Source organism: Neobacillus sp. DFD-2R, assembly GCF_057747865.1.
Window position 1 is genome coordinate 921,961 of the sequence record NZ_CM173228.1, and the last position, 55,326, is coordinate 977,286.

A 55,326-nucleotide genomic window follows, 5' to 3' on the forward strand; every position below is an offset into this window, starting at 1 on the left:
TCGCACGTACGGGAACCCCGTAACCGGCGAAAATATCTGTTCCTTCATGAATTCTTCTGCCGCCCCAGCCTCTTGCATCTCCCCAAGTGCTTCTGTAGCTGTGATTGCTGCGAATGGGCATTGGGAAGGCATGTGTATCCAAATTAAGACGACCAAAATGGCGGTACATTTTTGCTTTACCAACAATAATTCCGACAGTTTTATCTCGGTGATAATAATTCCATAAACCAATTTTTATATTATCATGATCGACTCCATATGAAAGAAGATAATGAGCAAAAGAATAAAGGACATCCTCATCGTTCTTTAAACTGGCTTTTCCATCTCCATCCCCATCGACTCCCATTCCATTAAAAAACTGAATGGTTGCAGGGTTTTTATCAGTTGGCTTAGGGTTCGTAAGACCTGCCCATTCCTCAGGGCGAAAATAGATTCCGATTGTACCTTCCACTTTTGGAAGGTCTCTGCGGACCTGGCGGATGCTTCTTTCATATTGATCAATTGCAGCCAAGTAATACCAGGGAATATGGGTAACCGTTTCCACTTTTTTATATAACTTCATTCTTTCCCAATAGGGATCAGGTTCCTTCGCATAAACATCCCTGACAGCCATAGTTGAGGTAAAGAATAAAAGGAAAGCTCCGATAATCCGAAATGCCCGCACAGGAATCCTCCTTCCAATATGATGTACGTATTTAGTTTATGACTTTCTCCTTTTTTCATTATGGTCAATAAATGGTAATCAACATAATCAAGGTTTGTTCACTTGTCGTACCTATTTTTGTATGTTAAAGTGACAACAGAAGAATCTCATTCATCATACTTAACAGGTACTCCAAGGGGTGTAAAAATGAGCAAGAAAGAAGAATATTTACGTAAACCGGATTGGTTGAAAATAAAATTGAATACGAATGATTCCTATATCGGGCTAAAGAAGATGATGCGGGAAAAAAACCTGCATACCGTTTGTGAAGAAGCGCGATGCCCGAATATTCATGAATGTTGGGCAGAAAGAAGAACTGCTACCTTTATGATTCTTGGGGATGTTTGTACCCGTGCATGCCGTTTTTGTGCGGTTAAAACAGGGTTACCAACGGAATTGGATTGGCAAGAGCCGGAACGGGTTGCTGATTCTGTTCAGCTAATGAATTTAAAGCATGTTGTCGTCACAGCCGTTGCCCGTGACGATTTAAAAGATGGCGGGGCAGCTGTTTTTGCTGAAACAGTAAGAGCGATCCGCAGAAAAAATCCATTTACAAGTATTGAAGTTCTTCCTTCAGATATGGGTGGTAAGGAAGAAAATTTAAAGGTCTTAATGGATGCTAAACCGGATATTTTAAATCATAATATTGAGACTGTCAGACGATTGACTCCAAGAGTACGAGCTCGGGCACAATATGACCGGTCACTTGAATTTTTACGCCGTGCCAAAGAAATGCAGCCGAGTATCCCAACAAAATCAAGCCTTATGATTGGTCTTGGGGAAACAAAAGAAGAAATTATAAATGTTATGGATGACCTAAGGGAAAACCATGTGGATATTATGACAATTGGACAGTATTTGCAGCCAACGAAAAAACACTTGAAGGTTGAAAAATATTATAGTCCGGAAGAATTTGAAGAATTACGATTGATTGCACTGAGCAAAGGGTTTAGCCATTGTCAAGCAGGGCCGCTCGTTCGTTCGTCCTATCATGCTGATGAACAAGTAAATGCTGCAGCCAAGCACAAACAATTACAAGGCGAGAAAGAAGCAAAAGAAGCTTAATAATGAAAAGAGTTCAGTCCTTCTTGAGACTGAACTCTTTTTCATAAAGTTTTTTTTATTGATGCGTGCGGCTAATACGGTCATCAGGAGTGACGCCATTTTCGTCTTCGCTTGCATTCATTCTTGTTCCTTGAGGCGATTTTTTCATTTGCGCAATTATGCTGTTAACATTTTTCCGTGCAGATCTGCTGGTTGAATCAAGGTGAGAAAGCGCTTCAACATCACGAATTAACGTAGGATTATCCGTTACGTATACATGGTAATACCGAGGGACCACGGACATAGCTGTTCTTTTTACTTGGTCTGCCGCCAGATTTCGGTTTTTAGCATCTGTTCGATAGGCAATTAGGACCTCCTGGTCAGTAACCAGGGTTGCTACGTCATGTACATTAGGGATATTTGTACTGTATCTGCTTATGATATTTGCTAACTGTTCACGATTAACCGCAGTATAATGGTTATTCGCTGTTTTATCGTTTAGAATTGGGCTTTTTTGGTGGCGGACATAGCCATAATTATTGCTTACATTTCGAATGCTTCGGCTTGCACTCTCATTATAAAGCTCTGTCCGTTTATTGTTTACATTTATGGATTTGCCGCTTTCTTGGTAAACATCGTTTCGATTAGCCGTTGAACAGCCGGTTAAAGCAGTTAACGTACATAATCCAATGATTAGGATATATTTTTTCAATTTAAACACCTCCTTTTTTTAGAATAGCCAAAAGGAGGATTTTTTTTCTTAGTAATTGATGGGGAATCGGTTATAATGGGTAGTAGGATTGTTTTGGTAAAATGAGGTGATATCATGATAATTATCAACAACACCGTTTATGAAATTATGCAGGAGCATAGGAATGGTTTTAATGAGGAAGCCCTAAAGGCAAGGTATAGCGATATTTTATCAAGGTATGATTACATTGTCGGTGACTGGGGTTACGGCCAACTTCGTTTAAAGGGCTTTTTTGACGATCAAAATCAAAAAGCAACTTTTGATACAAAAATCAGCACGCTAAGTGAATATCTGTATGAATACTGTAATTTCGGCTGTGCTTATTTTGTCTTGAAAAAAGTGAAGAAATGAAAGAAGGACCTGTACAATGGTCCTTTTTTTATAAGATAAGAAAGTATAAATTTTACTTTGAGAATTCTCCAGCTCCACAAGAGTAAGTTTCGGAAGCGATACCTCGCACAAAGGAAAAGCGTTAGCTTTTCCGAGGAGCGCCCAGCGACTAGTGTACTTCGCTCACCGCCTTACGATAAGTCAACACGAACAAGCAAAAAACGCGATTCGTGTTGACTTTATCTCATACGGTGCGCTCCAGTCCATTCGTCGCTAAACGGGCGCTTGCGCTTTTCTTATTCTCCCGAATATGGAGGCTGTACACCGGTATCCGGGTCGTCGTGGGGAGGATGTGCACCATCCATCTGTCTTGGTAAATCTTCATGCAAGGTTTTGAACTCATAGTTAAAGGCACTATAATAGCGCTGCCCTTCTTTCCAGGCAGTGCTTTTATTTTGAACAGGTTCATTGCTGCCATTAGGAGAACCATAAGGTCCTTCAGGTAATTCCTCAGCAGTAAGAAAGTTCCTCTGCTTTTCTACATTTGAAAGTTCTGTATATTTTTTCGAATCTTTTTCCGCCATGTTTTCACTCCTTTTAATCACTAGTATGACAAAAGAGATTTAAAAACATGAGGAGAGTTTTGATTAAAAGAAAAGAAAGTATAAATTTTGACTTTGAGAATTGTCCAGCTCCACAAGAGTAAGCTTCGGAAGCGATACCTCGCACGAAGGAAAAGCGTTAGCTTTTCCGAGGAGCGCCCAGCGACTAGTGTACTTCGCTCTTCTCCCTACGATAAGTCAACATCGAATCGCCAAAAACGCGATTCGTGTTTCCTTTATCTCAGTCGAAGCGCTCCAGTCCTGTCGTGCGCTAAACGGGCGCTTCCGCTTTTCTTATATTAATTCATTTAAGAAGGAGCGCAGTTCTTCGGCATCTTCTTCATTTAACTGAAATACGTATTCTAAATATCCTTCTTCCTGTAAATCATCCTGGCCTATAATCGCAAATCGGTTTCCTTGCATATCAAGAACAAGATGCTTACCGTAGTGACGATTGGATTGGACAATAGCTAAATCAAAACGCTGATTCTCGCCCACAAAGCTAACAAATCTTGTTTTTGTATTTTCTGTATCATCGTATAAGAAAAAACGCTCGCTCATTCAACGGTCTCCTTTTAATAACTCCTTTTTTTCAACATCTCTTATATAGTATCAAATTAAAGGAGACGATGGGAGTATTGATTTTTCTTACATTTTGTCGAACTTGACACCTTGAAAATACGAAAGATGACAAAATATGCTACAATCATTAGTGAGATCATACTTGATATAAAAAAAAATTGACCGTTATGTAAGTGAAATAGTGATAACAATACTGTTATAGATATTATACGAGGAAGTGGACAATATGTATTTTGTTGACCAGGAAAAAATTGAAACCACATTAGTCTTCTTAGAGGAGGAAATAAAGCTCTTCTCAAACCAAAAGGTTTGGTCCACGCCAATTGAAAAGGCGGCTCTTGAGCGCTTGACTCAAATGATGATTGAAGCTGTTTTGGATGTTGGCAACGCCATGATTGATGGCTTTATAATGCGTGACCCAGGTAGTTATGATGATATTATTGAAATTTTAACCGACGAAAAGGTAATTTTAACTGAGACAGGGAACAGTTTAAAAATCCTTGTCCAATATCGCAAAGTCCTAGTTCAAATGTACACTGATATTGATCACAGTAAACTACAGGAACAATTTACAACCCATCTTCAGAAATTGTCATTATTTGCGGCAAATGTCCGTGATTATTTAGCAAATGAATTAGGTCCGGTATCAGCCTTTAAAAACTGAATCTCCGGCAGGGAAACATTAATTAGGGAAGGAGTGTTGGAGTTTGAAAAATTATAAGGGCTATTTAATTGATTTAGATGGAACCATGTATAAAGGAACAGAGCGGATTGAAGCGGCGTCGGATTTTGTAAAAAAACTGAGAGACAAAGGGATTCCCTATTTATTTGTAACCAATAATTCATCGCGGACACCGGCTCAAGTTGCTGAAAAGCTGCGTGACTTCGATATTCCGGCTGAAGAAATGCTTGTGTTTACAACAAGCCAGGCAACAGCTAATTATATTTATGATATGAATCAAGCTGCGACCGTTTATGCTATTGGTGAAGAAGGAATTCAAACGGCACTTGAAGAAAAAGGATTTCGATTTGCGGAGGAAAAAGCAGATTTTGTAGTGGTTGGAATAGACAGGTCGATCAGCTACGAAAAGCTTTCCATTGCTTGTTTAGCTGTTCGTAACGGTGCAACGTTTATTTCGACAAACGGGGACATCGCCATACCGACAGAGAGAGGTTTGCTGCCGGGGAATGGTTCACTCACGTCCGTTATTACTGTTTCCACTCAAACAAAGCCAATTTTTATTGGGAAGCCTGAATCAATAATAATGGAACAAGCATTAAAAGTTTTAGGGACAACTAAAGAGGAAACATTAATGGTAGGCGATTATTATGATACCGATATCTTAGCGGGAATGAATGCCGGTATGGATACGTTACTAGTTCACACCGGTGTTACTACAAAGGAATTGCTTTCCGGCTATGACCGCAAACCAACCTATGCTATAGATTCATTAGATCAATGGGAAGTATAAGAAAAGGATGGAAAATGCTCCATCCTTTTTCCTTTAATTACTTCCATTTTCCTCCGCGGCTCTGGCTGCACGGTGGGCAAGCCTGCTTGAAGCGGCAGCTGCAATGGCACCGACAATATCATCTAAAAATGTATGACATTCACCGGTTGATTTATCATTTAAGCGGGTTAATATCCCGGGTTTTTGTTTATCGATGTATCCATAATTCGTAAAACCGATGGAGCCGTACACATTGACAATTGATAAAGCAAGAATTTCATCAACACCATAAAGGCTTTCATCAGAGCCAATAATTGCTTGTAAAGGCTCCTGCAGCATCCCTTTTTCAGCTAGTATATCAAGCTGAATACCAGTTAAAATGGCGTTCTGAACCTCCCGTTTGGATAGCACTCGCTCTACATTGGCAATACAGTCTTCCATTTTTAAGTTTTCGTGATATTTATGTTGTAAATAGTAAACTAAATCGGCAATATCCTGAATTTCGACGCCTCTTTCTTTAATCCATCTACGAGCTGTTTCTTCAGTTAGATCTACTTTTTTGTCGTCTGCCATCCCATTAATCACCTTTTCTTTGAATTTTCACTTAATGTACTCTTTTTCCTTAACATATGCTTTTTTAGGTAAAAAAGAACATGGAACAATTTCCTTAATTGATATTTCTTTTTCATATTTATAATACGGTGGCAACAAGTTTTCTTGGGCCAAAACATATATATGGCTTAAGAAGAGGTATCGAAGGGTGGCGGGAAAATTGCTGCAAAAATTACTTGAAAATCAATATGGAATAAAGGTTGAAGAATATGTAAAGCTTGATTCTTATGATGCACTTCGGGGGAATGGCTGGCTTTACTTGGTATCTAAACCCGGGAGCAGGGAAGAAACAGATATTAGCGAATTAGAGAAAATAGCCGAACACTTGCGAAATTATGGGGACGTCCATGTTCCCATCTTTCTTCCATCTAAAGAAGGAAACTTAATTACAACTTGGGAGCAGGATAAATATTGTGTGTTAGCTAATCGTCAGCCGCAAGAGCAGCAAAAACTAAGATTGGGCAGAAAGCTGGCAAAATTCCATGAACGTGGAAGAAGAATACCATTTCAAATTGAGCGAACCAGCAGGATAGGGCAATGGAAGGGATTATGGGAAAAACGCCTGGAGCAAATGGAAAAAGTATGGAATGGACTTCTTTTTCAAACTCCTGAAGATGAATTTGAAAGAATGTTTGTTGAATCGTTTCCTTATTACATTGGTTTGACTGAGAACGCCATTCAATATTTAGTGGATACGGAAATCGATGATGATCCCCAGGAGACGGATGGTGGTACAGTATGCCATGAACGGTTTTCAAAAAAATCATGGGGAGGTAATTATTTAATTAAGAATCCTTTTGATTGGGTTTTTGACCATCGCAGCCGTGATCTGGCTGAATGGACACGTGAACGTTATTTCCGGAATATCCAAACCTATGACCAGGAATTAAAACAATTTTTCCGGGAATACCAAAGCATTGCTCCATTATCTTCCTTTTCATGGCGATTATTATATTCACGATTAATATTCCCGCTTCATTATTTTGATTGTGTTGAGAATTATTATATTACCCGTTCTGAACAGGAAAAAAAGATTATGGAGGAGCATTTAGGGAAAATTTTAAGGCAATCAACAGAGTATGAACGCTTTTTAGGAGTATTTTTCCAACTGGCAGGAGCACCTATTAAACGGCTGAACCTGCCACAGCTTGAGTGGCTTGGGAAATAGGAATAAATAAAATAGCGATTGCATTGGCAATCGCTTTTCTTACATTAAAATACTTGTTCTACTTCAAGAACTCCCGGAACTTCTTCTAAAAGAGCTCTTTCTATGCCTGCTTTTAGTGTGATGGTTGAGCTTGGGCAGCTGCCGCATGCACCGAGCAAACGGAGTTTAACAATACCATCCTCCACATCAACTAATTCACAATCTCCGCCATCGCGAAGAAGAAATGGACGTAATTTATCTAATACTTCCTGAACTTGTTCTTTCATTTCTTGTTCTACCATATTAATCGACTCCCTTCCTATCCTTATTATAATGTCAAAAGAGCCAAAAATCCATTCTAATGAGAAAGGAAATCAAGTAACCCGCGAAAAATACTTTCGTTTTTATCATCTTAATGTTGTAAAATAAAAGAAAAAGTGGGGAAGAGATACTATGGTAAATCATGAAGTAGAAATTGTCCTATATGGGGCTCAAAATTTGTGCCCAAGCTGTGTTAACTTACCCTCTTCTATCGAAACATTTGAATGGCTGGAGGCTGCCATTGTCAGAAAGTTTCCGGACCAGCCGTTTAAGATGACCTATGTGGATATATACCAGCCACCTAAGGATCTCGTTAAGCAATCGTTTGCTAAAAGAGTAATTGATGAGGAAATGTTTTATCCTGTTGTTGTTATTGAAGAAAAAGTGGTCGGAGAAGGAAATCCCCGTCTAAAAACGATTTATGCCGAGCTTGAAAAACACGGATATAAGGCTATATAAAAAGAGGCTGACAGATGTCAGCCTCTTTTTCAATCACCCATTATGATACTTATACATCCATAAAATGCCTGATTTTAATAAACGGGCAACACGGCCTGTAATGGCACGGTCTGCCATCATCCCGAACCCTTGCTTTTTCCCGAGGGAACCAAGGACACCCTTTAATTTAATCGCAGGGAACGTTGCAGGCGGTTCTTCTCCATTCCAACGCTTTTTCAATACTTCTACAATCTGTTCGGCCTGTCCTTCCGCCAGCTGTGCACTTGGAGCATGTGGAAGGCTGGCACAGTCACCGACAATAAAAACATGCTCATCATTTGGCAAATGGTGGCGCGGAGTAATAATCAGCCGTCCCGACCGATCTTTTTCTTCAGCTAAATCACGGACAATTTTATTTGCCTGAATACCTGCAGTCCAAACAATTACATCGCAATCAATTGGCTGATCGTGATTATATAATTTTTTTTCCTCGACTTTGGTGATATTTGAGTTATTAATAATTTCGACATTATGTTTTTGAAACCAATTTTCAACATATTTGCTTAAACGTTCCGGGAAAGCTGAGAGAATATGTTTTCCTCTATCAAATAATTTGATTTGAAGATCTTCCCGGCTTTCACTCAATTCACTGGCAAGCTCTACTCCGCTAAGACCTGCACCAACAATCCCAACCACTGAACCGGGTCCGAGATTATTTAATATCGAATAAGTAAGCCGGGACTTTTCAATATTTTGAATGCTGTAGGTATATTGTTCGGCTCCAGGTACATTATGGTAATTGTCCTCGCAGCCCAGTCCAATGACTAAATCATCATAGTCCAGTGATTCATCATCTTTTAAGAGGACTTTTTTCTCTTTCGTATCGATACCAATTATTTCACCGTATTTAATTTTCAGCTGAGGATGTTCAGGAAATGCTACACGAACTTCTTTATCTGAAATGGTACCGGCTGCCAGAGCATAATATTCTGTTTTTAAACAATGGTATGGTACGCGGTCAACTAGAGTGATTGTTACATCTTCAGGAACATGATTAGGTAGGAGTTCACTTAAAATCTTCATCCCACCATAACCACCGCCAAGAATTACAAGGTTTTTCATTTTAATTTCCCCTTTTGTAAACCAGTTTATCTTATTCTTTAATGTTTCTTTTTTGATATCTTTTTATTGCCTCAGAAGGGCAGTAATCACAGAAATCGTCTGGAGATAATGGATAATATTTTTTTGAAAAAAAAAGTATAAATTTCACGGTTTTTCATCCATAAAAGAGTATATCTAAATTGTGTCGAAATAACAACACTTATCACGCTATTCTTGACACTCTCAACCGGGACATGCCATTTGACGAAGCTAATTAAATGGAGTAGGATAATTAGTTAGTGGAGAGGTGAAAGCATGATTAAACCGATCATTGAATTTTGTATCAGCAATCTAGCAAATGGTGCACAAAGAGCACTTGAAAAATTAGAGAGAGATCCAAACCTGGATATTATCGAATATGGTTGTCTAGGCTATTGTGGAAAATGTGCTTCCACGCTTTATGCACTTGTAAACGGCGAAGTCGTAACAGGAAATACGCCTGATGAACTAGTCGATAACATTTATCAATTTTTAGAGGAAAATCCGATGTTTTAAGCTAAAGGGAGCCACAGCCGCTCCCTTTTATATATTTTTTCATATGTTATTCCATATAAACTAATAAGTTGAGTACTTAATCTTTAGAATATATACTATATAAAAAGCCTCAAAGGAGGGAACATGATGAGCCAAGATGTAATTATTTTGACGGAAGCTGCGGCACTTCAAATTAAAGATATGATGAAACACAATGAAGAAGAGGGAGCATACTTAAGAGTTGGGGTAAAGGGCGGCGGATGCAGCGGCTTATCTTATGGTATGGGTTTTGACCACGAGGTAAAGGAAGATGATCTTCAGTTTGAACAGCATGGGATTCAAATTCTCGTTAAAAAAGAAGATGGGCCCATTTTACAAGGTACGAAAATTGATTATAAGCAATCGATGATGGGTGGCGGATTTACCATTGACAACCCGAATGCAATTGCATCCTGCGGCTGCGGTTCGTCATTCCGGACAGCTACGGCAGCCGGAACCCCGGAAGAATGTTAATTAAATAATATATAAAAGGCGTCCAATCGGACGCCTTTTATTAAAAGAAAAAAAGTATAATTTTTTGAACTAAGATAACGGTCTAGCTCCAGAGCCCAGCGACTAGTGTACTTCGCTCTTCTCCCTACGATAAGTCAACATCGTATCGCTCCGCTCTCCGTGTTTCCTTTATCTCAGTAGTCCATATGTCGCTTAACGGGCGCTTCCGCTTTTATTATTATTTATTAAACATTGAAGAACTGTGTAATGGTTGAATTTTTGCCTTTGGATCAATGAAGGCTTTTGCGTTATTAACTGCAGTTGGTGCTTCACCGAATCCGCATGCGATTAGTTTTACTTTTCCGTCGTAGGTGCAAATATCTCCAGCGGCATAAATTCCCGGTATATTCGTTTCCATTTTGGAATTAACAACAATAGAGTTCTTTTCGATTTGGAGTCCCCATTCCTTGATTGGCCCAAGGGAAGAAACAAATCCATAGTTACAAATGACAGCATCGACATCAAGAGTTTCTTTTCCTTCGCCATTTGCTCTCTCAAGTACTACTTGTTTAATACCGGTATCATCACCCATTAATTCAGCCGGTACGAAAGGCGTTTTCACATCGACTTTAGAATTGTACAAATTCTCAACACTGTGTTCATGAGCACGGAATTTATCTCTACGGTGAACAATCGTTACCTTTTCTGCAATTGGTTCCAGCATTAGCGCCCAATCGACTGCTGAGTCACCGCCGCCAAATACGACCACTTTTTGACCGGCAAATTTGTTTAGGTCCTCAATAAAGTAATGGAGGTTCTTACGTTCATATTGCACTGCACTTTCCAATTCCAACCGGCGCGGTTGGAATGCACCATTTCCTGCCGTAATAATGATCGTTTTAGAATAATGTACTTCCTTATTTGTTGTTAACTTAAAAATGCCATCTTCCTGCTTTTCTAATTTTTCAACAGATTGCTCTAATGCGACAGCAGGTTCAAATTTTTTCATTTGTTCTTTTAAATTATTAATAAGCTCTTGTGCGCGGATTTTTGGAAAACCGGCAACATCATAAATATATTTTTCGGGATATAGTGCCGATAATTGACCGCCCAACTGTGGTAAGCTTTCAATGATTTTCACTGATGCTTGTCTCATTCCACCGTAAAAAGCAGTAAATAAACCGGTAGGACCGCCACCGATAATTGTAATATCAAAAACCTTTTGATTTTCTTTCACTCCGGAACCCCCCTAACTAAGTAGAAACAAACTCCATTCCTTATAATAGCATAAATTTTAAAAATTCTCACTTCTTTCGCGGTGAATTTCAGAGTGATGGGAATTATTAAAAAGCATATAATAAAGTAAATATTAAAAATTTCCAATATTCTTAAGTTTAATAAATTAAAATAAATAGCTTGAAAATGAGTTGAAAAAATAATAAGATGAAATGTGGATATATTGTTAATATTTTGTGACAAAAAAAGAACAATTTAATAGGCGGATAGGAAATTTGAAACTTACCTATTTGCTTTCAGACAATTGCGCCACTGTCTTTGCCTCATAGGGCTAATTAACTGGCGAATTTTCTTTATCCTCATACGTGAATTATATCACATACATTTTCCTTCTTAGTAAAATAAAATTCATGGATACAGAGGAAGATAAGAAAAAGAGATACTTAAATAAAAAATAAAAAGGTGGAAGTGATCACTTTGAAAAAGCCTAAAATTGTCATTGTCGGTGCTGGATACGGTGGACTTATGACGACAGTTCGCTTACAAAAGCTAATTGGAGTAAATGAAGCCGATATTGTTTTAATCAATAAAAACGATTACCACTATGAAACAACATGGTTACACGAAGCGTCTGCAGGTACATTACATCATGATCGAGTCCGTTATGAGATTCGTGATGTTATTGATCGAAGCAAGGTTGATTTTGTACAGGACACTGTTATCGAAATTAACAAAGACGATAAAAAAGTAATTTTAGAAAAAAGTGAAGTCAATTATGACTATCTCGTGCTTGCTCTTGGTGGTGAGCCGGAAACTTTCGGTATTAAGGGCTTAAAAGAATATGCCTTTGGTATTACCAATGTAAATTCATCACGTCAATTACGTGAACATATTGAATATCAATTTGCTACCTACAATATGGAAGAAGAAAAAAATGACAATCGACTAGCTATCGTGGTAGGTGGTGCAGGATTCACAGGGATTGAATTCCTTGGCGAATTAACAAACAGAATTCCTGAACTATGCCATGAATATGATGTAGACTTTCATAAAGTAAAAATTATCTGTGTTGAAGCGGCTCCAACCGTGTTACCAGGTTTCGACCCGGAATTAGTAAATTATGCTGTTTCTCAATTGGAGCGTAAGGGTGTAGAATTTTTAATCGGAACTGCCATTAAAGAATGCACTCCTGATGGGATTTTTGTAGCAAAAGGCGAGGAAGAACCACGTGAAATCAAGGCTGCAACTGTTGTTTGGGCAGCGGGTGTACGCGGAAACTCCGTTATTGAAAAATCCGGTTTTGAAGCGATGAGAGGCCGGGTAAAAGTACAGCCTGACTTACGTGTTCCCGGATTTGATGATGTCTTCATTATCGGTGACAGCTCCCTTATGATTAACGAAGAAATTAATCGTCCATACCCTCCAACAGCACAAATTGCGATGCAGCAAGGAGAGGTTTGTGCACGAAATATTGCGGCTTTAGTTCGTAACAAGCAAGACCTTGAAACCTTTAAGTTTGATAATAAAGGAACGGTTTGCTCACTCGGTGAAGATGACGCGATTGGTGTCGTTTTTGGTAAAAAGTTAACAGGTGCAAAAGCATCCTTCATGAAGAAAGTGGTCGATAATCGTTCCCTTTATATGATTGGCGGAGCATCTCTTGTATTGAAAAAAGGAAAATTTAATGTTTTTTAAAAATTAATTTATCAACCAAAAGGACAGAGTCATCTGTCCTTTTTCTGTTAAAATAAGGGAAAAAGAGAATCGGAAGGAGGGATTTTTATGAGTAATCGCAATAAACGCGGGAAGGTATGGCTGGCTGTATCCAGCTTGGTAAAATCCGCAGATGGCAAATGGCTTGTCGTAAAAAAGCGTTATGGAGGGCTTAAAGGCCAATGGTCACTGCCTGCAGGCTTTGTCGAGAAGGGAGAAACAGCTGATGAAGCAGTAATAAGGGAAGTAAAAGAAGAAACGGGAATTGAGTGTGCGGTTAAAGGATTGATTGGGCTAAGAACAGGGGTTATTGAAGGGGAAATAAGTGATAATTTAATCCTGTTTTTACTAGAGCCAAAAGATATTGGACAACTAAAAACTCAGGAAAATGAGCTGTTTGAAGCTAAGTTTATTGCTCCTGAGGAATTGCTTCATGAAAAAAATGCTTCCATCCTGCTTCACTATCTGATTGAGCAGAATCACGTCTCACTACTCCCTGGAATTGATGGGTTAAACCCGGGAGATCAGTTCGGTTATACCGCTTATAAAATATTTTTTTAATTTTTAGAAAATTTAAGGATCCCTTAGAAAATGAAAGAAAACTTCCGATGTATCCGTTTTCTTATCTGTTTTTGCTTGTTTTTCCCACTTTCCTTTTTTTGATTATTCATGGTATATTATCAGAAAATTAAGTAAATATAAGGAGGCTGGTTGGGATGGCTACTGAAACATTGGATTCCACTAAGTGTGACTATTGTTCAGGAACGGGCTATTTTCAGTTATTGCTTGGCGGTTCGGAAACTTGTTCCTGTTGCGAGGGTACGGGAAAGAAAAAAGAGTAAGGTTCTATAAAATGACAGCATGCTTCTTCGAATCTATTCGGGAGGCTATTTTTTTTGAACATTAAAAGCGGTTAAGTCTAACCGAATAACGGGCGTTTACGCCTTTGTTCTTGACTCCCTTTTGGACATTCAGTACACTTAGAATTGATGTGTAAAGGGGGAATTTCAAGGTGCAAATGAGCATCGTTGTCTTGGTTATTTCAATATTATTATTCTTTGTTTTGTTTTTTGGTATTGGATTTATTCTTAATATGCTTTTAAGAATGTCATGGATCATGGCATTCATTTACCCCTTAATTGCCATTCTTATTGTAGATAAAGTGCGTTTTATTCAATATTTTACAAATAGTAAATATGCATTTGGGCAGCTCGGACATCGGATTAGTTCATTAGCTACAGCAGATATCCTCATTTTACTTAGCGGGCTGGCAGGTGCAATTACAGCAGGAATTGTGATTAAGCTGTTACGGAAAAACGGTTATCAAATGTTTTAAGAGGCTGATTACAGTCTCTTTTTTTATTTTACGAAATATTATCATAATATTTAGATAATATTTCTTTTTTTTTTTCCTCCTTTTTTGAATATTTCATTGCCTCTTAGGAAATGAATATTTTTGGAGGAGTGAAGATTTTAATGAATAAGATAAGAAATGGGACAAGGCGTTTAGCCATGACATGTCTATTCTTACTAGCATTATTAGTGACATTTCAATCAATTTCAGGCGTAAATGCAGAATCCCTTTTTTCTAGTGCAAACTTTAAATCGGAAGAAAAGCAATTGAGTGATGAAGTTAGTTCTCATTTGACTCATAAATTGAAAACGGTAGGAATTGCCTTTAAAATGATTAAGCAATTCGTACGATTTGACCCTATTACGTCAAATGTAGCGGTGGCGGAGTCACCACCGAATTTAGAGAATGCCATTGATTGGTCCCGCTACCCGAAAGCAACCGTAACTGCTACAGGATATACGGCCGGTTATGAGTCCACCGGTAAACGTGAAGGAAATCCTGAATACGGTATTACGTTTTCGGGTGTAAAAGTAAAGCGGGATTTATTCTCAACCGTCGCAGCAGATTTAGACGTTTTTCCAATTGGAACCATCCTATTTATCCCCGGTTACGGCTATGGGGTCGTTGCAGATAAAGGTGGAGCCATTAAAGGAAATGAGTTAGATCTTTATTACAAAACTGTTGACGATGTTTATAAATTATGGGGTAAAAAGAAACTGGATATCTATATTGTCCAAAAAGGAAATGGGAAACTTACTGAAGCACAATTACAAAAATTAAACGAAGATAAAACCATGCAGGTCTTTAGACAACAGTATATTAGTTCTGAATGAAAATAGAAAACAGGCCTTGTGCCTGTTTTTTTGAGGATAAATTGCCGAACTTGTTTTTATGTCCGGAATGATTAGGAAGTCGAAATAAATAAACTTTTTCGCTATAATAAGAACATATTCAAATGGGGGGGAACTGGACATGTTCCGAATGGCAACAAAAATAGAATTTTCAAATCAACATGAAGGTTTAGTTATCGGCGTTTTTGACAAGCCGAAAAAATTCACGGGGCGATTGGCCAAGGTTGATGACCTTTTCGAAGGGCAGCTAACAGAGCTTGTAAAAACGGGAGATATCTCAGCGAAATTAAAAAGTATTAGTAAAGTACATAGTTTCGGTAAGATTGGCTCAAAAAGAATTTGGTTTGTCGGTCTGGGGAAGGAAAAGGATATAACCTTCGAAAAGCTGTCTGAGGCTCTTGGGCGGGTTTTTAAAGAGCTGAAGGCTGCTAAGCTGGAAGAAGCTGCGGTGCTATTAGATTCATTTACATCTGAACAAGTGAATGGATTAGCTGCTGCTCATGCTGTGAGTGAAGCATTTGCTTTAGCAACTTACCATTTTGAAGGCTATAGACAAAAATCAAATGAACCGGAAAAAAGAATAAAAGATATTACTGTCTATAGTGAAGGCTATGAACCGGAGGATATCCGGGCATCCTTAACGGTTGGTTATGCTTTTGGCAAGGGGACGAATACGGCACGCACCCTCGTTAACACACCCGGGAATTTACTTACGGCAACGGATATGGCGAATTATGCCCAAGGGCTTGCTGCCAAATATGATTTTGAAGTAGAAATATTAGAAAAAGATGAAATTGAAAAGCTTGGTATGGGTGCATTTTTAGCTGTCAATCAAGGCTCGGCGGAACCTCCGAAGATGATTGTTTTAAAATATCAAGGAAAGGATCATTGGGAAGAAGTTATCGGACTTGTGGGAAAAGGGGTTACCTTTGACACAGGCGGTTACTCCATTAAAACAAAAGCCGGAATTGTCGGTATGAAAACGGATATGGGGGGAGCTGCAGCTGTTCTTGGTGCGATGGAAATCATCGGTGAAATTAAGCCGGAACAAAATGTTGTAGCTGTCATTCCTTCAACGGATAACATGATTAGCGGTGCCGCTTTTAAGCCGGATGATGTAATTACCTCGATGAGCGGAAAGACCATCGAAGTACTAAATACAGACGCTGAAGGCCGCTTAGTGTTAGCAGATGCTATTACTTATGCTAAACACCATGGAGCTGAGTATTTAGTTGATGTGGCAACCTTGACAGGCGGAGTTATCACCGCATTGGGACTCCATACAACAGGGGCAATGACAAATCACGAGCTGCTGTTTGAGCAGGTTTTGGAGGCGTCAAAGGAGGCCTGTGAGCCAATCTGGCAATTACCCTTGTTTGAAAAAGACATACAACGAGTAAGAAACAGTAAAGTAGCTGATTTAAATAATTCACCCGGCTCGGAAGGCCATGCAATTGTTGCAGGTGCATTTATTGGAGAATTTGCTGAAGGTACACCATGGGTCCACTTAGATATTGCAGGTACGGCAACGACTTCAAAGGAATATGACCTTGGTCCATCCGGTGCAACAGGCGTCATGGCCCGTACACTTGCCTTATTCGTTGAACGTTTTGAGCCAATTAAAAAGTAAGACTCATACCACTAGGGATGACCTTGAACGGCAAAAAGAGAGAACAAGGTATCAGAGCAGGTGGATAATACCGTATAAGGATTTAGTTTTCTGAAAAGGGCCCACTCCAATTCCTATATCTTCGCATATGAAATAGTGTAGGCAAGTATAGAGGAAAAGGAGGTAAGGCTGCATGTACCCTTATCGAAATCAGTACCCGGTACATGATCAAAGATTTTTTGGATTCTTTGGATTACCATTGGCAGGTGCCTTTCTAGGCGGTTTAATAGGTGGTGGGATTGGAGGAGCTTTAGCAAGCCGTCCATTCTTTGGAGGCTACCCGGGTTTTGGCTATCCCGGTGTTGGTTATCCCCCAATGGGCTACCCTGGTATGGGCTTTCCGGGCTATGGAGCCCCATATTATTATTAAAAAGACAAAAAACAGCTCTTGTGGCTGTTTTTTTCATTAGAAAAAGGAGAATGAAAGAATATTGGAGAAATACTTTATTTAAATTTTTCTAGAATATTACATATCATAGGAGGAATAAGAATGATAAAAAACACTTTAATCGAAGCCTTGGGTATTGAAATTACTCATTTAGAAAAAGGAAAAGTCATCGGAACAATGCCGGTGGACACACGGACACGCCAGCCCTTTGGTTTACTGCATGGAGGAGCATCTGTTGCATTAGCGGAAACAGTTGCAAGTGTAGGTGCTTATGAATTGGTGGATAAAGAAACAGAAGGTGTTGCCGGGCTGGAAATCAATGCGAATCATGTTCGCCCGATTGCAGAAGGAACAGTAACGGCGGTTGCAACTGTATTATATCAAGGAAAAACAACAATGGTTTGGGATATTAAAATTTCCGACGATCAAGACAAGCTTATTTGTGTTTCACGTTGTACAATGGCCGTTATAAAATTGAAAAAATAACAAAAGCAGTCTCATGGGGGTGGGGATATTTACTTGAAGTGAATTTCCTGCAAGAGCTGTCGTCCGAATAAGCCTTGCATTCGGACAATCCAAAGCGATTTTCTGCCGGAGCTGTCCGAATACCACCCGCATTCGGACAATCAAAGGCAATTTTCTGCCAGATCTGTCCGAATAAGCATTGCATTCAGACAATCCGAAGCAATTTTCTGCCAGATCTGTCCGAATACCACGCGCATTCGGACAATCCAAAGCGATTAACTGCCAGATCTGTCCGAATACCACGCGCATTCGGACAATCAAAGGCAAATTTCTGCCAGATCTGTCCGAATAAGCCATGCATTCGGACAATCCAAGGCAAATTTCTGCCAGAGCTGTCCGAATAAGCCTTGCATTCAGACAATCCGAAGCAATTTTCTGCCAGAGCTGTCCGAATAAGCCATGCATTCGGACAATCCAAGGCGAATTTCTGCCAGATCTGTCCGAATAAGCCTTGCATTCAGACAATCCAAAGCAAATTTCTGCCGGAGCTGTCCGAATACCACCCGCATTCGGACAATCAAAGGCAATTTTCTGCCAGAGCTGTCCGAATAAGCCTTGCATTCAGACAATCCGAAGCAATTTTCTGCCAGAGCTGTCCGAATAAGCCATGCATTCGGACAATCCAAGGCGAATTTCTGCCAGGGCTGTCCGAATAAGCCTTGCATTCAGACAATCCAAAGCAAATTTCTGCCGGAGCTGTCCGAAAACCACCCGCATTCGGACAATCAAAGGCAATTTTCTGCCAGAGCTGTCCGAATAAGCCTTGCATTCAGACAATCCAAAGCGATTTTCTGCCGGAGCTGTCCGAATAAGCATTGCATTCGGACAATCCGAAGCAATTATCTGCCAGATCTGTCCGAATAAGCATTGCATTCGGACAATCCGAAGCAATTATCTGCCAGATCTGTCCGAATAAGCATTGCATTCGGACAATCCGAAGCAATTATCTGCCAGATCTGTCCGAATAAGCCATGCATTCGGACAATCCAAAGCGAATTTCTGCCAGATCTGTCCGAATACCACCCGCATTCGGACAATCCAAGGCGAATTTCTGCCAGAGCTGTCCGAATAAGCCTTGCATTCAGACAATCCAAAGCAATTATCTGCCAGATCTGTCCGAATAAGTCATGCATTCGGACAATCCAAAGCAATTATCTGCCAGATCTGTCCGAATACCACGCGCATTCGGACAATCCAAGGCGAATTTCTGCCAGATCTGTCCGAATAAGCCTTGCATTCGGACAATCCAAAGCAATTCCCTGCCGGAGCTGTCCGAATACCACCCGCATTCGGCCTATGATCTTTTTTCAGTATCCGGGGGTAGTATATAGTTAGAAAAATTAAAAAAATTCAAACCTTTTTCATGCTATAATAAAAGAAATAAAAAAATAGAAAATAAGCACAATTTTTTGTACAGGTTTCTTTATATAATGATAAAAAGGAGATTGAAAGAAAGGTGGGGAAAATATGAAAGGAAGGCGACAATATTTATTTATTGATTTTGAGTTTACCATGCCTGAACGGAATGTCCGGATGAAAAATTTTTTTGCGGAAATAATCGAGGTAGGAATTGTTGCTGTGGTTGATGATCAAATAACTGAGCAATTCTCATCCTATGTTACACCGCTTAAGTTTCCTATTTTATCAGAACGCTGTAAATCATTCTTACATATTTCGCAGCAGCAGGTTGATAAGGGGTTATCTATTTATGAGCTTGTAAGAAAAATGGAGGAGTTCAATAAAAAATACGAAACTACCATTGTTACTTGGGGAAATATGGATATGAAGGTACTGCGCCATAATTGTTTAGAAGCCGGAGTCCCTTTTCCATTTAATGCAGCCGAATTAGATTTGTCAATGGAATATAAGCGGTTTTTTGGGGATCAAAATCAAACAGGCTTATGGAAGGCTGTTCAAGAGTATGGTAAAGAAGGGACAGGCAGACATCACCGGGCACTTGATGATGCCTTAACCACTTATAATATATTCCGTCTCGTTGAAAAGGATAAACGTTATTTAGAAAAACCAAAGCCAACGACGATTGGTGACCGGGTTGATTTTTCTAAGCTATTAAATAAATTTGCGTAAAAGGCCAAATCATTCCACCTGATTTGGCTTTTTACGATTATTTTAAATAGTCCTTTTCAAGTGATTCCGCCATCTTTAAGCTCATGTCGGCCCATGGTGATGGGTTTTCCAATAATTCCTTTTTCATTTTAGCCAACGCTTCTTTTAAGGATGCTTGATAGTCAGGAACTTCATTTTCAAAATGCTTGACCATTTGTTTCGGAACATTAGCTTGTTCCCTATAGGAGAGTGCCCGTCTTTCATGAAAAATGAGAACATCTGCGTTTTTTGGGTTGTGAAGATCACCTTGCATCGGGTGCTTGACCACTGCTAACACTCTTACTAGAAAGTTCTGAGGACGTACCTCAGTAATTTCTCCAATATATTTCCCTGTTTTATAAATGGCTGTTACTGTATCACCAATCCGGAATTCCTGCACCGCTTTTCCCCCTAACTTAAAAATACATTATTTCTTTTTCATTATGAGACATTCAAACCAAAAAAACAAAGTGCAAAAATAGATCATTTCGGTTAAATTAAAAAAATGGAGGGATGATAAATGAGAAAAAGTTTGCAATTTTGGGCTACGTTCATAGCAGTAATTCTAATTTTGGCCGCTTGTGGGACAAGCAATGCAAAAAATGATACAAACACAAACAATTCCACGCCAAAAACAGAACAGAAGGAAGGAAGCAATAAAGTGGCAAATACTGATTATCCTCAACTTACAACCAACGTATCTGAAAATGAAAAACTAGTTGAAATGGAAACCTCGATGGGGACGATTAAAATCAAATTATTCCCAAAATATGCCCCGAAAGCTGTAGAAAACTTTGTGAAACATAGCGAGGAAGGCTATTATAACGGTTTGATTTTTCACCGTGTGATCAAAGATTTCATGATTCAAGGCGGAGACCCAAGTGGGAATGGGACAGGCGGAGAAAGCATTTGGGGCAAGCCTTTTGAAGATGAATTCTCTAATAATCTCTTTAACCTCCGCGGTGCATTGTCGATGGCGAATTCCGGGGTAAATACTAATGGCAGTCAGTTTTTTATCGTTCAAAATACGAAGCTGGATCCATCTATGAAGGCACAATTGGAAAAGGCAGATTATCCAAAAGCGATCATTGATGCTTACGACAATCATGGGGGAACACCATGGCTTGACCACCGGCATACCGTGTTTGGACAAGTTATCGAAGGGTTGGATGTTGTTGACAAGATTGCCAACACTCCTACAGACCCTAAGGATAAACCGCAAAAAGATGTCGTGATTAAAAATATAAAGGTATTAAAATAATCAATAATGGAAAGGGCTATATATTGGTATGAAACGTTTTTTGTTGCTATAATAAATCATTGAGCATTCCTTTAAAGAAAGGGAGAAAAAGATGTTTCATCCGTTCGTACTTGCAGAGTTTTTATACTTTCCAAAAGATAAATCAGAATATATTCCTGCAGCCATTAGCTTTTTTTTCTTTTTCATAGGAGCTATCATTACCATGAGATTTATTATTGCGCATTCCAAACGTGAAGCACAAAAGGCAAAAGAGTTAGAGGAAAAATTAAATATTCAAAGTAATCATAAGGAACAGTAGGAAAAACCGCTGTTCCTTTTTTCTATTAAAAAGGGGGATTTGAATACCCAATAGATTGTTTGTAGATACTAATCGCAAAATGTCTATGTGGGGGTCATACATATGAAAAAAAGTTGGATGATTATTCCGCTTCTTTTATTAGCAGGGTGTACCCAGCAAAATCCGAAAAAGCTTGATGTAGAAATGTTTAATGCGGTTGGAGATTCACTTGGAAAAATAAATCTAGCCGAGCAAGCCAGCGGTGTTAAGATGTCGGTAAATTTAAAGGGCTTGTCTCCCGGCATCCATGCTATTCATATCCATGAAAATGGAACTTGTAAGGCACCTAGTTTTAAATCTGCCGGCAACCATTTCAACCCGGAAAAAAAGGACCATGGTCTTCTAAATCCAAAAGGAGCACATGCCGGGGATCTTCCCAATCTAATTGTCGAGGATGACGGGTCAGTAAAAGCCGATATCATGGCACCTAATGTTACCTTTAAAAGTGAAAAAAAATCTCTATTTACAAAAAAGGGCACGTCAATTGTCATTACACAAGGGAAAGATGATGGGATGACCCAGCCGGCAGGGAATTCCGGAAAACGGATTGCCTGCGGTGAAATATCCAGTACTAAAAAAGCTTCAAAATCAAAGCAAGAAGAAAAACAATAGATTGATTCGAAGCTGCCTCCTTCCAAAGAGCCGGCTTCTTTCTGTTTTATCAAAGGATCGAAAAATCTTTCCATTTTGCACCATAACAATTAAACCTCAGGTTTGAGGTTCTTTATTTGCCTCCATTTCACTTTGGCGAATTTTTTTTATTTTCATAGGTAAAAATCTATGCTTATCCCAAAAGTGAGACATACACTACCATGTACACAGTTTTAGGAGGCGATTTTAATGTCAAAACGTCAATACCCGGGCGGATTTTCAGGCCAGCCCGGCCAGCAAATGGGCTATCCGCAAATGGGGGGTTATCCACAAACAGGTTATCCGCATACCGGCTATCCACAAATGGGGGGCTATCCACATACAGGCTATCCATATGGCGGTTATCATCCACATGGCTACCCATACGGCCATCATCACCCACATCATGCAGGCTATCCATATGGTATGACCGGCTATCCGCATACAGGTGGAATGGGCGGATTCCCGCATACAGGTGGAATGGGCGGATTCCCGCATACAGGTTTCCCGCAAGGAATGGGCGGATTTCCGCAAAGCGGTCAAACTCAAATGCCAAAACCACCTACTGGCCAACGAAAAGAAAAGTAATTATTAATAAATTTTTCATATGGTCCTGTTCCTTCAAACATTGAAGGAACAGTTTTTTTGTTTTAAACACTTTCCTTGATTTCTGCTTCTTTTTTACCGACAATGGGTTCAATAAGTAAAATCACCGGGAGTGTAAACAGGATGGAAAATAAACTGTATTATAAAGACACCTACATACAATCTTTTTCGAGTAAGGTTATAAGGCAGGAACAAGACGAAGCGGGAAATTGGTATATTGTTTTGCGGAAAACCGCCTTTTATCCTACGGGGGGAGGGCAGCCCCATGACTTAGGAACGATCGAGGATAGAGAGGTAATAAAGGTTGAAGAAATCGATGGAGATATTCGCCACTATCTTGAAAGCCCGATAGAAGAAATAGGCATGGAGGTTAGAGGTGTAATCGATTGGAAAAGACGTTTTGATCATATGCAGCAGCATGCAGGGCAACACATTTTATCAGCTGCTTTTGACCATTTATTCCAGTTCAAGACAGTGAGCTTCCATTTAGGAAATGAACTGCTTACCATTGATATCGGGACAGAATTGTTAACAGACCAAGAAGCTAAACAAGCGGAGGAGCTTGCTAATAAAATTATTTTAGAGAATAGACCGATTGAAATAAAATGGGTGACAGAAAATGAGTTGTCTCAATACACTTTGCGAAAAGAAACCAAGGTAAAAGAAGATATTCGATTGGTCATTATTCCGGACTTTGATTATAACGGCTGCGGCGGAACCCATCCAAAAGCAACAGGTGAAGTTCAAGCGATTAAAATATTGAATTGGGAAAGGCAAAAGAAAAATATTCGTGTTCAGTTTGTTTGTGGAAATCGTGTACTAACCCAGCTTCATCAAAAACAAAAAGTACTTCTTGAATTAACAAAGTTTTTGAATGCACCTGAAAAAGACATGGGACAAGCTGTTATTCGGCTTCTGGAGAATGGGAAAAAATTAGAAAAATCGCTGGAACAAGCGCAGGATATCCTCCTTCAGTATGAGGCAAAGGACTTGCTGGAAAAAAGTAAAACAGGTAACCAAGAAAACATTGTGATGAGCGTATTTCAAGATCGAACCATTCAAGTGCTTCAGAAATTGGCCCGAAATGTGACAGCTGAAGATGAAAGGTCGATGGCCTTTTTTGTATCTGAAAATGAAGGAAGGTTACAGCTGGTTTGTGCACGAGGGAAGGAAAGAACAGAAAATATGAAAAAGCTGATAGGAAGTGCCCTGGCTATCATTAGCGGTAAGGGCGGAGGGAACGAGTTTTTTGCCCAGGGTGGTGGAGATGCATTGATTTCGGGGAAAGAAATGCTGCAACATTTATTGGAAATGACAAAATAGAGAAAAGACCTCCAGTGATTGGAGGCCTTCGTCATTTAATCATGAAGGAAGACTCTTTTTCAAGATGATAAGGCTGATTGTACACTGTTAATGTTATAGGTTCACCATCTAAAAGCTTCATGTTTAGTTGTTTATCCGTCTTTTCTATCCAAATTTTCCGTCCCTTAAATTGGAAAGAAAAGGAGTACCCTTCCCATTTGTCAGGTAAGGCTGGAGCAAGAAAAATCCCTTCCTCTTTAATCCGTAATCCTGCAAAACCAAATACAATGGCTAACCACGTGCCCCCCATATTGGCCATATGAAGTCCATCCTTTGTATTTCCATGGGTATTATCTAAATCCAATCTAGCCGTTTCGATAAAATAGTCATAGGCTTTTTGTTTTTGCCCCAGTTTGGAAGCCATTATACTATACACACATGATGACAAGGATGAGTCATGTGTGGTTATTTTTTCATAATAATTATAGGATTTACGTATTGTTTCTAAATCCTCTAAATCCTCTAACAAAAAGTGGGCCAGTACTGTATCCGCCTGTTTGCAAACCTGATACCGGTAAAGAGTAAGCGGATGATAATGTAAAAGAAGCGGGAACTTTTCCTTAGGTGTTGCTTCAAAATCCCAGACGGCTTTTTGTAAAAAGGTATCATCTTGGGGATTTATTCCTAGGGCTTCATCAAAGGGTAAATACATTTGTTCTGAGGCCATATGCCAAATTTCAGCCTCTTTCTGCTCTAAGCCAATTCTTTTACTCAGGGCTGAAAAAGCTTCTGGATCCATTGATTCTAATAAGTGATAAACTTTTACGGCCCATTGCAAATTGTGTTTTGCCATCGCATTTGTATAATAATTATTGTTTACGATACAGGTGTATTCATCAGGCCCGGTAATAGCATCAATTTTAAAGGAATCCCCATCAAAGTGTCCTGTATCTGCCCAAAGCCTGGCGGTCTCAAATAGTACCTCCGCACCGACGTCCCTCATAAACGCCATATCTTCACTGACAAGGTAATATTGCACAAAGCTATAGGCGATATCGGCACTTATATGATACTGTGCCGATCCTGCCGGGAAGTACGAAGAACATTCTGTACCTGAGATGGTCCTCCAGGGAAATAAAGCTCCCTTTCGATGTCCCATTTCTTTTGCATGGTTTCTGGCCTGATCCAGAATAGAATAGCGGTATAAAAGAAGCCTTCTTGCCATTTCGGGCTGTGTCATTAAAAAAACAGGGAAAATATAGATTTCAGTATCCCAGAAATAATGTCCTTCATAGCCTTCTCCTGACAAACCTTTTGCGGCTATGTTAGAGTAACGGTCTCTTCCTGTTGATTGGAGTAGATGGTATATGTTAAATCGGATACCTTCCTGTAAAGCTAAATCTCCTTTAATTTCAATATCAGCATGGCTCCAAAAATTGCCTAAATAGGCTTCTTGTTCAGCAGAAATTTGGGCGAAATCTTTAAGTTCTAACTTTTTTTGCACATACAGTGCGGAAGCAAACAAATCTTCACCATGCCTCAATGTATCAACGAAAATACTTTTTTTCTCAAAAAATGCTTTTTCAGAGAAATCAAAGATAAATTCAGAAGTAATAGAATTTGCATCAAGATGATTGATCCTTTTAAAAGGATTAGTTAGCTGATAAGTAGCTGCACAAGCAGTTTTTAGCTTCGTATTAGTTGTTTCACATTCGACATAGGAGACACCGTCCATTTGTTTAACTCCGGTCACATTTAACAGCTTGGCATGACTGGAAGACACACGCGGGTCGCTTGTATCAATATAGTTTGATACATCCCCGTTAATAGTGGAAACAATCTTGATCTGCCCTTTATAGTGAGGGGATTCAAGTTCCACCTTTTGGATCAATAATTCTTTTTGAATAAACGATACTAACCGTTTAAAAATTAATTTGATTTCGTTTCCTGAGGGAGACCGCCATTCGATTATTCTTTCCGAAAAACCTTTATCAAGATGTAAATGACGTTCAAAGGAAAGGACCTCCCCTTCGTCTAAACTAAATCGTTCTTCTCCTAGGTAAATTTCAATGGTTTGTGAATCAATAATATTTAAGAGCTTCTGCTGTGTATCCGGAAAGGCATACAGCTTTTCTCCATAAGGAATGGTTACGGAATCATAGAACGCATTTAAGTAGGTTCCGCGAATCGTTTTTTGACCGGCCTGCAATCCTTCTTCAAAATTACCCCGAACGCCAAGATAACCGTTTCCATTGAAAAATAAGCTTTCATCCACTAAAATTTGCGCATCTTCTTTATTAAAAGAACTAATTTTCCAAGACATGTTGTACACCCCATTTTTGTCTATCAGGTAGATTTTTTGATAAATCCTTTATCTAAAAGGTAAAAGCGGATAGAATTTGATTATTCTTTTACACCGCCGCTGGTTAATCCGGAAACAATCTGCTTCTGGAAGAAGAGAACAATTATAAGTGTTGGGACAGTCACAATAGCTGTCGCTGCAGATACTTGTCCCCAGAGAATTTCAAACTGTGTTCTCAAGAAAGAAATCGCTACAGGTACCGTATGATACTCGGCATTAGGGTTCAGTGTAATCGTTAAAAGGAACTCATTCCATGCGGCGATAAAGGTAATGATGGCAGTCGTAAAGACGCCGGGTGCTGCCAATGGGAAAATGATTTTATATAATGTTTGGAAGGTAGTTGCACCATCCATTTTTGCTGATTCTTCAAGTGCAGTTGGAATTTGGTTGAAATGTGTGACCAGAATCCAAACCGCCATCGGAAGTGTAATTGTTGAGTATGGCAATACAACAGCATAGGAGTTTAATAGCTTTAAATGTAAAAATAAGTTATATACAGGGCCCGTGATAATCATTTGCGGAAACATCGAAACAGCCAGAATTAAACCTAGAAGAATATTCTTACCGCGAAAATGAAACCGTGATATCGCATAGGCGGAAAGGGTCGCAACAATAATGATATAAATGGTTGTTGTTGTCGCGACAATAAAACTATTTTTAATCGAGTTTAAAATTCCTTTTTCAAAAAGGATGGTTATATAATTTTGGATGGTTGGATTCTTGGGAATAACGCGAAACGCCCCTGTACCGAATATTTCTCCGGATGTTTTAAAGGAGGTAATAAATACCCAGAAGAATGGGAACACCATCGCAAACAAATAAAACACAACCACTACACCGAAGGTTATCCATAATTTTCTTTTAGATGTCTGCACAGCAACCCCTCCTTAATTTTTTTCCATTAGGTTTGTTCCCAAGAATTTAACAAATAAAATGGCAATGATAGCAACACATAAAAACATAATCATGACAATAACGGAGCCATAGCCAAAGTTGGTTTGCCCAAACATCACTTTATAAGCGTAAATCGATAGTGTTTCTGTTTCTCCGCCGGGTCCACCGCCGGTTAAGACGTAAATCAGGTCAAATACTCTAAAGGCGTCTAATGTTCGAAACAATAATGCTACTAAAATTGATGGCTTTAATAGGGGCAGTGTCACCTTAAAAAAGCTTTGAATTTTATTTGCACCATCAATGGAAGCTGCCTCGTACAAGGAATGTGAGATGTTCTGCAACCCGGCCAACAGTAATAAAGCCATATAAGGAGTTGTTTTCCATACATCAGCTAATATGGTGGAGGCCATTGCCCCGGGACCACTAAGTAATAGGTTTTGAGATTTATCTACCAGTCCAACCATTTCAAAAAAATGCGCGACAATTCCGCTGCTTCCATTGAAGAGATAACTCCACATAAGCGCTGCCACAGCTGTTGGTATGGCCCAAGGAATCAGTGATGCTGTTCGGATCATTCCCTGTCCAAAAATCGTTTTATTCAATACAAGTGCAAGACCTAAACCGAGAACAAGTTCAAAAAAAACAGATAAAACAGAAAAAAGGGACGTATTCCAAAAGGCAATGCCGATTCGTTTGTCTGAAAAAACCTGCTTATAGCCCTTCAAGCCGATAAAGTTAGAGGGGATAATACTATTTTGGAGATCGTCAACCAAGGATGGCAGATCGTCCTTATGCGTTAACTTGTATTTACTATTAAGGGACGTTACCAATTCTTTAGCCTCTTTATGAAGGCTTTCAATTTTGGCTCTCTCTGTTTTGCTAATTTTAATAACACCTTTTTGATTTTTAAAATCTTTCTCTGCTGTCTCTAATTCTTTTTTTAGCCGGGAAACCCGATTCTGATCTTCTTGTTCTTTAACATTCGGCAGGTCTTCATCTAAAAACATGTTGACATACATTTGCGTTTCATTGAAAAGCGAGGTATTAAATCGTTCACTTACATACAATCCTGCTTTTTGCTGGTCATTGAGACGATAGTCAAAAAATGTATAGGTAAATGATTGCAACACCGGCCATAGAGAGAAAATACCAATAATCAACAACGTGGGAAGGATAAAAAGCCATTCCTTTAAGCCCATTTTTCGCATTATTTACACCCTTTCACAGGTTGAAGGTTTGACAGAAATGATAGAAAAAGGAGGCCTATATGAGTCAGCCTCCTATTTTTTCATTTTTTAAGAGCTATAAATTATTGTCCCTTGGCAGCAGACTCAATTGCTTTTACGGCGTCATCAATACCTGCTCCGGAGCTTAAATATTTATGAGCATTAACCTGAATAGTATCCGATGCTTTGGAATACTCAGGAGATACCGGTCTGGCGATAGTAGTTGTTAAAGCCTTCTGGAAGCCGGGATAGCTTAACATAACATTGGAAGACTTAACTTCATCATTCGTAAGTAAGGCATTGTAGCCCGGTAAATAGCCGCCTTGGGTGGACATGATCTTTTGACCTTCTTCACCCGCAGCAAATTTAATAAATTCCCATGCACCGTCAAGATGTTTTGAATTTTTATTAAGACCAAGTAACCATCCGCCGACAGAACCGCCATTTGGAAGCGGTGCAATGCCAACCTGATCAACCGTTACAGTAACACCGGATTCTTTTCCTTTGATTCGACCGAATGCATATGGCCAGTTACGTGCAAATACCGCATTTCCTTGTTCAAAGTTGGTATGGGTTTCCCCTTCCGTAAAGTTTAGTAAATCCTTAGGAGAGAAAGGTGCTTTTGTAAATTTATACATCGTTTCAATACCTGATTTAACATCCTGATAGGATTTAGAGAATTCTGTAACGTTTACCGTTAAGCCTTCATATTGTTTAGATTGATAGACAAAACCGTATTTAGTATTATTTTTGCCTGCATACTTTTGTGCCATCGCATACAGGTCATCATAGGTATAGCTGCCGCTGTCCAGCTTCTTTGCATCCTCAGTGCTTACAATGTCTTTACGATAGTAAAGTAATCCTAAGTCCGGGAAGAAAGGAAGCGTATATTGTTTACCTTTATAGTTTCCGGAGGCCATCGAACCGGAGTTGAAATCCGTCTTTTTGTAGCCTGCTTTATTCATTTGAACATCTATTGGTTCTAAGTATCCGGCACCGGCAAATTCACCTGCCCAAACTACGTCCATGGAAAGAACATCGTAATCAGATGAACCACTGGATAAAGAGTTTAATAGTTGATCATGCATTTGAGCGGAGTCGTTGGTCATTTGGGTCCACTCTACTTTGTACTTGGATTGCTTTTGGTTGAAGGCGTCAATCAATTTTTTTGTTGCAGGAGTATTGTCATTTTGAGCAGCGAACTTAAGAACAATTTGTTTCTCACTTGATTTGTCACTGTCAGCAGGCTTAGTTTTTTCTGTACTCGTAGAACTGCTGCAGCCTGTCAGAGCGATGCTTGTTGCGAATGAAAACGCTAACAATTTTGCGAACAATTTTTTTCTCTGCATTTTTGTAAAGCCCCCTTTAAGGTTGATACTTGAATTTTATAGTCTGGAAATTTACAATGATATTAAAAAAATGATATTTTTAACATTTTTTTAAGGTGAAATTAAATGATCATAAAAAATATCAATATTAAGCATTTTTTTGAAACGAGAGCTGAAAATATCCAAAACTTTTATTACCATCCATCATTTGCGTTAGAGCAGCAGTTAATGGATTGTATTATTCGTTGTAACGAAAAAGAAGCGAAGGATGTTTTGGACCAAATAAACAGCCTTGAGCGGGCCAAACTTGCCGGTGAACCGATTCGTTCACTCAAGAATTCCCTAATATGCTCCTGTACTTTATTTACTAGAGCGATAATCCACGGCGGGGCCTTTCCGGAGGACGCGTTCAATTTAAGTGATGTCATGATTCGGCAAATTGAAAAAACAGATTCTTTTGAGGAACTAAAGACTCTTGAGTATGAAATGGTAGCCTGTTTTATCGATACATTAAAATCTGCAGACCGATTAGAATATAATCAAGTTGTAAATCGGGCTATTACCTTTATTCACCAAGAGATATTAAATGAGTTACCTGTGGAAAAGATTGCTGAATATTCAGGTGTTCACCCCGGATATCTTTCCAAAATCTTTAAGCTGTCAGTCGGCATGACCATACCGGAATATATAAATCGCAAGAAAATTGAAGATTCTAAGTATTTCCTTCTGCACTCCAATTCACAGCTTAGCGAAATTGCGCACATGTTTGGATACTGTAATCAAAGCTACTACACGGCACTTTTCAAAAAATATACCGGTAAAACCCAGGGTCAATTTAAAAGCTCATACATACCGAAGGGTAAAGGAAATGATAAAACTTCAATTAACAGGATGAATTTCCTAAATAAGTAAAATAATAAACCTGTCCTATACTTGGTATAGATCAGGTTTTTTTTTATGAATTTAGAACAAAATGTTGTATGAAAATTTTTTTATCATATAATGTAACTATATGAAAATTTTTTTAGTATTTTGAAGGGGTGATTTGACTTGGAAAAACAGCAAGTTGGAGTAGTAGGAGTAGGGGTAATGGGAAGAAGCCTGACATTAAATTTTGAAAGCAAAGGTTTCTCTGTATCCGTGTATGATCTTTCCGCCGAAAAAGTAAATGAAATTATTGAGCATAATAAAGGAAAAAAACTTTTTGGCACTATTAATATAGAAGAATTTGTTCAATCACTAGAAAGACCCCGCAAAATATTATTAATGGTAAATGCAGGAGTTATCACTGATAAAGCGATTGAATCACTATTACCTTATTTGGAAAAAGGCGATATTTTAATTGATGGTGGAAACAGCTTTTATAAAGATACCATTCGAAGAAATGAAGACCTGGCACGAAAAGGTTTTCTATTCATCGGTGCCGGTGTATCCGGAGGAGAAGAGGGCGCCCTTACAGGTCCGGCCATCATGCCGAGCGGACAACTGGAAGCCTTTACAGAGGTAAGTCCGCTATTAACGGCAATCTCAGCAAAGGTGGATGGGGAACCGTGTTGTTCCTATATCGGACCTAATGGTGCGGGCCATTACGTGAAAATGGTTCATAACGGGATAGAATATGGTGATATGCAGTTAATTTGCGAAGCGTATCATTTATTAAAAGAGCTGGTTGGGTTGTCTACGGATGAGCTTCACGAGGTTTTTAGCGAGTGGAACAAGGGGGAGCTGGATAGTTATTTAATAGAAATAACAGCTGATATTTTTACTAAAAAAGATCCTGAAACCGGCAAGCCTTTAGTGGATGTCATCCTTGACACAGCAGGTCAAAAAGGGACTGGAAAATGGACGAGCCAAAGTGCCCTAGACCTTGGGGTTCCGCTTTCGATTATTACCGAATCCGTTTTTACCCGATTCCTTTCTGCTATGAAGGAAGAGCGTGTAAAAGCAAGCAAAATATTAAAGGGTCCTGCCAAAAAAGAGTTTGCAGGCAATAAACAGGATATAATCGAGCTGATTCGAAAAACATTGTATTTAAGCAAAATTTGCTCGTATGCACAAGGCTTTGCCCAGTTTAAAGCCGCTTCTGAGGAATACAACTGGAATTTAAATCCCGGGGAGATCGCGATGATTTTCCGTGGAGGATGTATCATTAGGGCAGCTTTCCTTCAAAATATTAAAGAAGCCTATGACCGCAATCCAAATTTAGACAATCTTTTAATGGATTCTTATTTTCAATCGATTACAGCTGACTATCAGGAAGCAGCAAGAGAAGTGGTTTCCATTGCCATTAGAGCGGGGATTCCTGTTCCGGGACTTTCCAGTGCGATTGCTTATTATGATAGCTATCGTACCGAAGTTCTGCCGGCTAATCTACTTCAAGCACAAAGGGATTATTTCGGTGCTCATACGTACAAAAGAGTAGACCGTGAAGGAACATTCCATACAGAGTGGATCGAAAAATAGAGAAAAGCGGGGATGAAAGGGTTCCATTTTGATGTGCTATAAAAGGAAATTTATTATTGAAGGACAAAATCACCACAGAGAACGAGGAAATTGTCCTTCAAGTAGGCTTTGAAGGACAAAATTACCACAGAGAACAAGGAAACTGTCCTCGAAGTATGCTTTGAAGGACAAAATCACCACAGAGAACAAGGAAACTGTCCTTCAAGTGGGCTTTGAAGGACAAAATCACCACAGAGAATAAGGAAACTGTCCTTCAAGTAGGCTTTGAAGGACAAAATCACCACAGAGAACAATGAAACTGTCCTTCAAGTAGGCTTTGAAGGACAAAATCACCACAGAGAACAAGGAAATTGTCCTTCAAGTAGGCTTTGAAGGACAAAACTCCCTCAAGGAACAAGAACTTTTTGGGAGGCAATATTCATCGGAACAAAACCTCCTCCCCCGAGTCCATATTTCGTTAAAGGGTAATTATGTTAGTTTTCCTTATTGACGCAGCCCCTCATCACTTTATGATAAAATACCTTTAACAAATGTAATTTTATTAGGAGATTATAACAATGAACAGTCAGCTTCAAACTAATCTGCAATATGTTGAGCTATTAAATGAATGGGATCCGTTTAAATTGAAAACCGGCAGTTATGACACGGAAATTGCCGATACCATTCAAGCTGTACATGAGCTAAATGATCCTGCTCAGTTGGCGAAAAGAATTCAAGAAATTTATGAGTTTTCATTCGAAAAAATGATTCCAATGGCAAGCTGCCTAAAAATTTCTAATAAACTTTTAGTAATCAAGGACAGTGGTACCTGTACCTTATAGGCGAAATAAAAAAAAGTGGACATACCAACAAGGGTGTCCACTTCAAAAAAGGGGGGAATACTAGAAAGCCTTATGAAATAAGGTTTGACAGATTTCCCTTTTTTTATACCGAAAAATTTATAAAATAAAAAAGCGGTAAATGTAACCGCTTTTAGAAATGATAAACATTTTTAATTCTAAATTATTTCTGGGAAGCTTCGGTATTTTCGTGTCCTAATAACTCAGAAGCAGGGATATCAAGAACAGTAGACAATTTTAATATTGTCTGAGTGCTTGGAATTTGTTCTCCATTTTCGTATTTTTCAATGGTGCTTGTTCCAACTCTAATTTTTTGTGACAGTTCTTCTTGTGTCATTTTAAGCAATTCACGATAGGTTTTAATCGTTTGGCCAATTGAGTTCATACTGTTCACCTCTCCTAGTTAAAGATTTCCTTTTTATTTATTTTAACATAGTATTTGTATTTTTTCGAAAATTATTTTGTACTTTATGTTAAGTTTTTCTAAAACCGCATTTTATTACGGCTTTTTTGATTAAACCATTATAGTGTGATATAATATTATAATGCGTATATATGAGATAAAATAATAATTTATTTAGGAGTGTTTTCATGTCAGAAAAAATAACAACTGGTAGTATTTTAACAGGTAAGGTAACAGGTATTCAACCCTATGGTGCTTTCGTTGCATTAGACGAAAATACACAAGGTCTTGTGCATATTTCTGAGATCACGCACGGTTATGTAAAAGATATTAATGATCATCTTAAAGTGGGCGATGAAGTACAGGTTAAAGTTCTATCTGTAGACGAAGGTGCAGGAAAAATCGGCTTGTCTATTCGTGCCACTGAAGAAGCTCCTGTTCAACAAGCTGCTGCTAAGCCAAAGAAGCAGCCGCGTAAACGCCAAGCAGCTGCAATTATACCTGAAGTTGAAGGACAGCAGGGCTTTAATACACTAAAAGATAAGCTGCAAGAATGGATTGACCAATCACAGCGGGAAGATTTAATTAAGAAGTAATACACGTAAAGGCCTGGATTTTGCTTTTTAGCATGGATCCAGGCTTTTTTTATTATTGGTTATGTTAAAGCTCATTGTTGATTTAACTCACTATGTTGATTGGAGAGGAAGGCGCGAGACTCCTCGAAAATGCTATCGCATTTTCTTCGTGCGGTGAGTATTCGTGGAAGCTTAATCAATGTCCTGCGGGAAAAGCAGGTCAAGGGAGACCCCGCAGGCTTAATGCTTGAGGAGGCTCCCGACCGCCCGCGGAAAGCGAGTGCCTGGAGCGGAAAGCAACAGGCAAGTTTAACAGAGCCTTATTATAAAAAAAGATTTATTGAAATGTTCATTCTTTTTGATTGCTCGGCTACAATAGAAATATAAATACATAACCATCCTGAAATGGAGGAAAATCAATGGCAGCAGAAATAAATACAAACATGTTGATTGAACAAACGGAGAAATTTGGGGCCACTAACTATCTTCCGCTTCCAATCGTTATCTCGCGTGCAGAAGGTGTATGGGTAGAAGACCCGGAAGGCAATAAATATATGGATATGTTAAGTGCCTACTCTGCGGTAAACCAGGGCCATCGCCATCCTAAAATTATTCAGGCACTGAAGGACCAAGCCGATAAAGTTACATTGACTTCCCGTGCATTTCATAATGACAGACTCGGACCATGGTATGAAAAAGTCAGTAACCTAACGAACAAAGAAATGGTCCTGCCGATGAATACAGGTGCTGAGGCAGTTGAAACGGCTGTTAAAGCTGCACGCCGTTGGGGCTACGATGTAAAGGGCATATCAGAGAATCAGGCAGAAATCATAGCTTGTGTTGGGAATTTCCACGGTCGGACCATGACTGCCGTTTCATTGTCATCGGATCCGGAGTACAAACGGGGCTTTGGGCCAATGCTACCGGGGATTAAGCTTATCCCGTATGGCGATTTAGAGGCATTAAAAGCTGTGATTACGCCAAACACGGCAGCATTTTTAATTGAACCGATTCAAGGTGAAGCGGGGATTGTGATTCCTCCGGAAGGGTTTATGAAGGCAGCATACGAACTTTGTAAAGAAAATAATGTTTTATTTATTGCCGATGAAATCCAAGCAGGTTTAGCACGTACAGGTAAAATGTTTGCCAGCGATTGGGAAGAAATCGAGCCTGATATGTATATTCTCGGTAAAGCACTTGGCGGAGGAGTGTTTCCCATTTCTTGTGTTGTGGCAAATAGGGATATTTTAGGTGTATTTAATCCCGGTTCCCATGGCTCTACCTTTGGCGGAAACCCAATGGCATGTGCCGTGTCGATTGCCGCCCTTGACGTTCTTATTGATGAAAAATTAGCGGAAAGATCTCAAGAGCTTGGGGAGTATTTTATCAACAAATTAAAAGAAATAAAAAATCCGATGATTAAGGATGTCCGTGGCCGTGGTTTATTTATCGGTGTCGAACTGGATCAACCTGCACGGAAATATTGTGAAGAATTAAAAGAGCAAGGACTATTATGTAAAGAAACACATGATACTGTCATTCGTTTTGCTCCGCCTCTTGTTATTACGAATGAAGAATTGGATTGGGCTATTGAACGGATAAACAAAGTGCTTGGATAATAGGGAGAATAACTAGGGGTGCCAAAATGATGGGGACTAAAGTAACAAACGGTGTAGAAGGCGGAGAGGAAAAGGAGAATTTAAATTTACTTACTTCAACCCAGATCGTTATCAATGATGCACTAAGAAAACTCGGTTACAATCAAGAAATGTATAAGTTTTTAGCAGAACCTTTAAGAATGCTTCAGGTCAGAATTCCCGTCCGCATGGATGATGGTTCTACGAAAATTTTCACCGGTTTTCGGGCCCAGCATAATGATGCAGTTGGACCGACAAAGGGCGGAGTCCGTTTTCATCCTAAAGTAAATGAAGATGAAATAAAAGCATTATCAATGTGGATGAGCTTGAAATGCGGGATTGCTGATTTACCTTTTGGGGGAGGAAAAGGCGGTGTTATCTGTAATCCACGAACCATGTCATTGGGGGAGCTGGAACGCTTAAGCCGTGGATACGTCCGGGCAATTAGTCAAATTGTTGGTCCTACGAAGGACATACCTGCACCGGATATGTATACCAATCCGCAAATTATGGCCTGGATGCTGGATGAATACAGCCAGCTTCGGAAACACGGATCCCCCGGCTTTATTACCGGGAAACCACTTGTGCTTGGAGGCTCTGAGGGGTGGGTAAAGGCCGGAGCTTTGGGAGTAACTATATGTATTGAAGAAGCCGCAAGGAAATGCCGAATTTCGATAAAGGGCGCCCGGGTAATCATACAGGGTTTTGGGAATGCAGGCGGCTATCTGGCAAAGTTTATGCATGATGCCGGTGCTATAATCGTTGGCATTTCTGACGTTTATGGTGCCCTTTATGACCCGGATGGTTTAAATATTGATTATTTACTGAGTCGGCGTGATAGCTTTGGTACGGTTACCACTTTATTCGACGGAACGATTTCGAATGAAGAACTGCTTGAGAAAGATTGTGATATTTTAGTGCCTGCAGCAATCTCAAACCAAATAACAGCAGAAAATGCTCACAGCATAAAAGCTAGAATTGTGGTAGAAGCAGCCAGCGGACCAACAACACTGGAAGCATCGAGAATTCTCTCCGAACGCGGCATATTGCTTGTACCCGATGTATTAGCAGGCTTAGGGAAAGTAACCGTTTCTTATTTTGAATGGGTTCAAAATAACCAGGGGTATTATTGGAGCGAAGAGGAAATCGAACAAAAATTACGGGAAAAGCTTGTAAGAACATTCAACCATATTTACGAAACCGCACAGAAACATAAAGTAGATATGCGTCTGGCTGCGTACATGGTTGGCGTAAGAAAAATGGCAGACTCCGCTCAATTAAGAGGATGGGTCTGACTCAAAAAAAATCCTTGCATCGTGATGCAAGGATTTTTTTAAAATTACCTAACCCGATCAGTTTCAGGCTCTCTTACAAATGATTCATTTGCCTTAAACAGAAGTCCAAGATTAAGAAGACCGGCAATTCCAACTAAGCCATAGATAATTCTTGCGATTGCAGCATTTTGACCTCCAAAAATCGCTGCAACAAGATCAAATTGAAAAAAACCGATTAACCCCCAGTTAATTGCGCCAATGATGGTAAGTGCTAAAGCAATGCGTTGAATAGTACTCAAATAAGTTCCTCCTTCATTTTAAGTGAATTATTTATTAACTTGAGTCAACTGTCCGTAAAATATTCATCCGTGTAGTTTGCTTTTTTGGAGGGGAATATAAAGCTAGTTTTTTGCAATATAAATGATTTTAAATAATAATGTATTTTGAAAAGGATGGTGTTGACAATGCAAAATTTTACTTTTTGGAATCCTGTAAAATTAATTTTTGGAAAAGACCAGCTCGAACAATTAAAGACTGAAATTCCTAACTATGGAAAAAAAGTTTTACTCGTTTATGGTGGAGGAAGCATTAAGCGAAGCGGTCTCTATGAAAAAGTAACGAAATTATTAGCGGAAATCGGTGCTGAAGTTTTTGAACTGGCGGGTGTGGAGCCAAATCCAAGAATTACAACAGCCCGAAAAGGGATAGAACTATGTAAAAAAGAAGGAATTGACTTCCTGTTGGCAGTTGGCGGCGGCAGTGTGATTGATTGTACTAAGCTCATTGCAGCCGGTGCAAAATATGCCGGTGATGCATGGGATTTTGTTGTGAGAAAAGCCATTGCAAAAGAAGCTCTTCCATTTGGTACTGTTTTAACACTTGCTGCCACCGGTTCGGAAATGAACGCCGGTTCTGTTATTACCAATTGGGAAACAAATGAAAAGTATGGCTGGGGAAGTCCTGTTACATATCCGAAATTCTCTATTCTGGATCCGGTTAACACATTCACGGTACCAAAGGATCAAACAATTTATGGAATGGTCGATATGATGTCGCATGTACTTGAGCATTATTTTCATTTGGAAGAAAATACTCAGTACCAGGATCGTATGTGCGAATCCTTGCTGATTACGGTAATGGAAACAGCACCGAAATTGTTGGCAGACCTTGAGAACTATGAACACCGTGCAACAATTCTATATGGCGGAACGATGGCATTAAATGGGATCTTAAATATGGGCTATCAAGGTGATTGGGCAACACATAATCTTGAGCATGCTGTTTCAGCAGTTTATGATATCCCTCACGGCGGCGGTCTTGCTATTTTGTTCCCGAATTGGATGAAGCATAACCTCAACGTAAAACCGGAACGCTTTCAACAGCTGGCTGTAAGAGTGTTTGGGGTTGATCCTAAAGGAAAAACTTCAGAAGAAACAGGTCTTGAAGGAATTCAAAAGTTACGTGAATTTTGGAATAGCATTGGTGCCCCTGCCCGTCTAGCTGATTATGAGATTGATGATAGCAAGATTGATTTAATGACTGATAGAGCAATGGCAAACGGAGAGTTTGGAAACTTTGCCAAACTAAATCGGGAAGATGTATTAGCCATTTATCGGGCATCCTTATAGCTCGGCCATGGCATGTTCATGTCTTTTTCTGCATTTCGACAAAAAGTAAAAAAATTATCGAAAATGGACACGCTTACAATTGGAGACCTTCCTTGAAAAACGGTCCGGACTTCGATAAAGTGGTTATTGAAAATAAATTTATGGAGGATCAGGCATGACACACGTTCGTTTTGATTACTCAAAAGCACTAACCTTTTTTGGAGAACATGAACTTACATATTTACGGGATGCGGTGAAAGTTGCTCACCATTCCCTGCACGAAAAAACAGGAGCGGGCAATGACTTTTTAGGATGGATTGAACTTCCAACCAACTATGATAAAGAAGAATTTTCCCGTATTCAAAAGTCTGCTGAAAAAATCAAATCCGATTCCGATGTTTTACTTGTTATCGGGATTGGCGGTTCTTATTTAGGAGCAAGGGCAGCAGTTGAGATGCTTCATCACAGCTTTTACAATGCACTTCCAAAGGAAAAACGCACAACTCCGCAAATTATTTTTGTCGGAAACAATATCAGTTCTTCCTATATGCGGGACGTAATGGACCTGCTTGAAGGAAAAGACTTCTCAATTAATGTCATTTCCAAATCAGGTACAACAACAGAGCCGGCAATCGCCTTCCGTATTTTCCGTAAACTGCTGGAAGAAAAATACGGCCAGGAAGAAGCACGCAAACGAATTTATGCTACTACAGATAAAGCACGCGGCGCACTAAAAACATTATCAAATGAAGAAGGCTATGAAACCTTTGTGATTCCGGATGATGTTGGCGGCCGTTATTCGGTGTTAACGGCAGTGGGTTTACTTCCAATTGCAGCTAGCGGTGCAAATATTGAAAAAATGATGGAAGGCGCAGCAAAAGCACAAGAAGACTTTGGTCTTTCCGAGCTTGAAGACAATGCAGCCTACCAGTATGCAGCTGTAAGAAATGCGTTATATAACAAAGGTAAAACCATTGAAATGTTGATTAATTATGAGCCCGGGCTTCAATATTTTTCAGAGTGGTGGAAACAATTATTCGGTGAAAGTGAAGGAAAAGACCAAAAAGGTATATATCCTTCCTCTGCTAACTTCTCAACAGACCTTCATTCACTCGGACAATATGTACAAGAAGGACGTCGTGATTTGTTTGAAACGGTCATAAAGGTGGAAAAGCCTCGCCATGAATTGAAAATTGAAGCTTTTGAAAATGACCTGGATGGTCTAAATTATCTCGCTGGAGAAACAGTAGATTTCGTTAATAATAAAGCCTTCCAAGGAACCATGCTTGCCCATACAGACGGAGGCGTGCCAAACTTAATTGTTACAATTCCTGAGATGGATGAATACACATTCGGTTACCTTGTGTACTTCTTTGAAAAAGCATGTGCGATGAGCGGATACCTACTTGGGGTTAATCCATTTGATCAGCCGGGTGTGGAAGCCTATAAAGTGAATATGTTTGCCTTACTTGGTAAGCCCGGATTTGAAGAGAAAAAAGCTGAACTTGAAAAACGATTAAAATAAATTTGTAAGAGTACTGATGTTTTAGTCAGTACTCTTTTTTTGTTTATTGGTAATACTACTCTAAAAAGAGCAGATGAGGTAAATCCAATGAAATGAATAAATGAAACTGTTTTGTTTGGAGAAACTAAATGGTAATGATTAAGGCAATTTTCGCATAGATTGTTGTTTTTCGTATAAGTTTATCAACCCGTATAATTAGAAGCTTCGTGGCATCTTTTCGTAAGAACATTTGCGGAAATTGCCCAGAAACTTAGTAATTGAACTTTATTAAGCTTTAAAAGCAACAAAGTTTACGAAAAGAGCCATTATTATAAAGGGGGTCCGATTATGATTGAATTGTCTTCAAGGGTGGAAGGAAAGCAGTTTGATTTGTATAAACTGGAACAAAAATTAAAACCAATCGGTTATGCGATTGGTGGAAACTGGGATTATGATCACGGTGCATTTGACTATAAAATTAATGATGAAGAAGGGTATCAGTTCTTACGCCTGCCATTTAAATCAATAGACGGGCAGCTGGATGCAAGAAATTGTACGGTACAGTTAGGGAGACCGTTTCTATTGTCCCATAAATATGAAGCAGGGCTTGATAATCAAGGCAGCACCGGGACCTTTTCCGGTACGTTAAATCAATTCCAGGAACCTGTCGATAAGGATGCCGGCTTTCCGGATCGCTATATTGACATAGGTAAAACCCTGGTGCAAGAGCTGGAAACCATTCTTTTATCCGATTAAGGTTAGTGGAAAATTAACAGTAAATCGTCCTTTTCGATTTTAAACGAGCGGGAAGGGTTTAGAAATGTTTCTTCCCCTCTTTTAATACCGATTAGTAATATCCCTTTTGCTAAAAATTCTTGACAGATATCCTTAAAGGTTTTTCCAATATCATCTTCATGGGGTGTCCGGGCTGACAACCTGCTTTCCTGCAGGTGATGGACAAAATCTGATAATAGCCCATCCCCATTGGAATGCAGGCTATTAACCATAAATACACTAGTCAATTTATTCGATTGAATGACTTCATCTGCACCTGCCCTTAAAGCATTGATTACTTGTTCAGCCGTTAAAATTTCGACGATACATTTTACTTGCGGACATAAGCCTTTAATCGTAAGTAATGTCAGAATACTGTTCATATCAGCTTGAAGCTCATCATTTCCTCGGTCTGCGGTAATCAGGACCTTCTCCGCTCTTTCAATATCACTTTTTAAAATTGTTTCATCCACATGGGCCTTTCCTTGAATAAAATGGACAAAACGCGAATGGACGGGGTTCGATTCAAGGGTTTCATCTACTAATACGATCATTTGCGGATATCTGGAATTTATCAGCTTGGTTATTAACTCCCGGGATCTTTCATTCCAGCCGATAATAATAATATGGCCTTCCCCTTTAAAAGGAATTTTCCCTTCGGAAAAAGCGTCCTGTTTTGTGACAGCAGCGGCTGCCAATGTGCCAAAATAAGATGAAACGAAACCGACGCCTAGCAAAATGAGGATTACAGCCGTTAATCTACCAAGGATTGATTGAGGAACATAATCACCGTAACCGACGGTTGATGCTGTTATTATTGCCCACCAAATTCCGTCAAAAACAGATGGAAATGTTTTTGGCTCTAATAAATGTATAGATATTCCAAATGTCAGGAATACTAGCAATGCGATCGCTAGAATTCGGATTAAAAGAGGCAATCGCAAAAAGCTAATATAAATACGGTTGGGCACAATTATCACCTTATTTCTTGATTCTCCCACTATTATTGACGGAAAAGCCTTGTATAAAACGGATCGCTTGATTTTCATATCATATTGTTCACAAAATGGTCGTATTTTTTTATTTTTTCTACTTGTTTTTAATTCTAAAAACTAATAAATTATTGTTAATAACATGAGTATAGTACAATGTAGAAAGTGGGTAGAGGCATGAAGATAAGCATGGACTCGCTGTTGACTAATATCGAAGAAACTAGACTGGAAATGATAAATTTAGCTCATCAATATGGATATTGCAGCCCATATGTTGTACTGTGCAGTCAAAAGCTCGATACCCTTTTAAATGATTATAATAATATAAAAGTAAAACACTAAAAGCATAAACGCACCTTTTCCATCAGAAAAAAAAGAGGCTGACTATTATGAGTCAACCTCTTTTTTGGCATTTATTAATGTCTCCATTAAATACCGTTCAAGCTGTGTTTTTAAGTCCGGGCGTTTTAAGGCAAAATCAATGGATGCTTTTAAAAAACCGAACTTGTCTCCTACATCATACCGTTTTCCTTGAATGAGATATGAAAAAATAGGCTCCCTTGCGAGTAATAGATCAATGGCTTCTGTTAGTTGCAGCTCACCTTTTGCATCAGGTTTTACCTTTTCCAGCATTTCAAATATTACAGGGCTTAAAATATATCTGCCCACAATGGCTTGGGTAGAAGGAGCTGTTTCAACTGAAGGTTTCTCTATTAGACTTTGGACTTTAAACATGTCTTGATAACAATAGGAATAATCAACGATTCCATATTTGACTACATCTGTACGAGTTACCTCTTTACAGCCGAGAATACTTGACTGGACATCTTGAAATTTAGTTATCATCTGCCTTAATGCAGGTGTTTCGCTGTCAATAATATCATCCCCGAGGAGAACGGCAAACGGCTCATTTCCAATAAATTTCTTGGCGCAAAGAATCGCATGGCCCAGCCCCAGTGGTTCTTTTTGGCGAACGTAATGGATATCTGCCAAATTCGAGATATTTTGCACAACTTTTAACATATTATACTTTCCCGTTGTTTTTAACTGCATTTCTAATTCGAGTGATTTATCGAAATGGTCTTCGATGGCCCGTTTATTTTTACCGGTCACGATGATGATATCCTCAATTCCGGAAAGTACAGCTTCTTCAATAATGTATTGAATCATCGGTTTATCTACAATGGGCAGCATTTCTTTCGGCTGTGCCTTGGTTGCGGGCAAAAATCGTGTGCCCAATCCGGCGGCAGGAATAACAGCTTTTTTTATCATTCATTCATCCCCTTGTTATTTTCTCCCTGATTTAATCCTATGCAGACAAAAAAAATTTAGTAGGTTGCGATTTATTTTCCATTATTTGTGAACAAAACGAATAAATTCCTGTCATTATGTGAAATTTAAATGAATAGTACTATTTATTGACATCGGAGGTATTTGCAAGTGATGGAACCAATTCTTACCATTGTGGTGCCTTGTTATAATGAGGAGGCCGTTTTACCTGAAACGATTTTTCAACTTCAGCAATTAATGACGGACCTAGTGAATGAAAATCTGATTTCGCATCACAGTCGGATTTTATTTGTTGATGATGGAAGTAAGGATCATACATGGGAAATTATCTATAAAGAGGGACTACGAAACGAATATGTCCGCGGTTTAAAATTGTCCAGGAATGTTGGACATCAGAATGCTTTATTAGCAGGACTATTTACTGCCAGGGATTCCTCAGATTGTGTAATCTCAATTGATGCCGATCTTCAAGATGATATTAACGTAATTCGGGAGTTTATCGATAAATTTAATGCCGGTTTTGAGATCGTATACGGTGTTCGTAAATGCCGGGAAAAAGATACTTTCTTTAAACGAAGTACGGCACAGGGATTTTATAAAATGATGAAAAAAATGGGTGTTGACCTTGTTTACAATCATGCCGATTTTCGTTTAATGAGCAGACGGGCACTTCAAGAATTGGAACGATTTAATGAAGTGAATCTTTTTTTAAGAGGAATTGTCCCGCTTCTTGGTTTTCGTTCAGATGTTGTTTACTATGATCGGAAGGAAAGGCAGGCGGGTGAATCAAAATATCCATTAAAGAAAATGCTTGCCTTTGCTTTTGACGGAATCACTTCCTTTTCGGTGTCTCCGATTCGCTTTGTATTAATAATTGGTTGTATTTCTTTTTTTATGAGTCTCATATTTGGGGTTTATTTTTTGTCAATTAAAGTTTTAGGTAATACCCAAACAGGCTGGACATCTCTTATTACCTCCATCTGGCTAATCGGCGGTCTTCAGCTTATTGCGATTGGATTAATAGGGGAGTATGTTGGGAAAATTTATAAAGAGACAAAACAGAGGCCAAAATATATTGTCGATATTGATTCTTTTAATATGCCTATACCAAGACATCATTTGCTTAATAAAAGAGTTGAGGATGAGTATTTTAAACTGGATCATCTAAATAAATCGGAAACCAACTAATATATCATTTCTAATGACTCGCTAAAACGGCGAGTTTTCTTTATTTAAAAGTATAAGTTTTTTAAACTAAGAAAACTGTCTAGCTCCAGCGCCCAGCGACTAGTGTACTTCGCTCTTCTCCCTACGATAAGTCAACATCGAATCGCCAAAAACGCGATTCGTGTTTCCTTTATCTCAGTCGAAGCGCTCCAGTCCTGTCGTGCGCTAAACGGGCGCTTCCGCTTTTCTTTATTTTTTTGTTGTACAAATCTCTTTTCTTGAATAAAAATGGGTAGACAGGCTTCTACACGAAAATGGGGGAGAGATTGGAATGAATGTTTTTCTTAGCTATATTTTGCTAGGACTGTCACTGGCTGCTCCAATTGGTCCAATCAATGCGGCTCAAATTGACAGGGGAATTCGGAATGGCTTTATGCATGCATGGCTTATTGGGGTTGGAGCGGTTGTTGCCGATGCCGTTTATATGCTTGTCGTTTACATAGGTGTGATCCAGTTCCTTGAAATGTCATTGATGAAAACATTTCTTTGGCTTTTCGGTTGTTTTGTTTTAATTTATACAGGTGTTGAGACTGTTTTAAATGCAAGCAAGTTGAGCTTTGAGGAAAAAAGAAGTAAAGAGCCTCTTGTGAAGTCATTTTTTTCAGGATTTTTTATGTCCATTTCCAACCCGCTGACGATTTTATTTTGGCTGGGGATTTATGGTTCTGTCCTTGCCAAGACGGCGGCTTCCTATGAAAGCAGCCAGTTGATTCTTTATAGCAGTGCCATTTTTATTGGGCTTTTAATTTGGGATATTACGATGGCTGGTATTGCAAGTAATTTTCGGAAATATTTAACATCAAGATTACTCATATCTATTTCTTTATTGTCAGGGATTTCACTGATTGGTTTTGGAATATACTTTGGTTTTCAAGCAGTAAATACGTTTGTTTAACGAAAACAGCCGGCGAAGGAGTCGCAGGCATCTTTTAAAAGATAAGAAGTATACTCTTTGAGAATTGTCTAGCTCCAGCGCCCAGCGACTAGTGTACTTCGCTCTTCTCCCTACGATAAGTCAACACGAAAAAGCAAAAACCGCGATTCGTGTTTCCTTTATCTCAGTCGAAGCGCTCCAGTCCTGTCGTGCGCTAAACGGGCGCTTCCGCTTTTCTATGCCGTGGGCCATGGCTTTAAAACTTGCTTTTTATTCCATGTTCGATTCATGATAAACGTAATCACACTAATTACCCCGATAAACACCAAACTAATAAAGAATCCGGGTCTGCTTGTATCATGAAAAAGGGTTCCGCTAACAGCGATTAAAATAAAGATGGCTCCAACAGAATATTTTATTTTATCCTTCGTTTTTAATTCTAAAATTTTTATTGATGAAGCAAGAATAAAAAGCCAATTATATAAAAGCATTAACCCGGCGGCAGTAGTCAAATACTCATAGATGCGGTTTGGCATCACTAAGGCTGTCACAATAGAGGCTGTAACCCCAAGTAAGGTAAGAATCAGGGCAGGAAGAGGGATTTTTAATTTTCCCTTCCTGGAAAAGATCCCCGGCGCATCGCCTTCTTCAGAAAGTGTGACAAGAATGCTCGTAACGGCAAAAAGAGAGGCTGCCATAGTTGAAAAACCGGCAATAATTAAAGCAGCATTAAAAATATGCGGCACAAAGGATAGATGATAATTATCCAATGCTACAACAAAAGGGCTTTCCTTCGCATTAAAGGCACTCCAAGCGGCCATTAGCACGGCCAGTCCAATAGAAAGTACATAGATGATGGTTAAAGTGGAAAGCATTATTTTCCCTGCTTTTGGCGCTTCATTTGGATCCTTCAATCTTGTTGCCATCAACCCAAGTATTTCAATGCCCCCGAATGCATAAAAAGCGAATATGACCGAGGACCATAAACCTTTCATTCCACTTGGAAAAATATCTTTTGTACTAGTTGGATATTGAATGGGACGGTCGCCATCAATCACACCAAACAGGGCCAATGCCGCAATAATGATAAACATTAATATGGCTGAAATTTTAAGGATTGCCAATAAATTTTCCATTTTATTTAAAACTTTTACACCGATTAATAAAACCGTCAGTCCTAGAACGGCATAGACTGTGGCAAATATCCATAATGGAACCTTCGGGAACCAAAAGCGTGAAAAAATAGAAAGAGCCGTCATTTGGCTGCCCATTATCAGCATTTCCGAACACCAATAAACCCAGCCGCTGCTAAATCCTGCCCACCTTCCGTAGGCTTTTTTAGCGTAGCTGCGGAAACCGCCTTTTTGCGGATCCTGCACTGTCATTTTTGAAAGCGCGTCAAAAACAAAATAAGTACCAATTGCCGCGATCACAAAGGCAATTAAAATAGAAGGCCCTGTCATTTTAATCGCAAGACTTGATCCAAGGAAAAAACCTGTTCCAATCGTACAGGCTACCCCAAATAAAGAAAGCTGCCACCACTTCATATCGTTCTTTTCTTGTGAAGCACCCAATCCAAATCCTCCTTTTAAGTAAAGGACAGTTTTTCGTAAAAAAGGTTGGGGAACTTCCCCAACCTTTCTGTATTCACAATTATTGAAAAAACAGCTTATAAATTGAAGCCAGTTGCTCCAACCGATTTATCGGTATTATCCTGGTTATTATATTCTGCATCATTAAGGCCGGGTTTTTGATTTTTCCCATTTCCTAAGTACTCACCCTGATGTGAGGCTTGAGTTTTTTTAAATTTGTCCCAGTTCTCATTGACCACAAGTTCCCCTCATTTCTGTTTATCAGGCTCTGTTAAACTTGCCTGTTGATTTCCGCTCCAGGCACTCGCTTTCCGCGGGCGGTCGGGAGCCTCCTCGGCGCAAAGCGGAGGCCACTGAAAAAGTCCAAGATATTTTGCAATAGGTGATTCCCTGAAAAAACCATCCCCACTATTGACTGAAAAATCGATGAAAACCATTTTCCTCTCCCTACTTTGATGGTGAAAAACGCAATTTTTTGGGATTTTAGTTGGCAGGAAATCTCATTATTAGCAGAAAAGGACTTTTTCAGTGGCGTCGCAAAGCGCCTGCGGGGTCTCCCTTGACCTGCTTTTCCCGCAGGACATTGAATAAGCTTCCACGAATACTCACCGCACGAAGAAAATGCGATAGCATTTTCGAGGAGTCTCGCGCCTTCCGCTCCAATCAACATAGCGAGCAAATCAACAATGAGCCGTAACATAGCCTTTTTTTAAATGCTTTTACAATTATTAAGATTGCACGAGTAACTAAATCTTATTCCATTTGGTACTACAGAAACTTTTAGGATTTTGATGGAATTAAAAATTTATTACATAATCAATCGCGAATTCATTGAAAATAAAAAGAAACGATAAGAGTACAGAGGAAAAAATCCTAAGAGAGATGCATGAGGAACAAGTCTTACTTGTTTCGAAGGCGCTTGCGCTTTTCTAATTTGAAAGGGGTTTGTCATATGCTATCGACACAGCAGCTAGCTAAGTTTCGCTTACAATTATTAAAGGAAAAGTCTGAGGTCGAAGAACATTTTAAGCAAAATGATCATTTTGGCTTAGTGCGCGGTCATTCTCATGAATCAATGGGGGAATTATCCAGCTACGATAATCATCCCGCAGACGATGCAACCGAGTTATATGAACGCGAAAAAGACATTGCCTTAAATGAACATTATGAATTGCTTCTTAGTAATATAGATAGAGCCTTGGAGGCATTGGAAAACGGAACGTATGGAAAATGTGAAGTTTGCGGTAAAGAGATTCCGATTGAGCGATTAGAAGCTTTGCCTAATACTACCTTTTGTAAAGAGCATAGTCCTGATCAGGTCGTTTCTCATGATCGTCCGGTAGAGGAAGGTGTGTTAATGCCGCCGTGGGGTAAATTTGATATGGACGAAAAAGATGAAGATGTTGCCTATGATGCTGAGGATTCTTGGCAGGAGGTGGCAGAATGGGGGACATCTGAAACCCCTTCAGATTTGGCCTTCCCGCAGGATGAATACAATGATATCTATATGGAAGCGGATGAGCATATAGGATATGTGGAGGATTTTGAGAATTTTGTTGGTAATGATATAAATGGGAAAAATATTAAGGTTTATCCTAATCCGGAGCATGAACGCTATGAAGATGTCCTTGATGACGAAGGAATTATGACAAGTTTTGGTGATTTACCGGCATTTGAACATGATGCATATGTGGATGATGATAAATGATGAGAAAAAGAAAACAGCTTTCGCTATGGAGAGCTGTTTTCTCTGATTTTTATTCTTGTGTCTGACTCTTTATTTCAGGTCCATTATCGATGACAGCACCGATTTCCCCTTCCATGTACGTATCGCTTACCTGTTCATGGGTGGTGGCAAGACCTGAAGAAAGGGAATCATTTTTTTGATAATCACTTGTGTGGAAAGTGCGGCCGGCAATTTCAGTACTTTCGTTCATATTTTTTTTATTCATCAAAAACACTCCTTTAAGAAAATGGATTCAAACGTATTTTCTTCTTTTTATATAAGGATTACTCATACATCTATTGAAAAAATTTATAAGGAGCTGATTGTATGCACAAAAAAAGCCAATTTCCCACCCGTAGAGAATTAGATGAAGCGTTTCATTTTCTACAGGATCAAATCACGAGAATTTCAGTTGCGGAGGAGGAAGAGATGGTGATGGAGATGAGTGATAAAGAAGGGCAGAAAGAATAAAAAATCATTTTATTTTGGCCTTTTTTCCACCAGAGTTTCGGAGGAAATAACGGAAACCTGCCAGCGAAGGTTGTATTGGGGCAAGATTTTTTCTCTAGACCCATCTATCTTTTGTTTGGTATGATTTCAAGAGAAATTTTTGGGGTGGTTTTATATGGAAATGAGAGAAACACTGGCTAGAAAAGTGGCCTGGATTAGTGTACTTAGCAATATTCTCCTTACTCTTGGAAAAATAATCATTGGATTATATGGAAATAGTGATGCCGTGTTTGCCGATGGAATCCATTCTGCGGCCGATGTGTTTGCATCGATTATTGTCGTATTAGTAATCAAAATTTCTAATAAACCAGCAGATAACGAACACCCCTATGGACATGGGAAGGCAGAAGTTATTGTTTCTGAAATAATCGGGATATTGCTTTTTCTTGTTGCCATATATGTTGTATACGAAGGAATCAGCGGATTCTTTCATAAGGTTGAATCACCAAGTTTTTTGGCAATGTGGGTGGCTATTTTTTCCTATATAATTAAGATCATTTTATACCGGTCATCATTACGTGCAGCCAAACAGCATAATAGTAAGGCAATTGAAGCAATTGCCTATGATCATAAAGCAGATATTGTTGCTTCGATTGCCGCTGCACTAGGGGTACTTGTTTCAATAGTAGGTGTCCGTTTTAATCTTCACCTTTTAGTTTACGGTGACAAAGTAGCCAGTATATTTGTCGCATTTTTAATTTTTAAAATCTCAAAGGAAATGATAACGGAAGCTTTTGATATTTTACTCGAGCGAAATATCAACACCGAAATACTTCAGGATTATATTTCCATTGTTTCAGAATTTCAAGAGGTTAGGCGAATTGACCGGATCAGAGCAAGAGAACACGGACACTATGTTTTAGTGGACATCCGAATAGCGATTGACCATTCTAAAACGATAAAAGAGGGGCATGACTTATCTAAAGCGATCAAAAGAAAATTAATGGAGAAAAATGATAACATCGAAGAAGTGTTAATTCATTTAAATCCGTATTTTTCTGAGGAGCATAAATTCTAAAAAAACTGCTTTGTACTTTTGTGCGTTTCGGTTTATGATAAGATTGGATAGAAAAGTACGAAGGAGTTGATATTTTTGAGTTATTCTGTTGACCCAGACCCAAGTAGTCGCGGGGAAGTCAAGATTATCTTTGAATTGATTGAATTGGATTCTTCAAGAATATCAGCTCTAGAGAAGGTAGGATGGCTTCCTCAAAATTAAAGTGAGGAGGTTTAATATGTTAGAAATATTTAAAAGCAACGATGAGAGAGTTTTAGAGAAAATTGATAAGATTACTAAAGGCTGCTGGGTTAACATGTATTCACCGACACAGGAAGAAATTAATCAAGTCGCGAATGATGCCCAGATTGATGTTGATTTAATAAAAGATGCATTGGACGATGAAGAACGTCCAAGGATTGAAAGAGATAACGGCCAAGTTTATATTATCGTCGACTTTCCTTATATTACCCATGATGAATCAGGATTTCCGATTTACGAAACAATCCCAATTGGAATCGTCCTAACAGATGATTGTATTATTACCGTTTCATTAAAAGACTCCCCAATCATGGAGGAATTTAGGAAAAACCGGATAAAAGAATTTTTCACCTTCAAAAAAACCCGGTTTGCGCTACAAATTCTATTTGTGATTTCATCTTATTACCTTCGTTATCTAAAACAAATTAATAAGAAGACAAATGAAATTGAACGGGAAGTACATCAATCGATGAAAAACAAAGAATTATATGCCTTTTTAGCATTAGAAAAGAGTTTGGTGTATTTTACGACCTCATTAAAATCAAATAAGGTCGTATTGGATAAAATTCTCCGTTTTAATTATCTGAAAATGTATGAGGAAGATAAGGATTTATTAGAAGATGTTATTATCGAAAAAACGCAGGCCATCGAAATGGCAGAAACCTACCGGTCCATTTTAAATGGGATGATGAATGCCTTCGCATCGATTATTTCCAATAACTTGAATATTGTCATGAAATTTTTAACATCGATAACCATTATTCTTTCATTCCCAACGATGGTGTCCAGCTTCTACGGAATGAACGTCAATATCCCATTTCAACACAGTCCTCATTCATTTTTAATTGCATTGTTATTATCCGGATTTTTATCTTGCATAACTGCCTTGATATTTTGGAAAAAGAAGTATTTTTAAAATGCCAGCCTGTTTTCGGGCTGGTTTTGTTTGTTTATCGTAAAAAATCCATCCTTTGTTCTAAAAATGTCTAAAAATGCTGTCGTAAATATTTTTAATAATTAAATAATTTTTAGTTGATTACTAGTTTTTAATAGTGCTAGTATTAACAAGGTAATGTAAGCGTTACCAATTAATGTTTACAAGTTTTCCAAGGCTGTACATAAAGCAAAGGGAGGAATAACAATTGAGTCAAGTAGCAATCAGTTTAAAAGAAAAGGTTGAAAAATTCCTATTGGGGAAAAAGAAGCTATTCATTGATGGTCAATTTGTAGAAAGTCTCTCTCAAAAAACGTTTGATACCTATAACCCTGCTACCGGCGAAGTCCTTGCGGCGGTTTTTGAAGCCGGGCCGGAGGATATCGATCGGGCAGTAAAAGCTGCACGCAAAGCCTTTGATGAAGGTCCATGGTCAAGAATGGGTACAGCAGAACGCAGCCGCCTAATGTACAAGCTAGCAGATTTGATGGAACAAAATAAAGAAGAGCTAGCACAACTGGAAACGTTAGATAACGGAAAGCCAATTAGAGAAACAACAGCTGCGGATATCCCGCTTGCAATTGAGCATATGCGGTACTATGCAGGCTGGGCGACGAAAATCGTCGGACAGACAATTCCTGTAAACGGACCGTACTTTAATTATACCCGCCACGAAGCAGTGGGTGTTGTTGGACAAATTATACCTTGGAATTTCCCGCTTCTAATGGCAATGTGGAAGTTAGGAGCCGCACTTGCGACCGGATGTACAGTTGTCTTAAAGCCTGCTGAACAAACTCCACTTTCAGCATTATATTTAGCAGAGTTAATCCAAGAGGCAGGGTTCCCTGAAGGGGTTGTCAATATTGTTCCGGGCTTTGGCGAAACAGCCGGCCGGCCGCTTGTTGATCATCCGCTCGTTGATAAAATTGCCTTTACCGGTTCGACAGAAGTCGGGAAGTCAATCATGGAAGCAGCAGCAAAAACGCTTAAACGAGTGACGCTGGAGCTTGGCGGAAAATCGCCGAATATTATTTTACCTGATGCAGACTTAACCAAAGCAGTTCCAGGCGCTTTAAACGGCGTTATGTTTAATCAAGGACAGGTCTGCTGTGCCGGCTCACGTGTATTTATTCAGAAGAAACAATTTGATAATGTTGTTGCCGATATGGTAAGTCATGCGCAAAAAATTAGGCAGGGCTCCGGTTTACATGCAGATACCGAAATCGGGCCGCTCGTTTCAATTGAGCAGCAAAACCGTGTTCTTGGATATATCGAAAAAGGCGTGAAAGAAGGGGCAGAACTTTTAGTGGGCGGAGAAAAGCCATTTGAACAAGGATATTTTGTTTCCCCGACGATTTTTGCCGATGTACGTGATGAAATGACCATTGCTAAAGAAGAAATTTTTGGTCCGGTCATTTCTGCTTTGCCATATGAAGATCTTGATGAATTGATCGATCGTGCGAACAATAGCCAATTTGGTTTGGCGGCAGGTGTTTGGACGAAGGATGTGTCAAAAGCACACTATATTGCCGGACGACTTCGTGCCGGCACCGTTTGGGTAAATTGTTACAATGCCTTTGATGCTGCATCTCCTTTTGGTGGCTACAAACAATCAGGTATTGGCCGTGAAATGGGATCGTATGCCTTGAATAACTACACAGAAGTGAAAAGTGTCTGGGTAGCGTTGAAATAGATTCTTTGCCCGAAATTAGCCGAAAATTGATAGCGAGAACTGGAATACTTTCAGTTCTCGTTTTTTTATTGTTAAATTGGGTATGCTAAACCTATATTTGCTTATTTAAGGAGGATATTATGAAATCATTTATTGTAGGCTTTCATCAAGAAGATAATGTAGATAGCATGCAGATTCAAAAATTAAGTCAAGAGGAATTTAATAAAGCAACGGAAGGCGGAACAAGACATTTATTTGATCTAGACACTAACGTCGGTTTTTTTGTCTTTTTTGATGCAGAGGATGCAGATGGAGATGTTTCCTATTTGATGCTTCAATATGAAGAAGATAATGAAGATCCCATTGGGTGCTACTCCTTCCAGATGAAGGATTTTTACGAGTTTATGGCACTTTACTTAAATGATTTGGAGTTTAATGAAGAAATCGACGAAGAAGCTGATGAGGAGGAATACGGACCGATTCATCATTTAGCACACCTCTTGTTTCATATTGTTGAAGAAGGCAGGGATTTGGAGGTATAAAGCTCGATTTTCTTTCAAAAAAAGGTTGAGGACGCCGGAAATAATGGCGTCCTTTTCTTTTTTATGGGGCAAAAAATACATAATTAAATAGAAATTAAAATAAAGTATACTAGTCCACAAAAAATGGGAGTCCTTAAATGAGAAAAGAAATGAACCTGATAGCAGACCTTTTTTTTTACTTCCTTTGTCCACTTGTAATCTGGGAAATATGCAGACCATATTTCAATGATTATCTTGCCATAATCTTTTCCTATATGCCAGGGATGATCTATAGCTTTTATCGATTGTTCTTTTCTAGGGGGCTTAATTTCACGAGGGTATTTTTGTTCATAAATATTATTGCTGAATTGGCAGTGGTTTTATTATCTCGTTCACCCATACAAGTATTATGGAATTCAGCTTTTTACTCCATAGGACTAGCATTCCTTTACCTTACCAGTTGTTTTATTCATAAGCCTCTTTTCTTGTATTTTGCTTTAGATATATTGGTTTTACAGGGATATGACAGGGGTATAACGAAGGGGATGCTGAAAGAAACAAATTCATTAAACATTCTAAAAGCCATGACCGTTATTAATAGTATTGACCACCTCCTTTATTCCCTGCTTTTAATCCAATCCATTACAAAAAATGGAATAGAGGTATACAGTTACAGTATTATCATTGATCAGACGCTAAGTTTAATAATATCCGGGATTTCTGTCATTGGATTTATCCTATTATATAAAAATATAGATGAAATTAAATTGGTTCATCAGCTGAAGTCAAGTGGTCAACGGAGAAAAAAACGGCCAATGTTAGCTTTTACCTGGTACTATAAACATTATGAAATTAATTATTTTTTTCTCAGCAATCAGAGAAGGTAATAGTAAAAAAGACACTGGGTGCAAATCCAGTGTCTTTTGTTTAGCTTTTCCTAACTTGTTTGGAGACTTGAACTCGCGCTTTACCCATAAAAAGAATCACAATGGCTGCAAGAACAATAGGAATCAATGCAAGCACAAACGTGTGTGTAATTGATTCTGACATGGCATGAACAATTTTATCTAAAATAAAGCCGGGGATCTTTGAACGTTCGCTTGCTTGGAAAATCTCACGTGGATCACCCATTTTAAACGATGCTCCTCCTTGATTACCGGCTCCCTGCATCCCTTTAAATGCTTCCTTCAATTTATCAGTAAACATGTTCGTTTGAATCGAACCGAAAATGGTTACCCCTAATGTCATCCCAAATGAGCGAAGGAATGAATTTGTGGAGTTCGCTGTACCACGGTATTGCGGCTCCAAATTGTGCATGGACGCTGTTGGCAATAATGAGAAGGAGAAACCAACCCCGAATCCAACAAGAATCATATAAATCGTTACTAAATAACGAGCTGTATCAGGCGTCATGTTTCCAAGGAAGAACATTCCAGCCACATAGGAAATGATTGAGATAACCATCAGGTTTCGATAAGTGGTCTTAGTTAGGAAGATCCCGCCTACCGAGCTGCCTGCCACAGATCCTAACATCATCGGTGTTAAAATTAATCCGGCATTCTTAGCGGATCCGCCATATACAGCTTGCACGAAAATCGGAATAAAGACAGTGAGAATAATAAAAGTGCCGCCATATAAAAAGGAAAGAAGCTGCGACGTTGCAAATAAACGTCTTTTAAACAACCACAACGGTAAAATCGGTTCTTCCGCCTTGATTTCGGCAATGAAAAAGACGACGAAAAAGATGAAAAAGCTTGC

At 39.0% G+C, this 55,326-nt stretch carries 67 protein-coding genes (2 of these 67 cut by a window edge); 42 read left to right on the forward strand and 25 right to left on the reverse strand.

Annotated features, from left to right (window positions below):
- On the reverse strand, positions 1–613 hold the 5' portion of the coding sequence (locus AC3ANV_RS04400; protein ID WP_488314133.1) for a M23 family metallopeptidase. It extends 338 nt beyond the left edge of the window; the window shows 613 of its 951 coding nt (coding positions 1–613); it begins with the start codon at positions 611–613; the stop codon falls past the left edge of the window.
- A 237-nt stretch (positions 614–850) separates the two neighbouring features.
- Here AC3ANV_RS04400 and lipA point away from each other — a divergent pair, with 237 nt between their 5' ends.
- A complete protein-coding gene (gene lipA / locus AC3ANV_RS04405) occupies positions 851–1,768 on the forward strand; it encodes a lipoyl synthase (RefSeq protein ID WP_488312456.1) in 918 nt (305 codons plus the stop codon).
- 55 nt (positions 1,769–1,823) lie between these two features.
- Here lipA and AC3ANV_RS04410 read toward each other — a convergent pair whose 3' ends face one another.
- Positions 1,824–2,468: a YhcN/YlaJ family sporulation lipoprotein gene (locus AC3ANV_RS04410; protein WP_488312457.1), complete on the reverse strand. Its 645-nt coding sequence runs from the start codon at positions 2,466–2,468 to the stop codon at positions 1,824–1,826.
- A gap of 105 nt (positions 2,469–2,573) precedes the next feature.
- Here AC3ANV_RS04410 and AC3ANV_RS04415 point away from each other — a divergent pair, with 105 nt between their 5' ends.
- A complete protein-coding gene (locus AC3ANV_RS04415) occupies positions 2,574–2,849 on the forward strand; it encodes a YutD family protein (RefSeq protein WP_488312458.1) in 276 nt (91 codons plus the stop codon).
- Positions 2,850–3,124: 275 nt separating this feature from the next.
- On the opposite strand, the gene AC3ANV_RS04420 is transcribed toward AC3ANV_RS04415, so the two are convergent.
- The gene (locus tag AC3ANV_RS04420) at positions 3,125–3,412 is read right to left on the reverse strand and encodes a cytosolic protein (protein WP_488312459.1); all 288 of its coding nucleotides are present in this window, start codon (positions 3,410–3,412) and stop codon (positions 3,125–3,127) included.
- A gap of 312 nt (positions 3,413–3,724) precedes the next feature.
- Positions 3,725–3,991, reverse strand: a complete 267-nt coding sequence (locus AC3ANV_RS04425) for a DUF3055 domain-containing protein (RefSeq protein WP_488312460.1) — start codon at positions 3,989–3,991, stop codon at positions 3,725–3,727.
- A 247-nt stretch (positions 3,992–4,238) separates the two neighbouring features.
- On the opposite strand from AC3ANV_RS04425, the gene AC3ANV_RS04430 reads away from it, so the two are divergent.
- Together AC3ANV_RS04430 and AC3ANV_RS04435 are read left to right on the forward strand one after the other, a co-directional pair.
- Positions 4,239–4,676: a DUF86 domain-containing protein gene (locus AC3ANV_RS04430; RefSeq protein WP_488312461.1), complete on the forward strand. Its 438-nt coding sequence runs from the start codon at positions 4,239–4,241 to the stop codon at positions 4,674–4,676.
- Positions 4,677–4,719: 43 nt separating this feature from the next.
- The gene (locus tag AC3ANV_RS04435; RefSeq protein WP_488312462.1) at positions 4,720–5,484 is read left to right on the forward strand and encodes a TIGR01457 family HAD-type hydrolase; all 765 of its coding nucleotides are present in this window, start codon (positions 4,720–4,722) and stop codon (positions 5,482–5,484) included.
- 33 nt (positions 5,485–5,517) lie between these two features.
- Here the strand turns inward: AC3ANV_RS04435 and AC3ANV_RS04440 are convergent, their stop codons facing one another.
- The gene (locus tag AC3ANV_RS04440) at positions 5,518–6,036 is read right to left on the reverse strand and encodes a phosphatidylglycerophosphatase A family protein (RefSeq protein WP_488312463.1); all 519 of its coding nucleotides are present in this window, start codon (positions 6,034–6,036) and stop codon (positions 5,518–5,520) included.
- Positions 6,037–6,235: 199 nt separating this feature from the next.
- Here AC3ANV_RS04440 and yutH point away from each other — a divergent pair, with 199 nt between their 5' ends.
- Entirely contained in the window at positions 6,236–7,243 is a 1,008-nt protein-coding gene (yutH, locus tag AC3ANV_RS04445) for a spore coat putative kinase YutH (RefSeq protein WP_488312464.1), read from the forward strand.
- 44 nt (positions 7,244–7,287) lie between these two features.
- Here yutH and AC3ANV_RS04450 read toward each other — a convergent pair whose 3' ends face one another.
- Positions 7,288–7,524: a NifU family protein gene (locus AC3ANV_RS04450; protein ID WP_488312465.1), complete on the reverse strand. Its 237-nt coding sequence runs from the start codon at positions 7,522–7,524 to the stop codon at positions 7,288–7,290.
- 151 nt (positions 7,525–7,675) lie between these two features.
- On the opposite strand from AC3ANV_RS04450, the gene AC3ANV_RS04455 reads away from it, so the two are divergent.
- Positions 7,676–8,002, forward strand: a complete 327-nt coding sequence (locus AC3ANV_RS04455; protein ID WP_488312466.1) for a YuzD family protein — start codon at positions 7,676–7,678, stop codon at positions 8,000–8,002.
- A gap of 33 nt (positions 8,003–8,035) precedes the next feature.
- Here AC3ANV_RS04455 and AC3ANV_RS04460 read toward each other — a convergent pair whose 3' ends face one another.
- On the reverse strand, positions 8,036–9,103 hold the full coding sequence (locus AC3ANV_RS04460) for an NAD(P)/FAD-dependent oxidoreductase (protein ID WP_488312467.1): 1,068 nt from the start codon (positions 9,101–9,103) through the stop codon (positions 8,036–8,038).
- A gap of 294 nt (positions 9,104–9,397) precedes the next feature.
- Here AC3ANV_RS04460 and AC3ANV_RS04465 point away from each other — a divergent pair, with 294 nt between their 5' ends.
- Positions 9,398–9,637, forward strand: coding sequence for a YuzB family protein (locus AC3ANV_RS04465; protein WP_488312468.1), 240 nt, complete (start codon positions 9,398–9,400; stop codon positions 9,635–9,637).
- 126 nt (positions 9,638–9,763) lie between these two features.
- Complete coding sequence (locus tag AC3ANV_RS04470; RefSeq protein ID WP_488314134.1) at positions 9,764–10,129, forward strand: HesB/IscA family protein; 366 nt, start codon at positions 9,764–9,766, stop codon at positions 10,127–10,129.
- Positions 10,130–10,346: 217 nt separating this feature from the next.
- Here the strand turns inward: AC3ANV_RS04470 and AC3ANV_RS04475 are convergent, their stop codons facing one another.
- Positions 10,347–11,345: an NAD(P)/FAD-dependent oxidoreductase gene (locus AC3ANV_RS04475; protein ID WP_488312469.1), complete on the reverse strand. Its 999-nt coding sequence runs from the start codon at positions 11,343–11,345 to the stop codon at positions 10,347–10,349.
- 476 nt (positions 11,346–11,821) lie between these two features.
- On the opposite strand from AC3ANV_RS04475, the gene AC3ANV_RS04480 reads away from it, so the two are divergent.
- The 8 genes from AC3ANV_RS04480 to AC3ANV_RS04515 all read left to right on the forward strand — a co-directional run bounded on the left by AC3ANV_RS04480 (position 11,822) and on the right by AC3ANV_RS04515 (position 17,805).
- Entirely contained in the window at positions 11,822–13,039 is a 1,218-nt protein-coding gene (locus tag AC3ANV_RS04480; protein WP_488312470.1) for an NAD(P)/FAD-dependent oxidoreductase, read from the forward strand.
- A gap of 87 nt (positions 13,040–13,126) precedes the next feature.
- Positions 13,127–13,618: an NUDIX domain-containing protein gene (locus AC3ANV_RS04485; protein WP_488312471.1), complete on the forward strand. Its 492-nt coding sequence runs from the start codon at positions 13,127–13,129 to the stop codon at positions 13,616–13,618.
- Between the two features lie 155 nt (positions 13,619–13,773).
- Positions 13,774–13,899: a YuiA family protein gene (locus AC3ANV_RS04490; protein WP_488312472.1), complete on the forward strand. Its 126-nt coding sequence runs from the start codon at positions 13,774–13,776 to the stop codon at positions 13,897–13,899.
- Between the two features lie 170 nt (positions 13,900–14,069).
- Positions 14,070–14,393, forward strand: coding sequence for a YuiB family protein (locus AC3ANV_RS04495; RefSeq protein WP_488312473.1), 324 nt, complete (start codon positions 14,070–14,072; stop codon positions 14,391–14,393).
- 140 nt (positions 14,394–14,533) lie between these two features.
- A complete protein-coding gene (locus AC3ANV_RS04500; protein WP_488312474.1) occupies positions 14,534–15,244 on the forward strand; it encodes a 3D domain-containing protein in 711 nt (236 codons plus the stop codon).
- A 139-nt stretch (positions 15,245–15,383) separates the two neighbouring features.
- Complete coding sequence (locus AC3ANV_RS04505) at positions 15,384–16,892, forward strand: leucyl aminopeptidase (RefSeq protein ID WP_488312475.1); 1,509 nt, start codon at positions 15,384–15,386, stop codon at positions 16,890–16,892.
- A gap of 172 nt (positions 16,893–17,064) precedes the next feature.
- Positions 17,065–17,301 carry a hypothetical protein gene (locus AC3ANV_RS04510; protein WP_488312476.1) on the forward strand — a complete coding sequence of 79 codons (237 nt, stop codon included), beginning with the start codon at positions 17,065–17,067 and terminating at the stop codon, positions 17,299–17,301.
- A 120-nt stretch (positions 17,302–17,421) separates the two neighbouring features.
- Positions 17,422–17,805, forward strand: a complete 384-nt coding sequence (locus AC3ANV_RS04515) for a hotdog fold thioesterase (RefSeq protein ID WP_488312477.1) — start codon at positions 17,422–17,424, stop codon at positions 17,803–17,805.
- On the opposite strand, the gene AC3ANV_RS04520 is transcribed toward AC3ANV_RS04515, so the two are convergent.
- The 3 genes from AC3ANV_RS04520 to AC3ANV_RS04530 are packed head-to-tail and all read right to left on the reverse strand — an operon-like array spanning position 17,767 to position 18,977.
- Positions 17,767–18,405 (reverse strand): hypothetical protein, encoded by a 639-nt coding sequence (locus tag AC3ANV_RS04520; protein ID WP_488312478.1) that lies wholly within the window; start codon positions 18,403–18,405, stop codon positions 17,767–17,769. The two genes, AC3ANV_RS04515 and AC3ANV_RS04520, sit on opposite strands and share 39 nt — an antisense overlap.
- Positions 18,406–18,717 carry a hypothetical protein gene (locus tag AC3ANV_RS04525; protein WP_488312479.1) on the reverse strand — a complete coding sequence of 104 codons (312 nt, stop codon included), beginning with the start codon at positions 18,715–18,717 and terminating at the stop codon, positions 18,406–18,408.
- Positions 18,684–18,977, reverse strand: a complete 294-nt coding sequence (locus AC3ANV_RS04530) for a hypothetical protein (protein WP_488312480.1) — start codon at positions 18,975–18,977, stop codon at positions 18,684–18,686. Before AC3ANV_RS04530 ends, AC3ANV_RS04525 begins: the two co-directional genes overlap by 34 nt.
- 334 nt (positions 18,978–19,311) lie before the next feature.
- Here AC3ANV_RS04530 and kapD point away from each other — a divergent pair, with 334 nt between their 5' ends.
- On the forward strand, positions 19,312–19,932 hold the full coding sequence (gene kapD / locus AC3ANV_RS04535; RefSeq protein WP_488312481.1) for a 3'-5' exonuclease KapD: 621 nt from the start codon (positions 19,312–19,314) through the stop codon (positions 19,930–19,932).
- 37 nt (positions 19,933–19,969) lie between these two features.
- Here the strand turns inward: kapD and kapB are convergent, their stop codons facing one another.
- On the reverse strand, positions 19,970–20,350 hold the full coding sequence (gene kapB / locus AC3ANV_RS04540) for a kinase-associated lipoprotein KapB (RefSeq protein ID WP_488312482.1): 381 nt from the start codon (positions 20,348–20,350) through the stop codon (positions 19,970–19,972).
- A gap of 324 nt (positions 20,351–20,674) precedes the next feature.
- Between kapB and AC3ANV_RS04545 the strand changes: the two genes are divergently transcribed.
- The 5 genes from AC3ANV_RS04545 to AC3ANV_RS04565 all read left to right on the forward strand — a co-directional run bounded on the left by AC3ANV_RS04545 (position 20,675) and on the right by AC3ANV_RS04565 (position 24,107).
- A complete protein-coding gene (locus tag AC3ANV_RS04545) occupies positions 20,675–21,211 on the forward strand; it encodes a peptidylprolyl isomerase (RefSeq protein ID WP_488314135.1) in 537 nt (178 codons plus the stop codon).
- Positions 21,212–21,302: 91 nt separating this feature from the next.
- Positions 21,303–21,509, forward strand: coding sequence for a hypothetical protein (locus AC3ANV_RS04550; protein WP_488312483.1), 207 nt, complete (start codon positions 21,303–21,305; stop codon positions 21,507–21,509).
- Between the two features lie 102 nt (positions 21,510–21,611).
- Positions 21,612–22,160, forward strand: a complete 549-nt coding sequence (locus AC3ANV_RS04555) for a superoxide dismutase family protein (RefSeq protein ID WP_488312484.1) — start codon at positions 21,612–21,614, stop codon at positions 22,158–22,160.
- 228 nt (positions 22,161–22,388) lie between these two features.
- Entirely contained in the window at positions 22,389–22,766 is a 378-nt protein-coding gene (locus AC3ANV_RS04560) for a hypothetical protein (RefSeq protein ID WP_488312485.1), read from the forward strand.
- Between the two features lie 141 nt (positions 22,767–22,907).
- Positions 22,908–24,107, forward strand: coding sequence for an alanyl-tRNA editing protein (locus AC3ANV_RS04565; protein WP_488312486.1), 1,200 nt, complete (start codon positions 22,908–22,910; stop codon positions 24,105–24,107).
- Positions 24,108–24,138: 31 nt separating this feature from the next.
- Here the strand turns inward: AC3ANV_RS04565 and AC3ANV_RS04570 are convergent, their stop codons facing one another.
- The 4 genes from AC3ANV_RS04570 to AC3ANV_RS04585 form a co-directional block, all read right to left on the reverse strand.
- Positions 24,139–26,409: a glycoside hydrolase family 65 protein gene (locus AC3ANV_RS04570; protein ID WP_488312487.1), complete on the reverse strand. Its 2,271-nt coding sequence runs from the start codon at positions 26,407–26,409 to the stop codon at positions 24,139–24,141.
- An 80-nt stretch (positions 26,410–26,489) separates the two neighbouring features.
- Positions 26,490–27,323: a carbohydrate ABC transporter permease gene (locus tag AC3ANV_RS04575; protein ID WP_488312488.1), complete on the reverse strand. Its 834-nt coding sequence runs from the start codon at positions 27,321–27,323 to the stop codon at positions 26,490–26,492.
- A gap of 12 nt (positions 27,324–27,335) precedes the next feature.
- Positions 27,336–28,550, reverse strand: a complete 1,215-nt coding sequence (locus tag AC3ANV_RS04580; RefSeq protein ID WP_488312489.1) for a carbohydrate ABC transporter permease — start codon at positions 28,548–28,550, stop codon at positions 27,336–27,338.
- Positions 28,551–28,651: 101 nt separating this feature from the next.
- Positions 28,652–29,917 (reverse strand): extracellular solute-binding protein, encoded by a 1,266-nt coding sequence (locus AC3ANV_RS04585; RefSeq protein WP_488312490.1) that lies wholly within the window; start codon positions 29,915–29,917, stop codon positions 28,652–28,654.
- Positions 29,918–30,022: 105 nt separating this feature from the next.
- On the opposite strand from AC3ANV_RS04585, the gene AC3ANV_RS04590 reads away from it, so the two are divergent.
- The 3 genes from AC3ANV_RS04590 to AC3ANV_RS04600 all read left to right on the forward strand — a co-directional run bounded on the left by AC3ANV_RS04590 (position 30,023) and on the right by AC3ANV_RS04600 (position 33,180).
- On the forward strand, positions 30,023–30,808 hold the full coding sequence (locus tag AC3ANV_RS04590; protein ID WP_488312491.1) for a helix-turn-helix domain-containing protein: 786 nt from the start codon (positions 30,023–30,025) through the stop codon (positions 30,806–30,808).
- A 138-nt stretch (positions 30,809–30,946) separates the two neighbouring features.
- On the forward strand, positions 30,947–32,359 hold the full coding sequence (gene gndA / locus AC3ANV_RS04595; RefSeq protein WP_488312492.1) for an NADP-dependent phosphogluconate dehydrogenase: 1,413 nt from the start codon (positions 30,947–30,949) through the stop codon (positions 32,357–32,359).
- 557 nt (positions 32,360–32,916) lie between these two features.
- Positions 32,917–33,180 carry a DUF1871 family protein gene (locus AC3ANV_RS04600; RefSeq protein WP_488312493.1) on the forward strand — a complete coding sequence of 88 codons (264 nt, stop codon included), beginning with the start codon at positions 32,917–32,919 and terminating at the stop codon, positions 33,178–33,180.
- 181 nt (positions 33,181–33,361) lie between these two features.
- Here the strand turns inward: AC3ANV_RS04600 and AC3ANV_RS04605 are convergent, their stop codons facing one another.
- A complete protein-coding gene (locus AC3ANV_RS04605) occupies positions 33,362–33,583 on the reverse strand; it encodes a helix-turn-helix domain-containing protein (protein ID WP_488312494.1) in 222 nt (73 codons plus the stop codon).
- A 206-nt stretch (positions 33,584–33,789) separates the two neighbouring features.
- Between AC3ANV_RS04605 and yugI the strand changes: the two genes are divergently transcribed.
- The 4 genes from yugI to AC3ANV_RS04625 all read left to right on the forward strand — a co-directional run bounded on the left by yugI (position 33,790) and on the right by AC3ANV_RS04625 (position 37,108).
- Positions 33,790–34,197 (forward strand): S1 domain-containing post-transcriptional regulator GSP13, encoded by a 408-nt coding sequence (gene yugI, locus AC3ANV_RS04610; protein ID WP_488312495.1) that lies wholly within the window; start codon positions 33,790–33,792, stop codon positions 34,195–34,197.
- Between the two features lie 129 nt (positions 34,198–34,326).
- Complete coding sequence (locus tag AC3ANV_RS04615; RefSeq protein ID WP_488312496.1) at positions 34,327–34,563, forward strand: hypothetical protein; 237 nt, start codon at positions 34,327–34,329, stop codon at positions 34,561–34,563.
- 32 nt (positions 34,564–34,595) lie between these two features.
- The gene (locus AC3ANV_RS04620) at positions 34,596–35,795 is read left to right on the forward strand and encodes an ornithine--oxo-acid transaminase (protein WP_488312497.1); all 1,200 of its coding nucleotides are present in this window, start codon (positions 34,596–34,598) and stop codon (positions 35,793–35,795) included.
- Positions 35,796–35,824: 29 nt separating this feature from the next.
- Positions 35,825–37,108 carry a Glu/Leu/Phe/Val family dehydrogenase gene (locus AC3ANV_RS04625; RefSeq protein ID WP_488314136.1) on the forward strand — a complete coding sequence of 428 codons (1,284 nt, stop codon included), beginning with the start codon at positions 35,825–35,827 and terminating at the stop codon, positions 37,106–37,108.
- Between the two features lie 44 nt (positions 37,109–37,152).
- Here AC3ANV_RS04625 and AC3ANV_RS04630 read toward each other — a convergent pair whose 3' ends face one another.
- Complete coding sequence (locus tag AC3ANV_RS04630) at positions 37,153–37,386, reverse strand: DUF378 domain-containing protein (protein WP_488312498.1); 234 nt, start codon at positions 37,384–37,386, stop codon at positions 37,153–37,155.
- Positions 37,387–37,551: 165 nt separating this feature from the next.
- Between AC3ANV_RS04630 and AC3ANV_RS04635 the strand changes: the two genes are divergently transcribed.
- From AC3ANV_RS04635 to AC3ANV_RS04645, 3 genes are all read left to right on the forward strand, one after another.
- Positions 37,552–38,715, forward strand: coding sequence for an iron-containing alcohol dehydrogenase (locus AC3ANV_RS04635; RefSeq protein ID WP_488312499.1), 1,164 nt, complete (start codon positions 37,552–37,554; stop codon positions 38,713–38,715).
- Positions 38,716–38,869: 154 nt separating this feature from the next.
- Complete coding sequence (locus AC3ANV_RS04640; RefSeq protein ID WP_488312500.1) at positions 38,870–40,219, forward strand: glucose-6-phosphate isomerase; 1,350 nt, start codon at positions 38,870–38,872, stop codon at positions 40,217–40,219.
- Positions 40,220–40,546: 327 nt separating this feature from the next.
- Entirely contained in the window at positions 40,547–40,954 is a 408-nt protein-coding gene (locus AC3ANV_RS04645; protein WP_488312501.1) for a YugN-like family protein, read from the forward strand.
- A 2-nt stretch (positions 40,955–40,956) separates the two neighbouring features.
- Here the strand turns inward: AC3ANV_RS04645 and AC3ANV_RS04650 are convergent, their stop codons facing one another.
- Positions 40,957–41,943, reverse strand: a complete 987-nt coding sequence (locus tag AC3ANV_RS04650) for a potassium channel family protein (protein WP_488312502.1) — start codon at positions 41,941–41,943, stop codon at positions 40,957–40,959.
- A gap of 252 nt (positions 41,944–42,195) precedes the next feature.
- On the opposite strand from AC3ANV_RS04650, the gene AC3ANV_RS04655 reads away from it, so the two are divergent.
- Entirely contained in the window at positions 42,196–42,306 is a 111-nt protein-coding gene (locus AC3ANV_RS04655) for an aspartyl-phosphate phosphatase Spo0E family protein (RefSeq protein WP_488314137.1), read from the forward strand.
- Positions 42,307–42,351: 45 nt separating this feature from the next.
- On the opposite strand, the gene galU is transcribed toward AC3ANV_RS04655, so the two are convergent.
- Positions 42,352–43,236: a UTP--glucose-1-phosphate uridylyltransferase GalU gene (gene galU, locus AC3ANV_RS04660; RefSeq protein WP_488312503.1), complete on the reverse strand. Its 885-nt coding sequence runs from the start codon at positions 43,234–43,236 to the stop codon at positions 42,352–42,354.
- 168 nt (positions 43,237–43,404) lie between these two features.
- Here galU and AC3ANV_RS04665 point away from each other — a divergent pair, with 168 nt between their 5' ends.
- Both AC3ANV_RS04665 and AC3ANV_RS04670 read left to right on the forward strand, forming a co-directional pair.
- A complete protein-coding gene (locus AC3ANV_RS04665; RefSeq protein WP_488312504.1) occupies positions 43,405–44,442 on the forward strand; it encodes a glycosyltransferase family 2 protein in 1,038 nt (345 codons plus the stop codon).
- A gap of 310 nt (positions 44,443–44,752) precedes the next feature.
- Positions 44,753–45,376, forward strand: coding sequence for a LysE family transporter (locus tag AC3ANV_RS04670; RefSeq protein ID WP_488312505.1), 624 nt, complete (start codon positions 44,753–44,755; stop codon positions 45,374–45,376).
- 215 nt (positions 45,377–45,591) lie between these two features.
- Here AC3ANV_RS04670 and AC3ANV_RS04675 read toward each other — a convergent pair whose 3' ends face one another.
- The 3 genes from AC3ANV_RS04675 to AC3ANV_RS04685 all read right to left on the reverse strand — a co-directional run bounded on the left by AC3ANV_RS04675 (position 45,592) and on the right by AC3ANV_RS04685 (position 47,384).
- Positions 45,592–46,902, reverse strand: coding sequence for an amino acid permease (locus AC3ANV_RS04675; RefSeq protein ID WP_488314138.1), 1,311 nt, complete (start codon positions 46,900–46,902; stop codon positions 45,592–45,594).
- Positions 46,903–47,024: 122 nt separating this feature from the next.
- Complete coding sequence (locus AC3ANV_RS04680) at positions 47,025–47,186, reverse strand: hypothetical protein (protein ID WP_488312506.1); 162 nt, start codon at positions 47,184–47,186, stop codon at positions 47,025–47,027.
- Positions 47,187–47,195: 9 nt separating this feature from the next.
- A complete protein-coding gene (locus AC3ANV_RS04685) occupies positions 47,196–47,384 on the reverse strand; it encodes a hypothetical protein (protein ID WP_488312507.1) in 189 nt (62 codons plus the stop codon).
- A 515-nt stretch (positions 47,385–47,899) separates the two neighbouring features.
- On the opposite strand from AC3ANV_RS04685, the gene AC3ANV_RS04690 reads away from it, so the two are divergent.
- Entirely contained in the window at positions 47,900–48,655 is a 756-nt protein-coding gene (locus tag AC3ANV_RS04690) for a TraR/DksA C4-type zinc finger protein (RefSeq protein WP_488312508.1), read from the forward strand.
- A 49-nt stretch (positions 48,656–48,704) separates the two neighbouring features.
- On the opposite strand, the gene AC3ANV_RS04695 is transcribed toward AC3ANV_RS04690, so the two are convergent.
- The gene (locus AC3ANV_RS04695) at positions 48,705–48,899 is read right to left on the reverse strand and encodes a DUF4025 domain-containing protein (protein ID WP_488312509.1); all 195 of its coding nucleotides are present in this window, start codon (positions 48,897–48,899) and stop codon (positions 48,705–48,707) included.
- A 101-nt stretch (positions 48,900–49,000) separates the two neighbouring features.
- Between AC3ANV_RS04695 and AC3ANV_RS04700 the strand changes: the two genes are divergently transcribed.
- From AC3ANV_RS04700 to AC3ANV_RS04725, 6 genes are all read left to right on the forward strand, one after another.
- A complete protein-coding gene (locus AC3ANV_RS04700) occupies positions 49,001–49,144 on the forward strand; it encodes a hypothetical protein (RefSeq protein WP_488312510.1) in 144 nt (47 codons plus the stop codon).
- Positions 49,145–49,298: 154 nt separating this feature from the next.
- Entirely contained in the window at positions 49,299–50,201 is a 903-nt protein-coding gene (locus tag AC3ANV_RS04705; RefSeq protein ID WP_488312511.1) for a cation diffusion facilitator family transporter, read from the forward strand.
- A gap of 217 nt (positions 50,202–50,418) precedes the next feature.
- Positions 50,419–51,357, forward strand: coding sequence for a magnesium transporter CorA family protein (locus tag AC3ANV_RS04710; protein WP_488312512.1), 939 nt, complete (start codon positions 50,419–50,421; stop codon positions 51,355–51,357).
- A gap of 226 nt (positions 51,358–51,583) precedes the next feature.
- Positions 51,584–53,068: an aldehyde dehydrogenase family protein gene (locus tag AC3ANV_RS04715; RefSeq protein WP_488312513.1), complete on the forward strand. Its 1,485-nt coding sequence runs from the start codon at positions 51,584–51,586 to the stop codon at positions 53,066–53,068.
- Between the two features lie 119 nt (positions 53,069–53,187).
- The gene (locus AC3ANV_RS04720; protein WP_488312514.1) at positions 53,188–53,589 is read left to right on the forward strand and encodes a cytosolic protein; all 402 of its coding nucleotides are present in this window, start codon (positions 53,188–53,190) and stop codon (positions 53,587–53,589) included.
- A 149-nt stretch (positions 53,590–53,738) separates the two neighbouring features.
- Positions 53,739–54,455 carry a VC0807 family protein gene (locus tag AC3ANV_RS04725; RefSeq protein WP_488314139.1) on the forward strand — a complete coding sequence of 239 codons (717 nt, stop codon included), beginning with the start codon at positions 53,739–53,741 and terminating at the stop codon, positions 54,453–54,455.
- 40 nt (positions 54,456–54,495) lie between these two features.
- Here the strand turns inward: AC3ANV_RS04725 and AC3ANV_RS04730 are convergent, their stop codons facing one another.
- Positions 54,496–55,326, reverse strand: partial view of an MDR family MFS transporter gene (locus tag AC3ANV_RS04730; protein ID WP_488312515.1) — the 3' portion only. 696 nt of this gene lie beyond the right edge of the window; only the last 831 of its 1,527 coding nucleotides appear in the window; its start codon lies beyond the right edge, outside the window; it ends in the stop codon at positions 54,496–54,498.

What these genes read in the sequence shown, in the direction of transcription:
- AC3ANV_RS04465 (WP_488312468.1), top strand. Translation starts at nt 9,398, where the DNA reads ATGATTAAACCGATCATTGAATTTTGTATCAGCAATCTAGCAAATGGT.
- AC3ANV_RS04685 (WP_488312507.1), bottom strand. Translation starts at nt 47,384, where the DNA reads ATGGTTTTCATCGATTTTTCAGTCAATAGTGGGGATGGTTTTTTCAGG.
- AC3ANV_RS04635 (WP_488312499.1), top strand. Translation starts at nt 37,552, where the DNA reads ATGCAAAATTTTACTTTTTGGAATCCTGTAAAATTAATTTTTGGAAAA.
- AC3ANV_RS04415 (WP_488312458.1), top strand. Translation starts at nt 2,574, where the DNA reads ATGATAATTATCAACAACACCGTTTATGAAATTATGCAGGAGCATAGG.
- AC3ANV_RS04620 (WP_488312497.1), top strand. Translation starts at nt 34,596, where the DNA reads ATGGCAGCAGAAATAAATACAAACATGTTGATTGAACAAACGGAGAAA.
- AC3ANV_RS04450 (WP_488312465.1), bottom strand. Translation starts at nt 7,524, where the DNA reads ATGGTAGAACAAGAAATGAAAGAACAAGTTCAGGAAGTATTAGATAAA.
- AC3ANV_RS04695 (WP_488312509.1), bottom strand. Translation starts at nt 48,899, where the DNA reads ATGAATAAAAAAAATATGAACGAAAGTACTGAAATTGCCGGCCGCACT.
- AC3ANV_RS04485 (WP_488312471.1), top strand. Translation starts at nt 13,127, where the DNA reads ATGAGTAATCGCAATAAACGCGGGAAGGTATGGCTGGCTGTATCCAGC.
- AC3ANV_RS04625 (WP_488314136.1), top strand. Translation starts at nt 35,825, where the DNA reads ATGGGGACTAAAGTAACAAACGGTGTAGAAGGCGGAGAGGAAAAGGAG.
- AC3ANV_RS04585 (WP_488312490.1), bottom strand. Translation starts at nt 29,917, where the DNA reads ATGCAGAGAAAAAAATTGTTCGCAAAATTGTTAGCGTTTTCATTCGCA.
- AC3ANV_RS04670 (WP_488312505.1), top strand. Translation starts at nt 44,753, where the DNA reads ATGAATGTTTTTCTTAGCTATATTTTGCTAGGACTGTCACTGGCTGCT.
- AC3ANV_RS04525 (WP_488312479.1), bottom strand. Translation starts at nt 18,717, where the DNA reads ATGCAATGCTTATTCGGACAGATCTGGCAGATAATTGCTTCGGATTGT.
- AC3ANV_RS04505 (WP_488312475.1), top strand. Translation starts at nt 15,384, where the DNA reads ATGTTCCGAATGGCAACAAAAATAGAATTTTCAAATCAACATGAAGGT.
- AC3ANV_RS04510 (WP_488312476.1), top strand. Translation starts at nt 17,065, where the DNA reads ATGTACCCTTATCGAAATCAGTACCCGGTACATGATCAAAGATTTTTT.
- kapD (WP_488312481.1), top strand. Translation starts at nt 19,312, where the DNA reads ATGAAAGGAAGGCGACAATATTTATTTATTGATTTTGAGTTTACCATG.
- AC3ANV_RS04655 (WP_488314137.1), top strand. Translation starts at nt 42,196, where the DNA reads ATGATAAATTTAGCTCATCAATATGGATATTGCAGCCCATATGTTGTA.
- lipA (WP_488312456.1), top strand. Translation starts at nt 851, where the DNA reads ATGAGCAAGAAAGAAGAATATTTACGTAAACCGGATTGGTTGAAAATA.
- AC3ANV_RS04515 (WP_488312477.1), top strand. Translation starts at nt 17,422, where the DNA reads ATGATAAAAAACACTTTAATCGAAGCCTTGGGTATTGAAATTACTCAT.
- AC3ANV_RS04550 (WP_488312483.1), top strand. Translation starts at nt 21,303, where the DNA reads ATGTTTCATCCGTTCGTACTTGCAGAGTTTTTATACTTTCCAAAAGAT.
- AC3ANV_RS04645 (WP_488312501.1), top strand. Translation starts at nt 40,547, where the DNA reads ATGATTGAATTGTCTTCAAGGGTGGAAGGAAAGCAGTTTGATTTGTAT.
- AC3ANV_RS04520 (WP_488312478.1), bottom strand. Translation starts at nt 18,405, where the DNA reads ATGCAAGGCTTATTCGGACAGCTCTGGCAGAAAATTGCCTTTGATTGT.
- AC3ANV_RS04690 (WP_488312508.1), top strand. Translation starts at nt 47,900, where the DNA reads ATGCTATCGACACAGCAGCTAGCTAAGTTTCGCTTACAATTATTAAAG.
- AC3ANV_RS04605 (WP_488312494.1), bottom strand. Translation starts at nt 33,583, where the DNA reads ATGAACTCAATTGGCCAAACGATTAAAACCTATCGTGAATTGCTTAAA.
- AC3ANV_RS04725 (WP_488314139.1), top strand. Translation starts at nt 53,739, where the DNA reads ATGAACCTGATAGCAGACCTTTTTTTTTACTTCCTTTGTCCACTTGTA.
- AC3ANV_RS04590 (WP_488312491.1), top strand. Translation starts at nt 30,023, where the DNA reads ATGATCATAAAAAATATCAATATTAAGCATTTTTTTGAAACGAGAGCT.
- AC3ANV_RS04500 (WP_488312474.1), top strand. Translation starts at nt 14,534, where the DNA reads ATGAATAAGATAAGAAATGGGACAAGGCGTTTAGCCATGACATGTCTA.
- AC3ANV_RS04710 (WP_488312512.1), top strand. Translation starts at nt 50,419, where the DNA reads ATGTTAGAAATATTTAAAAGCAACGATGAGAGAGTTTTAGAGAAAATT.
- AC3ANV_RS04600 (WP_488312493.1), top strand. Translation starts at nt 32,917, where the DNA reads ATGAACAGTCAGCTTCAAACTAATCTGCAATATGTTGAGCTATTAAAT.
- AC3ANV_RS04560 (WP_488312485.1), top strand. Translation starts at nt 22,389, where the DNA reads ATGTCAAAACGTCAATACCCGGGCGGATTTTCAGGCCAGCCCGGCCAG.
- AC3ANV_RS04420 (WP_488312459.1), bottom strand. Translation starts at nt 3,412, where the DNA reads ATGGCGGAAAAAGATTCGAAAAAATATACAGAACTTTCAAATGTAGAA.
- AC3ANV_RS04430 (WP_488312461.1), top strand. Translation starts at nt 4,239, where the DNA reads ATGTATTTTGTTGACCAGGAAAAAATTGAAACCACATTAGTCTTCTTA.
- yugI (WP_488312495.1), top strand. Translation starts at nt 33,790, where the DNA reads ATGTCAGAAAAAATAACAACTGGTAGTATTTTAACAGGTAAGGTAACA.
- AC3ANV_RS04705 (WP_488312511.1), top strand. Translation starts at nt 49,299, where the DNA reads ATGGAAATGAGAGAAACACTGGCTAGAAAAGTGGCCTGGATTAGTGTA.
- AC3ANV_RS04490 (WP_488312472.1), top strand. Translation starts at nt 13,774, where the DNA reads ATGGCTACTGAAACATTGGATTCCACTAAGTGTGACTATTGTTCAGGA.
- AC3ANV_RS04460 (WP_488312467.1), bottom strand. Translation starts at nt 9,103, where the DNA reads ATGAAAAACCTTGTAATTCTTGGCGGTGGTTATGGTGGGATGAAGATT.
- AC3ANV_RS04675 (WP_488314138.1), bottom strand. Translation starts at nt 46,902, where the DNA reads ATGAAGTGGTGGCAGCTTTCTTTATTTGGGGTAGCCTGTACGATTGGA.
- AC3ANV_RS04555 (WP_488312484.1), top strand. Translation starts at nt 21,612, where the DNA reads ATGAAAAAAAGTTGGATGATTATTCCGCTTCTTTTATTAGCAGGGTGT.
- AC3ANV_RS04530 (WP_488312480.1), bottom strand. Translation starts at nt 18,977, where the DNA reads ATGCATGACTTATTCGGACAGATCTGGCAGATAATTGCTTTGGATTGT.
- AC3ANV_RS04425 (WP_488312460.1), bottom strand. Translation starts at nt 3,991, where the DNA reads ATGAGCGAGCGTTTTTTCTTATACGATGATACAGAAAATACAAAAACA.
- galU (WP_488312503.1), bottom strand. Translation starts at nt 43,236, where the DNA reads ATGATAAAAAAAGCTGTTATTCCTGCCGCCGGATTGGGCACACGATTT.
- AC3ANV_RS04545 (WP_488314135.1), top strand. Translation starts at nt 20,675, where the DNA reads ATGGAAACCTCGATGGGGACGATTAAAATCAAATTATTCCCAAAATAT.
- AC3ANV_RS04700 (WP_488312510.1), top strand. Translation starts at nt 49,001, where the DNA reads ATGCACAAAAAAAGCCAATTTCCCACCCGTAGAGAATTAGATGAAGCG.
- AC3ANV_RS04455 (WP_488312466.1), top strand. Translation starts at nt 7,676, where the DNA reads ATGGTAAATCATGAAGTAGAAATTGTCCTATATGGGGCTCAAAATTTG.
- AC3ANV_RS04580 (WP_488312489.1), bottom strand. Translation starts at nt 28,550, where the DNA reads ATGCGAAAAATGGGCTTAAAGGAATGGCTTTTTATCCTTCCCACGTTG.
- AC3ANV_RS04565 (WP_488312486.1), top strand. Translation starts at nt 22,908, where the DNA reads ATGGAAAATAAACTGTATTATAAAGACACCTACATACAATCTTTTTCG.
- AC3ANV_RS04470 (WP_488314134.1), top strand. Translation starts at nt 9,764, where the DNA reads ATGAGCCAAGATGTAATTATTTTGACGGAAGCTGCGGCACTTCAAATT.
- AC3ANV_RS04640 (WP_488312500.1), top strand. Translation starts at nt 38,870, where the DNA reads ATGACACACGTTCGTTTTGATTACTCAAAAGCACTAACCTTTTTTGGA.
- AC3ANV_RS04570 (WP_488312487.1), bottom strand. Translation starts at nt 26,409, where the DNA reads ATGTCTTGGAAAATTAGTTCTTTTAATAAAGAAGATGCGCAAATTTTA.
- AC3ANV_RS04720 (WP_488312514.1), top strand. Translation starts at nt 53,188, where the DNA reads ATGAAATCATTTATTGTAGGCTTTCATCAAGAAGATAATGTAGATAGC.
- AC3ANV_RS04440 (WP_488312463.1), bottom strand. Translation starts at nt 6,036, where the DNA reads ATGGCAGACGACAAAAAAGTAGATCTAACTGAAGAAACAGCTCGTAGA.
- AC3ANV_RS04615 (WP_488312496.1), top strand. Translation starts at nt 34,327, where the DNA reads ATGCTATCGCATTTTCTTCGTGCGGTGAGTATTCGTGGAAGCTTAATC.